At 59.6% G+C, this 57671-nt stretch carries 46 protein-coding genes (1 of these 46 cut by a window edge); 15 read left to right on the plus strand and 31 right to left on the minus strand.

Annotated features, from left to right (window positions below):
- Window positions 1-805: the 3' portion of an HTH-type transcriptional regulator MetR gene (gene metR / locus ACL2XQ_RS24895; protein ID WP_410013087.1), read on the plus strand. The gene continues 131 nt to the left of window position 1, outside the view; the window shows 805 of its 936 coding nt (coding positions 132-936); the start codon falls outside the window, past its left edge; the stop codon is at window positions 803-805.
- Here metR and ACL2XQ_RS24900 read toward each other — a convergent pair.
- Both ACL2XQ_RS24900 and ggt read right to left on the minus strand, forming a co-directional pair.
- Window positions 711-1610 (minus strand): carboxylate/amino acid/amine transporter, encoded by a 900-nt coding sequence (locus ACL2XQ_RS24900; RefSeq protein ID WP_410013086.1) that lies wholly within the window; start codon window positions 1608-1610, stop codon window positions 711-713. The genes metR and ACL2XQ_RS24900 overlap by 95 nt on opposite strands.
- A gap of 144 nt (window positions 1611-1754) precedes the next feature.
- Window positions 1755-3431 carry a gamma-glutamyltransferase gene (gene ggt, locus ACL2XQ_RS24905; protein ID WP_413740548.1) on the minus strand — a complete coding sequence of 559 codons (1677 nt, stop codon included), beginning with the start codon at window positions 3429-3431 and terminating at the stop codon, window positions 1755-1757.
- A 215-nt stretch (window positions 3432-3646) separates the two neighbouring features.
- On the opposite strand from ggt, the gene ACL2XQ_RS24910 reads away from it, so the two are divergent.
- Entirely contained in the window at window positions 3647-3940 is a 294-nt protein-coding gene (locus ACL2XQ_RS24910; RefSeq protein ID WP_410013085.1) for a DUF2756 domain-containing protein, read from the plus strand.
- 179 nt (window positions 3941-4119) lie between these two features.
- On the opposite strand, the gene ugpQ is transcribed toward ACL2XQ_RS24910, so the two are convergent.
- From ugpQ to ugpB, 5 genes are all read right to left on the minus strand, one after another.
- Window positions 4120-4869: a glycerophosphodiester phosphodiesterase gene (gene ugpQ / locus ACL2XQ_RS24915; protein ID WP_413739806.1), complete on the minus strand. Its 750-nt coding sequence runs from the start codon at window positions 4867-4869 to the stop codon at window positions 4120-4122.
- Window positions 4866-5942 carry a sn-glycerol-3-phosphate import ATP-binding protein UgpC gene (locus tag ACL2XQ_RS24920; RefSeq protein ID WP_413721648.1) on the minus strand — a complete coding sequence of 359 codons (1077 nt, stop codon included), beginning with the start codon at window positions 5940-5942 and terminating at the stop codon, window positions 4866-4868. Before ACL2XQ_RS24920 ends, ugpQ begins: the two co-directional genes overlap by 4 nt.
- A gap of 6 nt (window positions 5943-5948) precedes the next feature.
- The gene (ugpE, locus tag ACL2XQ_RS24925; RefSeq protein ID WP_410013082.1) at window positions 5949-6794 is read right to left on the minus strand and encodes a sn-glycerol-3-phosphate ABC transporter permease UgpE; all 846 of its coding nucleotides are present in this window, start codon (window positions 6792-6794) and stop codon (window positions 5949-5951) included.
- Complete coding sequence (ugpA, locus tag ACL2XQ_RS24930; RefSeq protein WP_410013081.1) at window positions 6791-7681, minus strand: sn-glycerol-3-phosphate ABC transporter permease UgpA; 891 nt, start codon at window positions 7679-7681, stop codon at window positions 6791-6793. The genes ugpE and ugpA overlap by 4 nt, the downstream gene beginning before the upstream one ends.
- A gap of 65 nt (window positions 7682-7746) precedes the next feature.
- Entirely contained in the window at window positions 7747-9066 is a 1320-nt protein-coding gene (gene ugpB / locus ACL2XQ_RS24935; RefSeq protein WP_413721649.1) for a sn-glycerol-3-phosphate ABC transporter substrate-binding protein UgpB, read from the minus strand.
- 1305 nt (window positions 9067-10371) lie between these two features.
- Here ugpB and ACL2XQ_RS24940 point away from each other — a divergent pair.
- Complete coding sequence (locus ACL2XQ_RS24940; protein ID WP_413740493.1) at window positions 10372-11580, plus strand: IS256 family transposase; 1209 nt, start codon at window positions 10372-10374, stop codon at window positions 11578-11580.
- Between the two features lie 1145 nt (window positions 11581-12725).
- Here the strand turns inward: ACL2XQ_RS24940 and ACL2XQ_RS24945 are convergent.
- The 4 genes from ACL2XQ_RS24945 to mak form a co-directional block, all read right to left on the minus strand.
- Window positions 12726-13484 carry a CDP-diacylglycerol diphosphatase gene (locus tag ACL2XQ_RS24945; RefSeq protein WP_413740549.1) on the minus strand — a complete coding sequence of 253 codons (759 nt, stop codon included), beginning with the start codon at window positions 13482-13484 and terminating at the stop codon, window positions 12726-12728.
- Between the two features lie 126 nt (window positions 13485-13610).
- A complete protein-coding gene (locus ACL2XQ_RS24950; protein WP_413739807.1) occupies window positions 13611-14933 on the minus strand; it encodes an MFS transporter in 1323 nt (440 codons plus the stop codon).
- Between the two features lie 267 nt (window positions 14934-15200).
- The gene (gene yhjD, locus ACL2XQ_RS24955; RefSeq protein WP_413721669.1) at window positions 15201-16397 is read right to left on the minus strand and encodes an inner membrane protein YhjD; all 1197 of its coding nucleotides are present in this window, start codon (window positions 16395-16397) and stop codon (window positions 15201-15203) included.
- An 80-nt stretch (window positions 16398-16477) separates the two neighbouring features.
- Window positions 16478-17383, minus strand: coding sequence for a fructokinase (gene mak, locus ACL2XQ_RS24960; protein WP_410013032.1), 906 nt, complete (start codon window positions 17381-17383; stop codon window positions 16478-16480).
- A 148-nt stretch (window positions 17384-17531) separates the two neighbouring features.
- Between mak and ACL2XQ_RS24965 the strand changes: the two genes are divergently transcribed.
- Entirely contained in the window at window positions 17532-18278 is a 747-nt protein-coding gene (locus ACL2XQ_RS24965; protein WP_413729236.1) for a response regulator transcription factor, read from the plus strand.
- Between the two features lie 5 nt (window positions 18279-18283).
- On the opposite strand, the gene ACL2XQ_RS24970 is transcribed toward ACL2XQ_RS24965, so the two are convergent.
- The 4 genes from ACL2XQ_RS24970 to ACL2XQ_RS24985 form a co-directional block, all read right to left on the minus strand.
- Window positions 18284-18970 carry a D-lyxose/D-mannose family sugar isomerase gene (locus ACL2XQ_RS24970; RefSeq protein WP_410013034.1) on the minus strand — a complete coding sequence of 229 codons (687 nt, stop codon included), beginning with the start codon at window positions 18968-18970 and terminating at the stop codon, window positions 18284-18286.
- 108 nt (window positions 18971-19078) lie between these two features.
- The gene (locus ACL2XQ_RS24975; RefSeq protein ID WP_413721668.1) at window positions 19079-20020 is read right to left on the minus strand and encodes an ABC transporter substrate-binding protein; all 942 of its coding nucleotides are present in this window, start codon (window positions 20018-20020) and stop codon (window positions 19079-19081) included.
- 19 nt (window positions 20021-20039) lie between these two features.
- On the minus strand, window positions 20040-21029 hold the full coding sequence (locus ACL2XQ_RS24980; RefSeq protein ID WP_410013036.1) for an ABC transporter permease subunit: 990 nt from the start codon (window positions 21027-21029) through the stop codon (window positions 20040-20042).
- Between the two features lie 9 nt (window positions 21030-21038).
- The gene (locus tag ACL2XQ_RS24985; RefSeq protein ID WP_413739808.1) at window positions 21039-22550 is read right to left on the minus strand and encodes a sugar ABC transporter ATP-binding protein; all 1512 of its coding nucleotides are present in this window, start codon (window positions 22548-22550) and stop codon (window positions 21039-21041) included.
- Window positions 22551-22693: 143 nt separating this feature from the next.
- On the opposite strand from ACL2XQ_RS24985, the gene ACL2XQ_RS24990 reads away from it, so the two are divergent.
- The 4 genes from ACL2XQ_RS24990 (at window position 22694) to ACL2XQ_RS25005 (ending at window position 30741) form a co-directional block, all read left to right on the plus strand.
- Window positions 22694-25318, plus strand: coding sequence for an ATP-binding protein (locus ACL2XQ_RS24990; RefSeq protein WP_413739809.1), 2625 nt, complete (start codon window positions 22694-22696; stop codon window positions 25316-25318).
- Window positions 25319-25815: 497 nt separating this feature from the next.
- Window positions 25816-27324, plus strand: coding sequence for an amino acid permease (locus ACL2XQ_RS24995; RefSeq protein ID WP_413739810.1), 1509 nt, complete (start codon window positions 25816-25818; stop codon window positions 27322-27324).
- 15 nt (window positions 27325-27339) lie between these two features.
- A complete protein-coding gene (locus tag ACL2XQ_RS25000; RefSeq protein ID WP_410013039.1) occupies window positions 27340-28608 on the plus strand; it encodes an arginine deiminase in 1269 nt (422 codons plus the stop codon).
- Between the two features lie 300 nt (window positions 28609-28908).
- Window positions 28909-30741, plus strand: coding sequence for an ABC transporter ATP-binding protein (locus ACL2XQ_RS25005; RefSeq protein WP_413740550.1), 1833 nt, complete (start codon window positions 28909-28911; stop codon window positions 30739-30741).
- A gap of 51 nt (window positions 30742-30792) precedes the next feature.
- Here the strand turns inward: ACL2XQ_RS25005 and ACL2XQ_RS25010 are convergent, their stop codons facing one another.
- Window positions 30793-31914 carry a GNAT family N-acetyltransferase gene (locus tag ACL2XQ_RS25010; protein ID WP_410016692.1) on the minus strand — a complete coding sequence of 374 codons (1122 nt, stop codon included), beginning with the start codon at window positions 31912-31914 and terminating at the stop codon, window positions 30793-30795.
- A gap of 235 nt (window positions 31915-32149) precedes the next feature.
- Here ACL2XQ_RS25010 and ACL2XQ_RS25015 point away from each other — a divergent pair, with 235 nt between their 5' ends.
- Window positions 32150-33523 (plus strand): cation:proton antiporter, encoded by a 1374-nt coding sequence (locus tag ACL2XQ_RS25015; RefSeq protein ID WP_413731651.1) that lies wholly within the window; start codon window positions 32150-32152, stop codon window positions 33521-33523.
- Window positions 33524-33550: 27 nt separating this feature from the next.
- Here the strand turns inward: ACL2XQ_RS25015 and ACL2XQ_RS25020 are convergent, their stop codons facing one another.
- Together ACL2XQ_RS25020 and ACL2XQ_RS25025 are read right to left on the minus strand one after the other, a co-directional pair.
- A complete protein-coding gene (locus tag ACL2XQ_RS25020) occupies window positions 33551-34948 on the minus strand; it encodes a DHA2 family efflux MFS transporter permease subunit (RefSeq protein WP_413739811.1) in 1398 nt (465 codons plus the stop codon).
- Window positions 34945-35373, minus strand: coding sequence for a MarR family winged helix-turn-helix transcriptional regulator (locus tag ACL2XQ_RS25025; protein ID WP_410013042.1), 429 nt, complete (start codon window positions 35371-35373; stop codon window positions 34945-34947). Before ACL2XQ_RS25025 ends, ACL2XQ_RS25020 begins: the two co-directional genes overlap by 4 nt.
- Window positions 35374-35586: 213 nt before the next feature.
- Here ACL2XQ_RS25025 and ACL2XQ_RS25030 point away from each other — a divergent pair, with 213 nt between their 5' ends.
- A complete protein-coding gene (locus tag ACL2XQ_RS25030) occupies window positions 35587-35907 on the plus strand; it encodes a hypothetical protein (RefSeq protein WP_410013043.1) in 321 nt (106 codons plus the stop codon).
- Window positions 35908-35988: 81 nt separating this feature from the next.
- Here ACL2XQ_RS25030 and gorA read toward each other — a convergent pair whose 3' ends face one another.
- The 4 genes from gorA to ACL2XQ_RS25050 form a co-directional block, all read right to left on the minus strand.
- The gene (gene gorA, locus ACL2XQ_RS25035) at window positions 35989-37341 is read right to left on the minus strand and encodes a glutathione-disulfide reductase (RefSeq protein WP_413721663.1); all 1353 of its coding nucleotides are present in this window, start codon (window positions 37339-37341) and stop codon (window positions 35989-35991) included.
- Window positions 37342-37515: 174 nt separating this feature from the next.
- Complete coding sequence (locus tag ACL2XQ_RS25040; protein ID WP_410013045.1) at window positions 37516-38358, minus strand: 23S rRNA (adenine(2030)-N(6))-methyltransferase RlmJ; 843 nt, start codon at window positions 38356-38358, stop codon at window positions 37516-37518.
- Between the two features lie 306 nt (window positions 38359-38664).
- Window positions 38665-39117: an RcnB family protein gene (locus ACL2XQ_RS25045; RefSeq protein WP_410013046.1), complete on the minus strand. Its 453-nt coding sequence runs from the start codon at window positions 39115-39117 to the stop codon at window positions 38665-38667.
- Between the two features lie 264 nt (window positions 39118-39381).
- Complete coding sequence (locus tag ACL2XQ_RS25050) at window positions 39382-41598, minus strand: glycoside hydrolase (protein ID WP_413739812.1); 2217 nt, start codon at window positions 41596-41598, stop codon at window positions 39382-39384.
- Between the two features lie 195 nt (window positions 41599-41793).
- On the opposite strand from ACL2XQ_RS25050, the gene ACL2XQ_RS25055 reads away from it, so the two are divergent.
- A complete protein-coding gene (locus ACL2XQ_RS25055; protein WP_413727522.1) occupies window positions 41794-42198 on the plus strand; it encodes an ASCH domain-containing protein in 405 nt (134 codons plus the stop codon).
- A gap of 105 nt (window positions 42199-42303) precedes the next feature.
- Here ACL2XQ_RS25055 and ACL2XQ_RS25060 read toward each other — a convergent pair whose 3' ends face one another.
- Window positions 42304-42726, minus strand: coding sequence for a DoxX family protein (locus ACL2XQ_RS25060; RefSeq protein WP_410013049.1), 423 nt, complete (start codon window positions 42724-42726; stop codon window positions 42304-42306).
- Window positions 42727-43068: 342 nt separating this feature from the next.
- On the opposite strand from ACL2XQ_RS25060, the gene prlC reads away from it, so the two are divergent.
- Both prlC and rsmJ read left to right on the plus strand, forming a co-directional pair.
- The gene (gene prlC, locus ACL2XQ_RS25065) at window positions 43069-45111 is read left to right on the plus strand and encodes an oligopeptidase A (RefSeq protein ID WP_410013050.1); all 2043 of its coding nucleotides are present in this window, start codon (window positions 43069-43071) and stop codon (window positions 45109-45111) included.
- Window positions 45111-45899, plus strand: coding sequence for a 16S rRNA (guanine(1516)-N(2))-methyltransferase RsmJ (gene rsmJ / locus ACL2XQ_RS25070; RefSeq protein ID WP_410013051.1), 789 nt, complete (start codon window positions 45111-45113; stop codon window positions 45897-45899). The genes prlC and rsmJ overlap by 1 nt, the downstream gene beginning before the upstream one ends.
- A gap of 87 nt (window positions 45900-45986) precedes the next feature.
- On the opposite strand, the gene uspA is transcribed toward rsmJ, so the two are convergent.
- Window positions 45987-46430: a universal stress protein UspA gene (gene uspA, locus ACL2XQ_RS25075; RefSeq protein WP_162367300.1), complete on the minus strand. Its 444-nt coding sequence runs from the start codon at window positions 46428-46430 to the stop codon at window positions 45987-45989.
- Window positions 46431-47013: 583 nt separating this feature from the next.
- Between uspA and uspB the strand changes: the two genes are divergently transcribed.
- Window positions 47014-47349 (plus strand): universal stress protein UspB, encoded by a 336-nt coding sequence (gene uspB / locus ACL2XQ_RS25080; protein ID WP_410013052.1) that lies wholly within the window; start codon window positions 47014-47016, stop codon window positions 47347-47349.
- 82 nt (window positions 47350-47431) lie between these two features.
- Here uspB and pitA read toward each other — a convergent pair whose 3' ends face one another.
- Entirely contained in the window at window positions 47432-48937 is a 1506-nt protein-coding gene (gene pitA, locus ACL2XQ_RS25085) for an inorganic phosphate transporter PitA (RefSeq protein WP_410013053.1), read from the minus strand.
- Between the two features lie 288 nt (window positions 48938-49225).
- Between pitA and ACL2XQ_RS25090 the strand changes: the two genes are divergently transcribed.
- Complete coding sequence (locus ACL2XQ_RS25090; protein WP_413740551.1) at window positions 49226-50437, plus strand: NAD(P)/FAD-dependent oxidoreductase; 1212 nt, start codon at window positions 49226-49228, stop codon at window positions 50435-50437.
- A gap of 15 nt (window positions 50438-50452) precedes the next feature.
- Here the strand turns inward: ACL2XQ_RS25090 and ACL2XQ_RS25095 are convergent, their stop codons facing one another.
- The 6 genes from ACL2XQ_RS25095 to proP form a co-directional block, all read right to left on the minus strand.
- Entirely contained in the window at window positions 50453-51604 is a 1152-nt protein-coding gene (locus ACL2XQ_RS25095; RefSeq protein ID WP_413739813.1) for a hypothetical protein, read from the minus strand.
- A gap of 182 nt (window positions 51605-51786) precedes the next feature.
- Window positions 51787-52926, minus strand: coding sequence for a hypothetical protein (locus tag ACL2XQ_RS25100; RefSeq protein ID WP_413721658.1), 1140 nt, complete (start codon window positions 52924-52926; stop codon window positions 51787-51789).
- Window positions 52927-53179: 253 nt separating this feature from the next.
- Entirely contained in the window at window positions 53180-53797 is a 618-nt protein-coding gene (locus ACL2XQ_RS25105) for a TetR/AcrR family transcriptional regulator (protein ID WP_410013056.1), read from the minus strand.
- 44 nt (window positions 53798-53841) lie between these two features.
- Window positions 53842-55038 (minus strand): MFS transporter, encoded by a 1197-nt coding sequence (locus tag ACL2XQ_RS25110; protein ID WP_413739814.1) that lies wholly within the window; start codon window positions 55036-55038, stop codon window positions 53842-53844.
- 103 nt (window positions 55039-55141) lie between these two features.
- Window positions 55142-56071: a LysR family transcriptional regulator gene (locus tag ACL2XQ_RS25115; RefSeq protein ID WP_413739815.1), complete on the minus strand. Its 930-nt coding sequence runs from the start codon at window positions 56069-56071 to the stop codon at window positions 55142-55144.
- A gap of 96 nt (window positions 56072-56167) precedes the next feature.
- Window positions 56168-57670: a glycine betaine/L-proline transporter ProP gene (gene proP / locus ACL2XQ_RS25120; protein ID WP_410013059.1), complete on the minus strand. Its 1503-nt coding sequence runs from the start codon at window positions 57668-57670 to the stop codon at window positions 56168-56170.
- Between the last annotated feature and the right edge of the window lies 1 nt (window position 57671).

Genomic DNA, 57671 nt, shown 5'->3' on the forward strand with positions numbered 1-57671 from the left:
GGGCTTCCGGTTGTTCGTGCGCAAAAGCCAGCCGCTGCGTTTTACCCCTCAGGGCGAGATCCTGCTGCAGCTGGCCGAACAAATCCTGCCCCAGGTGCAGCAGGCGCTGCAAAACTGCCTGGAGCCGCGCCAGACCACGCTGCGCCTGGCCATTGAGTGCCATAGCTGTATTCAATGGCTAACGCCCGCGCTTACCGAATTTCGCGAGCTATGGCCGCAGGTACTGGTGGATTTTCGCTCGGGCGTAACCTTCGATCCGCAGCCCGCCCTGCAGCAGGGCGAGCTGGACCTGGTGCTGACCTCGGATATCCTGCCGCGCAGCGGGCTGTTTTATGTGCCGATGTTTGATTATGAAGTGCGGCTGGTGCTGGCGCCCGATCATCCGCTGGCGTTAAAAGAGCGGATAGCGCCCGCGGATTTAAGCGAGGAAGTGCTGATGATTTACCCGGTTCAGCGCCAGCGTATGGATATCTGGCGGCATTTCCTGCAGCCGGCGGGCATAAGTCCGGTACTCAAGAGCGTGGACAATACCCTACTGCTGATACAGATGGTGTCGGCGCGCATGGGCATCGCCGCGCTGCCACATTGGGTGGTGGAAAGTTTTGAGCGCCAGGGACTGATTGTGACCAAGACCCTGGGTAAAGGGCTGTGGAGCCGGCTTTACGCCGCGGTCAGGGACGGCGAGCAGCGCCAGCCCGTCATCGAGGCCTTTATTCGCTCGTCTCGTCAGCATGCCTGCGCGCATTTGCCGTATGTGCGGGATGCCCAACGATCCAGCGGCGGTGAACCCACAGCGACGCCATGATCACCAACGCGCCGACGATAAAACTCGGCCAGTGCGGCTGTTGTTGCCAGATGGCGAAATTGACCAGCAGGCCGGCGGGAACATGAAAGTTATTCATAATACCGAGCGTACCCGCATCCACCTGGGTGGCGCCGTAGTTCCACATAAAATACCCCAGCGCCGAAGCGCCGACCCCCAGCCAGATCAGCACGCCCCATTGCAATGAGGTGGCGGGCAACTGCTGCGCATTGCCGAACAGACACCAGCCCGCCAGCGCCACGATAAACGAACCGAGGTAAAACCAGGAAAACGCCGTATGCTGCGGCATCGGGTATACCTCCATCAGCCGTTTGTAGCCCACCTGGCCGATAGCGAACATCAAATTGGCCGCCTGCACCAGCAGCAGGCCGTGCCAATAATGCGCACTGACGCCGTCGTAGCGGATGATAGCCGCGCCGGCCACCGCCAGCATGGCGCTGAGCACATATCCCCAGCGCAGCCGGCGACGGCGCAGCAGGTCGTATACCAGCGTCACGTATAAGGGCGTCATGACGGTAAACAGTAAAAATTCCGGCACCGACAGATAGAGATAGGCCCGGTAGCTAATCATATACATGATGCCCAACTGGCAGGCGCCGATCGCCATATACAGCAGCAGCGGCTTGACGCGGTAGCCGCGCCAGCGCAAGAACGGCAGGAAAACCAGCGCCGCAAGCGTAAGACGCACCAGCACCGAAAAATAGCTGTCGACCTGTCCGGCCAGGTATACGCCGATCAGGCTGAATGAAAACGCCCATAAAATGGTGGTGATGATAAGCAGCGGCACGTTGGGCTATCCTGTAAAACCAAAGCGCTATTCTAGCGGATTCGTTCAGATAATTTTGATTAATCGGGTTTACAGATGGATGTTTAATGAGCACACAGGCGGAGACCGGCCGCCGGCCCCAGCCTGCGCCGCCCCAAGGCGGCGTTAATAACCGGCGGTCAGGTCATCAATGGTGCGCGGGTCCGAGGCGCCGGTAAACGTGCCGTCGGGCATCACCATGATGCTCTGCGTACTGCCCATTACCGGCAAGACCTTGATGTGCTGTCCCCGTTCGCCCAGCAGCTTGAGGGTATCGGGGCTAAAGCCTTTTTCCACCCGGAGCTCGTCCGGGGTCCACTGCTGATGAAACCGCGGCGCGGCGCTCGCCTCGGCGACATTCATCTGAAAATCGATGGTATTGACCAGCATTTGCAGCACGGTGGTGATAATGCGGCTGCCGCCGGGGCTGCCGGTAACCAGCCAGGTCTTGCCGTCCTTTACCACGATGGTGGGCGACATGGAGGACAACGGCCGCTTACCGGCCTGGACGGCGTTGGCGTCCCCGCCCACCAGCCCATACATATTCGGCACGCCGGGTTTGGCGGAAAAATCATCCATTTCGTTATTGAGCAGAATGCCGCTGTCGCCGGCCATGATGCCGCTGCCGAAATACGTGTTGAGGGTATACGTTACCGCCACCGCGTTGCCCTGCCCATCCACCACCGAGTAATGGGTGGTCTGATCGCTCTCGTAGGGCTGCAACTGGCCAGGCTTGATGGTGACCGACGGATTGGCCCGGTTGACATCGATGCGCTGCGCCAGGGTTTTGGCATAGGCCTTGCTGGTCAGCGCCTGGACCGGAACCTTGACGAAGTCCGGATCGCCGAGATATTCCGAGCGATCGGCATAGGCGAATTTCATCGCCTCCGCCATCACCTGGATGGCGTCAGCGCTGCCGGCGCCCATATGCGCCAGGTCAAAATTCTCCAGGATATTCAGGATCTGGATAATATGGATGCCGCCGGAGGAGGGCGGCGGCATGGAAAAGACCTGATATCCCCGATAGCTGCCGGATACCGGCTGGCGCGCCACCGCCCGGTAGGCGGCGAGATCGGCCTTGCCGATAAGCCCGCCGTCACGCTGCATCTCGGCGGCGATTTCATCAGCGATGGCGCCCTGATAGAACGCCTGCGGCCCCTGCTCGGCGATAAGCGTAAGGCTGTGGGCCAGCTGCGGCTGGCTGAGTCTCTCCCCCTCGGCATAGGGCTGGCCGTCGGCTTTAAAAAATACCGCCTTGCTGTTCGGATGGTTGATAAGCGCTTCTCTGCCATAAGAGGCCAGGTCGTCGGCCAGGGCCTTATCAACGCTAAACCCCTCCCGGGCCAGCCTAATGGCCGGCTGCATCACCCGGGCCAGCGGCAGGGTGCCGAAACGGTCCAGCGCCAGCGACATACCCGCGACGGTGCCCGGCGTACCGGAGGCCAGCGGACCGGTCAGCGAACGTTTGCTGTCGGCGTTGCCGTCCGGGCCGATAAACATATCGCGCGTGGCCCCGGCCGGCGCCATTTCACGAAAATCAATCGCCACCGTTTCGCCCTGTCGCGTGCGCACCAGCATAAAACCGCCGCCGCCCAGGTTGCCCGCCTGCGGGTGGGTTACCGCCAGCGCGTACCCTACCGCCACCGCCGCATCCACCGCGTTGCCGCCCGCGCGCAGGATATCCAACCCCACCCCCGTTGCCGTCTCGTCTACCGTGGAAACCATGCCGTGCCGGGCATACACCGGATGCTGGATATCATTTTCAATGCCGTAGGACAACGGCGCGGCGCCGGCAGGCGGCATGATCAGCAACAGGGCAAGGACCAGCGACAACAAGCGACCGGAGGAAAGAATAGGCATAAGGTTTTCTTCCTGATGGTTTTATTTATTTACTTATTAACCAATTTAACGGCAGTTTCAATATTTACCTGGGACGCCGCACGCAAATACGCACGCTTCACCCTGCGTTTGGCGCGTTTAACGGTTAAAATGATAAAGTCATCATCACGGAGCCACTCATGAAAACCTATTTTTGGCTATTGCTGCCGGTCATGCTGGCGTCGTTTGCGGTTACGGCGGCGGTTAAACCCCTCACGCCCGCGCAGCGCAACGATCCGTTTGCGCAAAGCCCGGCCCAGCAACAGTTGAAACAGCAGATGCAATCCAGCGCGCAGCAGCAGCAGCTCCGCTTGCAACAACAGCAGCAAGCCCAGCAGCAACAGCAGCGCAGCCAGCTGCAATCGCAGCTTAACAACGATCGTCAGCGGGCGCAGCAGAACACGCCGCTAAAACAGCCGCAGCAAAATCCCTGAGCCAGGGGTCAACCCGGCGCGAAATTCGCGGTGCCTGTCGTCAGGCGAGGAGCCCGGGTTGGTGCGGGTTTATGCCGCGGACCCTACCGGTGGCGGCCTGGTGGTTCGCAGGATATAGGATGTCAGCATGCCAGGCGTCAGCGCGCCCGCATAGCTAAAAGGTGGCGCTAGCTATTGGCCTAGCTATTGGCAAAATTGGGCCCGATCAAATCAATCCGGTCAGTACACAGGGTATCAACCCCCCAGCTCAGCAGGGCGCGCGCTCTATAAGGGCTATTCACGGTATAAGCCAGGATATGCAGGCCGGCATCGGTGATTTTCGCCACCCGCTCTTCTGTCAGCACTTCATGATTCAGGTGCAGCGCGCTGCACTGGAGTTCCTGGGCGAGCCGCGGCCAATTATCATCCCAAAAGTGCAACAACAACCCGCGCGGCATTTGGGGAGCAACCTGCAAAGCGGCCGCCAGCGCGTCGACGGAAAACGAGGATAACAGCGGCGGCACGTCGCACTCTTGCCACAGCTGAACCGCCGCCTGCGCCACGGCGCGACCGGTGCCGATATCGGTGCCGGTGGTGGGTTTGATTTCGATATTCACCGCCAGGCCATGCCGCTCGCAGCGGGCGGCAACGTCCGCCAGCAGCGGCAAGGGTTCGCCGCGGAACTTATCGTTGAACCAGGCCCCGGCATCCAGCAGCGCCAGATCGTCCCAGGCAAAGTGGCCGGCGATGCCATGGCCGTTGCTGGTACGATCCAGCGTATCGTCATGCAATAAAAAAATCTGTCCGTCGGCTGAAAGCTTCGCATCCAGCTCAATCATTTTATGGCCATAGCGTGCGCCGGTATCAATGGCCGCCAGGGTGTTTTCAGGTGCCAGCGAGCCGCCGCCGCGATGCGCGACGATGGTCGGATAAGGCCAGTTTTTTGTCATAAGTCCACCCGGGATCCGCTTAAGGGATCAAAAAAGTGCCATGCATGGGCAGGACACCGTAAATAAAGTATCGTCCCAATGGCGGGCTGCTCATCATGCGGCAGTCGTATTACCATGGAACGCCCACCCCAGCGCCCATGGACCAGGTTATCCGCACCCAGTTGCTCAAGTGAAATAATTTCCAGCGCCGGGCCGTCAGTTGCGCGCCCTGACTGTTCAATATGCTCCGGACGGATACCCGCGGTCAACTCGCGCCCGCGCCATTGCGCGCCGACGGCGGGCAATGGCAGCGACGGGCCGCCGCTGACCTGGAAGCTGCCGCCATCCTCGCTTACGCGTCCCGGCAGCAAATTCATGGCGGGAGACCCCATAAAACCGGCGACAAACAGCGATGCCGGGCGGCGATAAATCTCCGTCGGGGTGCCGATTTGCTCCACCCGCCCCTTATTCATTACGATCACCCGCTCCGCCAGCGTCATGGCCTCTACCTGATCGTGGGTCACATACAGACTGGTGGTCCTCAGCCGCCGATGCAGTATTTGCAGTTCCAGCCGCATCTGGGTGCGTAATTTGGCGTCAAGATTGGATAACGGCTCATCAAACAGGAATACCGCCGGCTCCCGCACCAGCGCTCGCCCCATCGCCACGCGCTGGCGCTGCCCGCCGGACAGTTCGCGCGGCTTGCGTTTCAGCAGTTCCCCAAGTTCCAATATCTGCGCCACGCGCTCCACCAGCCGTTGGATATGCTGTTTGCCGAAACCGCGAATTTTCAGGCCGTAGGCCATATTGTCATAGACGCTCATATGGGGGTAGAGCGCATAATTCTGAAACACCATGGCAATGCCGCGATCCTTGGGTTCACGCTCCGTCACCCGTTCGCCATCGATATAAATATCGCCGCTGCTGACGCTCTCCAGCCCCGCGACCATGCGCAGCAGGGTCGATTTGCCGCAGCCGGAAGGCCCGACCAGTACGATAAACTCCCCGTCGGCCACATCCAGGTTTAAGGGCGCTATCACCGACGTCTTGCCGTCATAGGTCTTTTCGACCGCTTGTAAAATCAAACTCGCCATAATGTTTTATTTCTCGCTATCAACCAGGCCGCGCACAAACCAGCGCTGCATCAGCAATACGATTGCCAGGGGCGGGATCATGGTCAGCAGCATCGCCGCCATCACATAATTCCACTGCGTGGCGCTGTCGCCGCTGGCGATCATGCTGCGGATGCCCGCCACCGCGGTGCCCATCGCGCTGTTGTTGATAATCAGGATCGGCCACAGATACTGGTTCCAGCCGTAGATAAAGATGATCACAAACAGCGCCGCCAGATTGGTTTTCGACAGCGGCAGCAGGATATCCCACAAAAACCGCAGCGGCCCGGCGCCGTCGATGCGCGCCGCCTCCAGCAGTTCATGGGGAATGGTCATAAAGAACTGGCGGAACAGGAATGTTGCGGTGGCGGAGGCCATCAACGGCAACGTCAGGCCGGTATAGCTATCAAGCAAATGCAGATTGGCTATCACATCGACGGTGGGAAAAATACGCACTTCCACCGGCAGCATCAGCGTCATGAAGATCAGCCAGAAAAACAGGTTGCGCAATGGAAAGCGAAAATAAACGATGGCGTAGGCGGATAACATCGACACGCTGATCTTGCCCAGGGTGATTCCCAGCGCCATGACCAAGCTATTGAACAGCAGCCGGCTGAACGGCACCGCCTGGCTGCCCACGCCCTCTTGCCAGACATGGCGGATGTTTTCCCACAGATGGCTGCCCGGCACCAGGCTCAACGGCACCTGGAACACCTGGCGGTTGTCCATGGTGGCCGCCACCAGCGCGATATATAACGGCAGCAGAATAACGGCAACGCTTAGTATCAGTATTAAATGGCTGAAGATATCCAGTCCGCGGCGATGTTCTATCATTGATATCGCACCTTACGCTCGACAAAACGAAACTGGATGACCGTCAGCACAATCACCACCATCATCAGCACCACCGACTGCGCGGCGGAACTGGAGAGATCCAGGCCGGCAAAACCCTCGCGGTAGATTTTGTAAATCAGGGTAGTGGTGGCCTGCACCGGCCCGCCGGCGGTTGCCGCGTCGATGACCGGAAAGGTATCGAAAAAAGCGTACACCAGGTTGATGACCAGCAGGAAAAAGCTCACCGGCGTGATAAGCGGCAGCGATAAATCGATAAATCGCCGTACCGGGCCGGCGCCGTCGATGGCCGCGGCCTCCACCAGTGAACGCGGAATGGATTGCAGCGCGGCGAGGAAAAACAAAAAGTTATAGCTTACCTGCTGCCAGATGGAGATCAGCACCACCAGGAACATCGCCTGCCCGCTGTTTTGCGCATGATTCCAGTGATACCCCAGATTATTGAGCAGATAGGCGATAAGCCCCAGCCCGGGGCTGAACAGGAACATCCACAATACCGCAGCCACCGCCGGCGCCACCGCGTAGGGCAATAGCAGCAGCGTCTGGTAAATACGTTTGCCGCGCAGCACATAATCCACCAGCGCCGCCAGCAACAGCGCCACCAGCAGGCCGATGCCGGTCACCAGGCCGCTGAAGATAAGCGTCGTGACCAGGGAATCCAGATAATATTCATCCTGTGTCAGCTGGACAAAATTATCCAGGCCGACAAAGGTATTCTCTATTCCGAACGGGTCCACCCGCTGCACCGAATACCACAGCGCGGTCCCCGCCGGCCAAAGAAAAAAAATCGCGGTAATCACCAACTGCGGCAGCACCAGAAGATAGGCCAGCCAGCGTTGTTTGAATCCGCGATGGGGCGCGATAGCCATAAACAACCCAACCCGCAATGCAAAAATGTACCCGCCGCACGGCGCGGCGGGTCGCCAACTGAGGTTTACTTCAGCGATTGTTCAAACCGGCGCAGCAACTGGTTGCCGCGTTTAACCGCGCTGTCCAGGGCCTCCTGAGGCGTGGCCTTGCCGGTCCAGACGCGTTCCAGCTCTTCGTCCACCACGGTGCGGATTTGCTGCATATTGCCCAACCGCATGCCTTTGGTGAACGGCAACGGCGGTTTATTCAGCATCTGGCGGGTGGCGATATCGGCGCCGGGGTTTTTGTCATAAAAACCCTGGGATCGGGTCAGCTCATACGCGGCGGTGGTGATGGGCAGGTAACCGGTTTTCTGATGCCACTCGGCGGCGATATCAGGCTGGGCAAGGAACTGCAGGAACTCCGCCACCCCTTTATAGGTCGCGTCATCCTTACCGCTCATCACCCACAGGCTGGCGCCGCCGATAATAGCGTTTTGCGGCGCGTTCTTCACGTCGGCGTCATACGGCATCATACCCACGCCGTAATTAAACTTGGCATACTGGCGAATCGCGGCCAGGGAGCCTGACGAGGCGGTGGTCATGCCGCATGAGCCGTTGTAAAACTTCTCGGTGGACTCGTCCTTACGACCGAAATAGCTGAAATCCCCTTTCTTGTTCATGTCCGACAGCAATTGGATATGCTTCACCTGCTCGGGCTTATTAAAAATCAGCTCCGCGTCGTTGCCGGCAAAGCCGTTATCCTTGGTCGCCACCGGCAGGCCATGCCAGGCGCTGAAGTTCTCGATTTGGATCCAACCCTGCCAGCCGCTGGCATAACCGCATGCCATACCGCTGGCGCGCAGTTTAGCGGCCGCCGCGGCCAGTTCCTGCCAGGTTTGCGGGGCATGTTCCGGATCCAGTCCGGCTTTTTTAAAGGCGTCCTTGTTGTAATACAATACCGGGGTCGAGCTGTTGAAGGGTTGGGACAGCAGATGCCCGGTCTTACTGTCGCTGTAGTAGCCGGAAACGGTGGGCACAAACGCCGACTCGTCATTCTTGATGCCGGCCTGTTCAAACACCTGGTACACCGGCTTATAGGCCTTGCTGGCCATCATGGTGGCGGTGCCGACTTCATACACCTGCAAAATCGCCGGCGCGGTGCCGGTACGGAATGCCGCGATGCCCGCCGTCAGGCCCTGCTCGTAATTCCCCTTGTACACCGGCACGACATGATAATCAGGATGCGTCTGGTTAAAGCGCGCGGCCAGGGAATCCACCTCGGTGCCCAGCACGCTATCCATTGAATGCCAGAAAGGAATTTCGGTCACTGCCTGGGCGCTGGTGCTCACGGCCAGCGTCAACGCCACGCTTAAGGCGGCGATACGAATTGAGTGCTTCAACATGCCATGCTCCTGAATGCCGGAAAAGTTCATCGGCCTGTAACATGACATGCTGAAATGACAGAAAAATAACACCCTTATGACAGCGGGGTGACAGCGCGCGGCGAATTCTCCGCCCAGCGCGTCGCCAGGCGGGCCTGACGGTGTCGGAATTAACCGGCGAGTCGGCTTAACGCCCTTAATTCCCAGCGGGAAAGCCTGCCGATGGGGGCGAAGGGGCAGTCTCAGTTCACCGGAGCGCACCACGGCACGGCAGGCCCGCTGCGCTTTGAGCTTACAGGCGGGCCGGCAAGCATCACAATTAATCTGCTGGCTGCTGGCGACTGACGGCGGGCGGCGGGAGGCGGGAGGCGGGGAGGTTTATGTCGTTTCGGAGAAGGTTTCGCTTGCCGTGCGTCGGGTTGCTTTATGTATTGCCGGGTGCCGGCAAGCGACAAAGAGGCCGTACCGCGACGGCCTCCTTGACCTCCGCGCGCCCGGCAGGTCGCGCGTCGCTGCGCGATGCCTTCCGCCGCCCATGCCCCCGTGATGCACCGGCCCGGTATGCGCTCCCGGCGCTACCGGGCCTTTCGCCGCTCCCGGCGGCTCATGCCGGGGTCACAGGCGCCGTCAGCGCGCTTTATGCCGGTCCCCATGTCGCGGTTCGCACGGCATATTATGAAACAACAGCGGCGCTGATGCTTGGGATAAGGTCTGGCGCCGGGATACGGTTAACCATTACAGAATGCAACGGGTCTGGAATGCCGCTGACATAGCGAAAAGCAGGCATACCGAAAGAGACTTATCAGTCATGCAGTCATGCAGTTATGCCATATGACATTCATCATTCAATTTTGAGTTTTAACATTAAGCATTAAGCATTAAGCATTACGCTTTCAGCCATTAGCCATCAGGCTGTAAACATTAGCGCAAAAGGAATACTGAGACCTTTCCCGGTAAGCGCATACCGCTAAGGACCCCAAAACGCTGTTTTGCTGGCAGGCGATGGTGTTGACGTGGTGCCGGCATAGAGTGCGCCGGCGGCGCACGTCACGGCTGGATGAGCCGCCGGGAGCGGCGAAAGCCCGGCTTGCGTCTGGAACGCATGCCGGGCGGTCCAAAAGCCGGGATGGGTGATGCCGGGCACCGCGCAGCGGCGCACGATCTGCCGGACGCGCGGAGGTCAAGGAGGCCGTCGCGGTACGGCCTCTTTGTCGCTTGCCGGCACCCGGCACGACATAAAACAACCGAACGCATGAGCCTGTACATAAGATTGTGTAATCGCCTGATTTTGATATGTTCAATCCATCATTAGAATTAGGTGAATTTATGGACGAAAAATTGCTACAGGCTCTCGCAACTGAGCTGGCTAAAAGTCTCAAAACCCCTGAGGATCTGAGCCAATTTGATCGGTTTTTAAAAAAATTAAGTGTTGAGGCTGCCCTTAAAGCTGAACTGACTCACCATTTGGGTTATGAGAAAAATCAGCTCAAATCGGGTTCCAACGCCCGTAACGGTTATTCCTCTAAAACGGTTACCACAGGTGATGGCCCGCTAGAGCTGAGGACACCTCGTGATCGCGAAGGGACCTTCGAGCCCCAACTAGTGAAGAAAAATCAGACCCGTATTACCGGAATGGATGACCAGATCCTGGCGCTTTATGCCAAAGGCATGACCACCCGTGAGATATCGGCGATGTTTAAGGAAATGTACGATGCGGATGTCTCACCAGCACTGATATCGAAAGTCACTGAGGCGGTTCTGGAGCAGGTCACTGAATGGCAGAATCGCCCACTCGATACGCTCTATCCCATCATTTACCTGGACTGCATCGTGGTAAAAGTTCGCCACGACGGTCGCGTCATCAATAAATCCGTGTATCTGGCGTTGGGAATTAACATTGAAGGCCAAAAGGAACTGCTGGGCATGTGGATGGCAGAGAACGAAGGCGCGAAGTTCTGGCTAAACGTGTTGACCGAGCTTAAAAACCGGGGATTACAGGATATTTTTATCGCCTGCGTCGATGGCCTGAAAGGCTTTCCTGACGCTATTAATACGGTCTACCCGAGGACCTGCATTCAGCTTTGTATCGTACACATGGTGCGTAACAGCCTGCGCTTTGTCTCCTGGAAAGACGCCAGGGCCGTCATGCGAGACTTGAAGGCAGTGTACCAGGCACCGACGGAGGAAGCGGGACAGCGGGCGCTGGAGACGTTCGCCAGCGTATGGAACTCCCGTTATCCGCAAGTAAGCCGGAGCTGGCAGGCTAACTGGACTAACCTTGCGACATTCTTCGCCTATCCGGAAGACATTCGCAAAGCGATCTACACCACAAACGCCATCGAGTCGCTAAACAGCGTGATCCGACACGCTATTAAAAAACGCAAGGTATTCCCGTCAGACGAATCGGTAAAAAAAGTGGTGTGGCTGGCCATCCAGGCGGCGTCAAAAAAATGGTCGATGCCGGTGAGGGAGTGGAAGATGGCATTGAATCGTTTTAGTATAGAATTTGGAGATCGTTTAAGTGGTCATTTATAAAAAGGCGTTTACACAGATTCCTAAACAGGCTCTCGCTGCGCGATGCCTTCCGCCGCCCGTGCCCCCGTGATGCACCGGCCCGGTATGCGCTCCCGGCGCTACCGGGCCTTTCGCCGCTCCCGGCGGCTCATGCCGGGGTCACAGGCGCCGTCAGCGCGCTTTATGCCGGTCCCTATGTCGCGGTTCGCACCGCATATTATGAAACAACAGCGGCGCTGATGCTTGGGATAAGGTCTGGCGCCGGGATACGGTTAACCATTACAGAATGCAACGGGTCTGGAATGCCGCTGACATAGCGAAAAGCAGGCATACCGAAAGAGACTTATCAGTCATGCAGTCATGCAGTCATGCAGTTATGCCATATGACATTCATCATTCAATTTTGAGTTTTGAGTTTTAACATTAAGCATTACGCTTCCAGCCATTAGCCATCAGCCTGTAAACATTAGCGTAAAATGAATACTGAGACCTTTCCCGGTAAGCGCATACCGCTAAGAACCCCAAAACGCTGTTTTGCTGGCAGGCGATGGTGTTGACGTGGTGCCGGCATAGAGTGCGCCGGCGGCGCACGTCACGGCTGGATGAGCCGCCGGGAGCGGCGAAAGCCCGGCTTGCGTCTGGAACGCATGCCGGGCGGTCCAAAAGCCGGGATGGGTGATGCCGGGCACCGCGCAGCGGCGCACGATCTGCCGGACGCGCGGAGGTCAAGGAGGCCGTCGCGGTACGGCCTCTTTGTCGCTTGCCGGCACCCGGCACTGCATAAAACAACCTAACGCATGGCAAGCGAAACCCTCGCCGCGGCAACATAAACCCCACCCGCAAGCCGTACGCGAAAACCCTCGCCGCGGCAACATAAACCCCACCCGCAAGCCGTACGCGAAAACCCTCGCCGCGGCAACATAAACCCCACCCGCAAGCCGTACGCGAAAACCCTCGCCGCGGCAACATAAACCTCACCCGCAAGCCGTACGCGAAAATCCCGCCGCGGCAACATAAACCCCACCCGCAAGCCGTACGCGAAAATCCCGCCGCGGCAACATAAACCTCACCCGCAAGCATCAGCGAAACCCTCGCCGCGGCAACATAAACCTCCCCCGCAAGCCGTACGCGAAAATCCCGCCCAAGGGCGACCCGGACATGTCCGCTTAGCGCAGGATGGCGCAGTTGTGATCCTGGATCTCCTCGCTGGAAGCCAGATTACCGCGCAGCAAGTTGCGCTCGCCGGCCAGCAGCGCGAAGCCGCCGTCGGCCAGCGGCACCAGGGCCAGCGTAAAATGCCCCATGTTATCCGCCGCGTCCGGCACGCCGCGCGCCAGCATCAGAAACGGGCTCTGCGCCGCCAGTTCGGCGGCGGTAACGTGCATTGCCAGGTACGGATGCCCCATCAGCGGTTCGCCCAAGGGGCGCCAGGCATTGCCGAGGGCGGCGGCTTCGCCGTCAAGCCGGCGCCGCACATCGGGACGCAGGCAGGAGATATGGATATGCAACTGGTTCTGCGTGCGGCCCGAGGCGGAATTAATCGCCAGGGAGAGGGCGCTGTCCGGGATTGGCGCACCGCGTTTTTCGGCGAGATAGTGCCGCGCCCGCCAGGCGTCATAAAAGAAGTTGGGGGTCTGGGGCTGTAACAACTGCGGGCTTTCCATACCGGTTATTTTTTCGGTCGGCATCAACAAATACTGCAGGGGGCCGTTCAGGTCCTTAAGTATCACGTACCCCGCCGCCAGGTTGACTTGCGCACAAGGCGCCGGCTGTCCGGTTTTTTGCTGTCCGGGTACGCATTTCTGGCTGACGATCTTCCACAGCGCATCGGGGTTGCCGCCGGGCAAGCGGCTGTAATAGACGCCGGCGCCAAGGGCCGCGATAACCAGCAACAGTATCGGCAGGAAATATCGGTTACGCCGCATATTCATTACAGCCCTCATTATTTTCGCATAATCAAAAAAAACGGGCCGCACCACTGGGGATCCGGCCCGTCATTCTCCAGCCGGCCGGGGGATGGCCCCTGACTGCCGGCGCGCTTATTTTAACAGCTACAATGACCGATGCCGAGTCTCGTGCGTGGCCAGCAGCGCCAGCAGCGTCAGGGTCGCCATTGAGGCCAGGTAGATGCCGACATAGAACAGACCATAATTGGCGGTCAGCCAGGTGGCGATATAGGGCGCGACCGAAGCCCCGATAATCGAGGAAACGTTATAGGAGAACGACGCGCCGGTATAACGCACCTCGGTGGGGAACAGCTCGGGCAGCAGCGCGCCCATGGGCCCGAAGGTGAGGCCCATAACGGTAAAACCGCACAGCAGGAACGCCATTACCAGCCAGATATTGCCCGAGCCAAGCATGGACGGGAAAACCAGCGCGAACAGGATGATAATCAGGGTTACGGTGATCATGGTCCGCCGGCGGCCGAAGCTGTCGGCCAGCTGGCCCGACACCGGCACCAGCAGCCCGAAACCGATGACCCCGACCATCAGCATCAGCAGAAAATCATTGCGGGGGATCCCCAGGCCAATCGGCTTGGGGGTCGTGCCGTAGGTCAGCGAATAGACGGTCATGATATAAAACAGCGTATAGGTCGCCACCATGATAAAGGTGCCGAGCACGGTGGCTTTCAGATGCTTGCTAAACAGCGTGCCGATGGGCATGCGCACCTGCGCCTTGGCCAGGGCTATCTTGGCGAATACCGGCGTTTCGTGCAGCGAGACGCGCACATACAGGCCGATCAGCACCAGTACCGCCGACAGGATAAAAGGCACGCGCCAGCCCCAGCTCAGGAACTGCTCGTCGGTCAGCAGCCAGGACAGGGCTAAAAACATGGCGTTGGCGAAAAAGAAGCCGATGGGCGCCCCCAGTTGCGGGAACGAGCCGTACAGCGCGCGCTTATGCGCCGGCGCGTTTTCCGTGGCCAGCAGCGCCGCGCCGCCCCATTCGCCGCCCAGCCCCAGGCCCTGGCCGAAACGGGCCACCGCCAGCAGTATCGGCGCCGCGATGCCGATGGTTTGGTAACCCGGCAGCAGGCCGATGAGCACGGTGGAAATACCCATGGTCAGCAGCGAGGCCACCAGCGTCACCTTGCGTCCGACGCGATCGCCAAAATGCCCGAACAGGGCGGAGCCGATGGGCCGGGCGACGAAGGCCAGCGCGAACGTCGCCAGCGATTGCAGCGTGGCGGCGGTAGCATCGCTCTGCGGAAAGAAGATATGCGGGAAAACGATGACCGCCGCGGTAGCGTAAATATAGAAGTCGAAAAATTCGATGGCGGTACCGATTAACGACGCCACAATCACTTTACCCCGGGAGTTTACCGGGACGGATGGCGCATTGGGTTCGATGGCTGGTGCGATGGAGGCTGGCATGTTGTTTCTTATTGATCAAATGCGTAAAAGAAAGGCATCTTAGACATAGAAAAAAGCATTTTCAATGGCGTATTTTTGACCACCCGGCGTCTTTGCCTGCCAAAAAGCAGATTATGTGACACAGACGCTTGTTTGCAGAGGGAAGACCGTGATAGGCGGCAACCGGCAGAATTTAACCCTGCCCCGGGGGCAAATAAAAGGGCGGGGTAAGTGTTATATGCTGGTTTGTGGTTATATTTTTGTTAAAAGTAGCAATACTCACTGCTTTTAGCGCATTTTATTGAAATAATACACTGCTATACCGGCGGTAAGCACCATTAGATAGGGCAAGAGGCGGTCCTGTCCCGATGCCGCCTGGGCGGCGCAGAGGCGCCGGGCCGCCGGCGGTTTTCCAGGCGCGCCGTAAGATATGCCGGCGCCGGTATTGTCCCGGCCGCGATTCGCCGCGGGAGGCGCTTTCGTCCCCGGCGGCGTGGGGGTGTCGTCGTCGCGGTATTTTGCCGTGGCTATCCAGGCGGCGCAAAACAACGTCAGGCGGGCAAAAAAGTAGAAAAACGCCATCAGCCCGATCACCGAGCCAAACGCCGCCCCCGAAGGCGAGGTGGCCAGCTTGGGCAGCGTCAGGGTCATGATAATTTTGATGATTTCAAAACCCACCGCCGCCAGGAGCGCCCCGCGGAACATGGCTTTGCTGTGCGGCTTATGGCGGGGGATGACCCAGTAGATCCACAAAAACAGCAGGTAATTGGCCAGCACCGAGACTATCAGCGTGACCACCGTCATGACCGGCCGCAGCCATTCAACGGTGTCCAGCCCCAGGGCTTTGACGATACTTTCCTGGGCGGCGCCGGCGATGGAGGTCAGGGACAGGGTGACAATCAGCGCCACGATAAGTCCAATCAGCGAAATCAGATCGCGCAGGTATTTAAGATAGAATTTTTCCTCATCCTGGGGATTGCGCTCCCATTCGTCGCGCAGCTGGGCGCGGATGGCCTCGCGCAGGTTGCCCATCCAGTTCAGGCCGGAATACAGCGCTATCAGCAGCCCGGTAATACCCACCGTGGTACGCTGGGCGATGGCGGTCTTGACCGTGGTTTTCAGCGTATCCGCCAGGGTCCGGTCGCTGATGCTGTCGGCAATCTTGTTAATCAGGTTGGTCAGGATATCCGGATTGGACGCCAGGAAAAACCCCACCCCGGCGAAGGACACCATTAAAATGGGTATCAGGGACAGGAAGGAAAAATAGGTGATCGCCGCGCCGAACTGGCTGCCCATACGGTCGTTAAAACGCTCCACGGCGCGGATCACGTGCGCCACAGCCGGATAGGCGCTGACTTTCCCGATCAGGCGGCCGGAACGTAACGCCACCTTATCAATCTTTTCGTTGCCGGTATGGATATTGCCGAACAGCGAACTGCCGGATTGCCCGGGGGACGGGGTTGATGTCGTCGATTTTTCAGCCATGATCCTCTCATCTCTATCGCGATATTAGTTCGCCATGCAATTGATTATAGATAAGGATCGCTAAAAACGGCACGGGCGGATCAATCCGGCCACAGCCAGGCGGCGCCGCGCACCCCGCTGGAATCGCCGTGGGCCGCCTTGCGCACCGGCGTTTCGCACTCGCCGCCGAACGTCCAGCCTTTAATCAACGCCGGCAGGGTACGGTATAAGCGGTCGACGTTGCTCATGCCGCCGCCCAGCACCACCACGTCGGGGTCGAGGATATTGATCACATGGGCCAGCGACTTGGCCAGCCGCTGCTCATAGCGGCTGACGGCCATGCCGGCCAGCGCGTCCCCCGCCGCCGCCCGCTGCATAATCTCCGCGCCGGTGGACGGCGGCCCGCCCAGGCGGGTGTAGTCGCCGGCAAAACCGGTGCCGGACACAAAGGTCTCGATACAGCCCGTTTTGCCGCAGTAGCAGGGTACTTCCCGGGCATGGCGCTGTTCGTCCCCGTCCTGCCAGGGCAGGGGATTATGGCCCCACTCTCCGGCGATGCCGTTGCCGCCGGCATGAACCCGACCGTTGATCGCAAGCCCCGCGCCGCAGCCGGTGCCGATAATCACCGCAAACACGGTGGCGGCGCCGGCGGCCGCGCCGTCGGTGGCCTCGGATACCGCCAGGCAATTGGCGTCGTTGGCGATGCGTACCGGTCGTCCCAGCAGCGCCGTTAAATCCTTATCGATCTCCCGGCCGTTGAGCCAGACCGAATTGGCATTTTTCACCCGTTGGGTATACGGCGACAGGGTGCCCGGGATGCCGATGCCGACGCTGCCCTGCCGGCCGGCGGCCTGTTCGGCGCCGGCCACCAGCGAGGCGATGGCGCGTAGGGTCTGGTCATAATCGTCGCGCGGCGTGGGGATACGCTGGCGATATATCGCCTGTCCGTCCTCGCCCAGCGCCACCACTTCTGTTTTGGTCCCGCCCAGATCTATGCCAATACGCATTGTCACCTCCTCCATTTAATCCGCCGCCGGCCATCGCGTCCCCGATGCGGCATGAGAGACGTCTCACACATCCACATCCTGAACCATGCTATCGATTTGGCTTAATGTACACTCTATTATCATTCCCGTAACACAGCGAAGACGGCATATGAAACCCAGTATTCTTGTCGTGGACGACGACCCCGCCATCTGTGAACTGTTAAACGACATGCTCAGCGAGCATGTATTTACCGTGCACGTCCGCCATCAGGGCCGGTCGGCGCTGGCGCTGCTTGAGCAATCGCCGGAGATTGCGCTGGTGCTGCTGGACCTGATGCTGCCGGATACCAACGGCCTGCTGGTATTGCAGCAGATCCAGCGCCTGCGGCCGCATTTGCCGGTGGTGATGCTCACCGGCATGGGATCGGAATCCGATATCATCGTCGGTCTGGAAATGGGCGCCGATGATTATATCGTCAAACCCTTTCATCCGCGCGTGGTGATTGCGCGCATCAAGGCGGTGCTGCGCCGCGGCGGTTCGCCGTCCATGGCGCCGCCGGCCGCCGGCCGTCACAACGGCTGGCTGTTTAACGGCTGGCGGCTCGACAGCGACAGCTGCACGCTGTTTAATCCCGGCGGGGATCCGGTGGTCCTGACGCAGGGCGAATACAGCCTGCTGCTGGCGCTGATTGCGCACGCCCGTAAAGTGCTCACCCGCGATCAACTGCTGGAACTGACCCACAGCGAAACCCTGGACGTCTTCGATCGCACCGTCGACGTGCTGATCATGCGGCTGCGCCGTAAGATAGAATCCAATCCCCACCAGCCGACGCTTATCCGCACCATCCGCCGGCTGGGATATGTGTTTGCGGCCGATGTGGTGCGCGCCGATGCCGCCATCGCCCAGACCGCCTGAGCGCGTCAGGCCGGTAAGAGGGGGTAGTCGTTGCATAGCAGCCAGCGCGGCGCCTCGTCTTCGGTTATCGGGCTAAAACGCGCCTGTCCCCGCAGGAAACGGTTATCATGCTGGTCGTCATTGGTCATGGAGACTTCGCCCACCAGCACATCGCCATAACCCTCCTCCCCCCAGAAACTGTGGTAAATGCCGGGCGTGAGGCAAATGCTTTCCCCGGGCGCCAGCCGCACCCGGGAGCCGGCGGCGTGGGTTTGCCGGCAACCGTCGATGACGACCGTCACTTTCGAGGCGGCGAGCTGTTCCCCCTCATCGCTGTTATACATTTCCACCATCAGGTTGCCGCCGCCCCGGTTGATAATATCCTCGCGCTTATGCCAATGAAAATGCAGCGGCGTGATTTGCGCTTCCCGGCAATGGATGGCTTTTTCGGCATAGGTTTTGGCATAAGGCGCGCCGTCGGGGGAGCCGTTGCGCAAGGTGAACAGCGTCAGGCCGGTATGGCTAAAATCATCGCCGCCGAAATCGGTGACATCCCAGCCCAGGCGCAGATCAAACACCTCGCGCCAGTGCCGGCGCTCCAGGGCCAGCCAGTCCGGGGGGGAAAAACGGGCAAACGGCGGCAGATGCATGCCGTTGCGGGCAAAAAATTGCTGGGTCTGCTGCAGGATACTGTTGACCTGAGAGCGTTTCATATCGCCTCCGCTGTCATCGGGAGCGGGCGGCGCGATACCTCGCCGCCCATAGGAGGATGATGGCGGGCCGGCGCGGAGTCGACCGCGCCGGCCCGCCGGCGCTGTGGATTATTTCACCGTCCAGCCCTTGTAGCTGCCGACATTGTTGCGATCGATCATTTTCACCGGGATCAGCACCGGGTCCTTGGGTGCCGGCTTGCCTTGTAAAATGTCATAACCGATTTCCACCGCCTTGGCGGCCATGACCTGCGGATCCTGGGCCGGCGTGGCGACAAACAGCGAGTTTTCGCGTTTCAGCGCTTCCTCGCCGTCCGGCGAGCCGTCGACGCCGACGATAAAGAACTCTTTACGCTGGGCCTGCTTGGCGGCCAGATCGGCGCCGATGGCCGTCGGGTCGTTAATGGCGAAGACCGCGTCGATATGCGGGTTGGCCGCCAGCAGCGAGGTCATCACTTCCAATCCTCCCTCGCGGCTGCCCTTGGCATTCTGGTTATAGGACAGCAGTTTGATATCCGGGTGTTTTTTCAGCTCGTTCATACAGCCTTCCACCCGGTTTTGCACCGCGGACACCGGCGGGCCGTTAACAATCACCACCTGGCCTTTGCCTTTCAGCTTATCGGTAATGTATTGGCAGGCCAGTTCCCCGGCCTGCGTATTGTTGGAAGTGATGGTGGCGTCGGCCCCCTCGGCCGCCACATCGACCGCCACCACCACGATGCCCGCGGCCTGGGCGCGTTTCACCGCCGGACCTATGCCTTTGGAATCCGCCGCGTTCAGGATAATCATATCGACCTTGGCGGCGATGAAATTATCGATTTGCCCCACCTGCTGGCCCAGATCGTAGCCGCTGGACACCAGCGTCACGTTAACTTTATCGCCGGCCAGTTCCCGGGCTTTCATTTCCGCCCCTTTGGTTATCTGGACAAAAAACGGGTTGGCGAGATCGCCCACCGTTACGCCGATGGCCTTCAGATCCTTGGCCTGCGCCAGGGGGGCGACGGTCAGCATGGCCGCCGTCAGCAACGCGGTATAAACAGGATTAAATCGCATGGTTTCTCTCCGGTATGGGTTATGCCTGATGATGTCGGGTACGGTATTTGTCAATCAGCACCGCTATGATGATCACCGCCCCTTTGATCACCAGCTGCCAGAAATAGGAGACGCCCATCAGCGTCATGCCGTTGTTAAGCGTGGCGATAATCAGCGCCCCCACCAGCGTGCCGGTGATGGTGCCGATGCCGCCGACAAAGCTGGTGCCGCCGAGGATCACCGCGGCAATGGCGTCCAGCTCGTACCCCATGCCCAGGTTGCCGTTGGCGCTGTAGAGCCTGGAGGCGCTCATCAATCCGCCCAGGCCGGAAAGCAGGCCGCTGGCGGCATAGACGAACAGCAGCACAAAGCTGACCCGGATGCCGGTCAGGCGCGCCGCCTGCATATTGCCGCCCACCGCGTAGATATGCACGCCGAGGGTGGTGCGCCTGAGGATAAACCAGCACACCGCAATCACCGCCAGGGCAATGATAATCAACCAGGGCACCGGCCCCAGGTAGGAATTGCCGATCCATTCGAAATTGATATAGGAATTGATCACCGTAGTGCCGTCCGCCAGCAGGTAGGCGGCGCCGCGCAGCGCGGTATAGGTGCCGAGGGTGACGATAAACGGCGGCAGGCCGGCGTAGGCCACCAGGATGCCGTTGAACAGCCCCATGCCCAGCCCCGCCAGCAGCGCCAGCGGAATCGACAGCCAGGCCAGCGCCGGATTGAGCGAGACCACCATGGCCACCACCGCCGTGGCGCCAAGCATCGACCCCACCGACAGATCGATGCCGCCGGTCAGGATAATAAAGGTCATCCCGGCCGCCAGGACGATGTTTATGGAAGCCTGGCGGGCGATATTCAGCAGGTTGCTGTCGGTGAAGAAATTGGGCGCGACAAAGCCGAAAATCGCCACGATCAGCACCAGTATCGGCAGGATGCCGACAGTTTGCATCAGGTCGTTCAGCCAGGGCCGTTTGGCGGCGGCCGGCGTGGCGTCGGGGGTAGCGGAATTGGTGGCCATGGCGGCTCCTTAAACGGACGTCGGTGTCAGTGCGACGCCGGTGGCCAGCGTCATGATATTTTCCTGCGAAATCTCGCCGCGGCTGAGCTCCCCTGCCAGTCGGCCCTCACACATCACGTATACGCGATCGCTCATCCCGACCACCTCAGGCAGTTCGCTGGAGATCATTAAAATGGCTACGCCCTGCTGCGCCATTTGTCCCATCATGCGATAGATCTCGCTTTTGGCGCCCACGTCCACCCCGCGCGTCGGCTCGTCAAGGATCAGGATGCGCGGATGGATCGCCACCCAGCGCGACACCAGCAGCTTTTGCTGGTTGCCGCCGGACAGCCCGCCGGCGCGCACCTGGGCGTGGGGTACGCGGATATTGAGCGCGCGGATGGCCTCGGACGAAATCGACAGTCCCTTGCGTCGGTTAAGCAGGCCGAAGCGCGCGTCGCGCTCCAGGATCGGCATAACGATATTTTCATGGGCGGCCATATCCAGGAACAGCCCCTGTTCCTTACGGTTCTCGGGCAAAAAGCCGATGCCCAGCGCAATGGCGTCGCGCGGCGAGCGGATGGCGACGGGATTGCCGTCCACACGCACGACGCCGCCGGTGGGTTTATGGACGCCGAACACCAGCTGGGCCAGCTCGGATCGGCCGGCGCCCACCAGTCCGGACAGCGCGACGATCTCGCCGGAACGCACCGTCAGGCTGACGGGCTTGACCTTTTTGCCGTCGGTAAGGTCCCGCAGCTCCAGGCGCACATCGCCCACCGGGATATGGACGTCCTTATTAAACAGATCGCTTAGCGGCCGCCCGACCATCATGCGCACCAGCTCGGCGGCGGAAAGCTGCTCGCGCGTCAGGCTGCCGACATACTGGCCGTCGCGCAGCACGCTGACCCGATCGGAGAGTTCATAGACTTCCGCCATGCGATGGCTGATATAGATAATGGCCATCCCTTCCTGGCGCAGCCGTTTTATCAGCTCGAACAGGCGCTGTGTTTCGCGGGACGAAAGCGCGGCGGTGGGTTCGTCCATCACCAGGATGCGGCTGTTGCGGTGCAGCGCGCGGCCGATTTCCACCTGCTGCTGTTCGGCGATGGTCAGCGACATGACCAGGTCGGTGGCGTGAAACTGGGCGCCCAGGCGATCGATAACCTGCTGGGCCTCCTGGACCATTTTGCCGCGCTGCACCAGGCCGCCGCGCGCCAGCTCACTGCCGAGGAAGATGTTTTCCGCCACCGTCAGGTTGGGCGCCAGATTCATTTCCTGGTAGATAAGCGTAATGCCCGCCGCCAGGGCGTCTTTCGGGCTTTTAATCGGCCTGGGCTCGCCGTCGATGACGATCTCGCCGCTGGTGGTGGTGTAAGCGCCGGCCAGGATTTTCATCAGGGTGCTTTTGCCCGCGCCGTTTTCCCCCATCAAGGCATGGATTTCGCCCAGCCAGACTTTGAGGTTGACCGACTTCAGGGCATGGAAATGGCCGAAACGTTTGCCGATATCGCGAATTTCGAGAATCGGGGTAGCTGTCATCCGGTTGGCGCCTTCGTTAAGCCGTCATAGGCGCAGTAAAGCAGGCGCAGATAAATGCAAAATGTCAGCGGTCGTTCATGTTTGTCATAATTAGCCACGGCATGGGTTTTATACTGGCGCCCTGCCCGTCGCGGAGCCCTGATATGACGTCGTTGTTCTCCCCAAAGCCGATCCTGGCAGGCGCCCGGGGCCGCCTGCTGATGTTTAACCTGCTGGTGGTGGCGGTGACGCTGATGGTCAGCGTGGTGGCGATCGTGGGGTTCCGCCATGCCGGCAACCTGCAGGAACAAATGCAGGCCCGTACCCTCAGTGAAATGACCGGCAGCATGGAGCTGGGACGCGATACCGCCAACGTGGCCATTGCCGCCATCCGCCTGTCCCAGGTGGTGGGCGCGCTGGAATACCAGAGCGAGGCTATGCGACTGGCGCAAACGCAGCTGGCGCTGCAATCTTCCCTGCGCCGGTTGGCGCAATCGCCGCTGGCCGGGAGCGAACCGGCGCTGGTGGAGCGCATCACCGGGCGCAGCGGCGCCCTGGAAGCCAGCGTCACCCGCCTGCTTGAGCTGGGCCATCAGCGGCATATGCAGCGCAACCAGCTGCTGAGCGAGCTGTACCAGTGCCAAATGTACCTGCGCCAGATTGATACCATCGCGGCCCGTGAACACCAGTTGGCGCCGACAGTCGCCCTCAGGGGCGAAATCGACCGCCTGCTGGATATCGCCATTCACACTACCAGCCCCCGGTCGGCGCTAATCCAACTGGATCAGGTGATGGCCGGCTGGCCGCCGTCCGGCGACGCCAGCGCCCTGCTGGGCGATAAAATCCGGTTATTTATGCTGAGCCAGCACAGTCTCGGCCCCCTGGGCCGCGAGCTGTCCGGCAGCGATCTGGCCATCGCCTATTACACCTATCATATTAAGGCGCTGGTCGGCATGCTGAACGGCGATATCAACCTGTATGTGCAAAAAGTGGCGGGGGAGTCGCGGGAGCGGATGCGCCAGACGCATAACGAACTGGCGTCAATCATCTATTTCATCGGCCTGTTTGCCCTGCTGTCGCTGGTCATCACCCTGTTCGCCGGCTGGTATATCTATCGCAACCTGGGGTCCAACCTGTCGGTTATCGCCGACGCCATGTCACGTCTGGCCAGGGGCGAGCGCCAGGTCAGCGTGCCGGGACTGCACCGGCGCGACGAACTGGGCGATCTGGCGCGGGCCTTTAACGTCTTTGCCGGCAATACCGCGTCTTTGGAGCACACCTCGCGTCTGCTGAAAGAAAAAAGCACCCAGCTGGAAAATACCTTCCTGGCCATGCGCGACGGGTTTGCCCTGTTCGATCGGCGCGGCCACCTGGTGGTGTGGAACCCGCAATACCCGCTGCTGCTGGGGCTGCCGGCAACGCTGCTGTTTCGTGGCCAGCATTACCGGGAATTGCTGGCGTTCCTCGGCCGCAACCAGGCAAAGGCGCCCGGTTATCGCGACTGGCGCGAGGTGGCGGCCCACCTGCGCGCGCTTCAACCCCGCGCGCTGGAAATACACCTGGGAAACGGCCCTATCCTCGAGCTGCGTTTCAGCCCGGTGCCGCGCCACGGCATGGTCAATGTGGTCTTGGACCGCTCGGAGCGCAAGGCGCTGGAGCAGGCGCTGGTCCATAGCCAGAAAATGAAGGCGGTGGGACAGCTGACCGGCGGCCTGGCCCATGACTTCAATAACCTGCTGGCGGTGATTATCGGCAGCCTTGAGCTGTGCGCAAACGGCGACGGCCGCGACGGCGAGCGCATCGATCGCGCCCTGAAAGCCGCCGGGCGCGGCGCCCAGCTGACGCAGCGCCTGCTGGCCTTTTCCCGCAAACAGGCGCTGCATCCCCAGGCGGTGCAGTTGGCCGGGCTGGTGGATAACCTGAGCGAACTGCTGCGCCAAACGCTTGCGGTCAACCTCGCGCTGAAGCTTGAGCCTCAACTGCCCGGCTGGTTTGCCTGGATCGATGTCAACCAGTTGGAAAACGCCATTATGAACCTGGTGGTCAACGCCCGCGACGCCATGGAGGGACGCGGCGGCGAAATTATTATCCGTACCTATAACCAGCGGGTGGTGCGCGCCGGCGGCAGGAAGCAGGATATGGTGACGCTGGAGGTCGCCGACAGCGGCTGCGGTATGTCGGCCGAGGTGCAATCGCAGGTATTCGAGCCCTTTTTCACCACCAAAACGGTCGGCAGCGGCAGCGGCCTGGGGCTGTCGATGGTCTATGGCTTTATCCGCCAGTCCGGCGGCCGGGTGCAGATTGAATCGTCACCGGGCGCCGGCACGCTGGTGCGCCTGCAACTGCCGCGCGCGCCGGCCGCGACCCCGGTCCCGGCGCCGCCGGCCGAACCCGCTCCCGAGGCGCGCGAGGACTTGCTGGTGCTGATCCTTGACGATCAGGACGATGTGCGCGAAACCCTGCGCGAACAGCTGCATCAGTTGGGATACCTGACGCTCGCCACCGGCGACAGCGCCGAGGCCCTGATGCTGCTCGGGCGCACGCCGGATATCGCCCTGCTGATTAGCGATTTAATGCTGCCCGGCGCGCACAGCGGCGCCGATGTTATTCGCCTGGCCCGCCGGGCGAATCCGGCGCTGGCTACCCTGCTTATCAGCGGTCAGGATATGCGCCGCGACGGCTGCGGATTGCCCGACGCCGTCACGCTGCTGCGCAAGCCGTTTAGCCTGGCGCAATTGGCCCAGGCGCTGCGGCAGGCCTTAGGCGCAAGGCTAAACGGCCATGGGTGATGCTTAACGGTTACCCATTGATAAGACGTTTCGATCAATAAAAAAAACTGTTTGGTCCGACGATAACGCGCCGGATGATACCGGCAAATCCCCTCGCGTGGAAAACAGAAAAACCACGGCCCCGGTCAAGCGCCCATGCCGCCGCGTAGCGGACCCGGCATGATAAAAAACGGCATAATGGTCTTCGCGGCATATTTAAAGGCGCAGCGGTGCGAGAAATAATAACTATGATATCGGCGGATATTCCACCGCGTTTTTTTAATGTTGTTAGGTAATATGTAATAAATATAATTAATATGATTTCCTTCTAAAATTAACTTTCGTATTAAAAATAATTCATCATTTAGTTTCTATGGATATAGAAATCATGGCGACAGGCATGCCGCCAAAGGCATGGAATGGATATATTGCAAAAATCTAAAATCACGAAAAGATCACAATACATTGCGTAAAAAATGAGTTAATTTATGATTTACCGCAAGACATTGAGAATATATATGACAAACTCAGCAGACGCGAAATTGTCTCTATGGTCGCTTACGGCTTTGGTGGTGGGGTCGATGATCGGCGCCGGTATATTTTCCCTGCCGGCCACCTTCGGTCGCGCCACCGGCGGCTTCGGCGCCCTGATCGCCTGGTGTATCGCGGGCGGCGGTATGCTGATGCTGGCTTTTGTCTTCCAGACGCTGGCCCAGCGCAAGCCTGAACTCAATTCCGGGGTATTTATTTATGCCAAGGAAGGATTCGGCGATTATTTAGGTTTTGCCTCCGCCCTGGGATTCTGGGCGGGCACCTGTATAGGCAACGTTTCTTATTATGTTTTAATAAAATCCACGCTCGGCGCCTTTTTCCCGATATTCGGCAATGGCGATACCGTGCCGGCGGTACTGGTGGCTTCGGTTATTCTCTGGGCATTCCATGTGCTGTTGTTGCGTGGCGTAAAAGGCGCCGCATCAATCAATACCATCGCCACCTTCGCCAAAGTTATTCCGATATTCTGTTTTGTCATTGTCTTGATTTTCGCCTTCAAAGGCGATTTTTTTGCCGCCAATTTCTGGGGCGTCCCGGATTTGGCGCGCGGCGGCGACGTATCGCACCTCAACGACTACGGCTATGCCGGCCATGCCGCCCTGGCGATGGCGCCGGCGGCGCAGCCCGAATCGCTGTTTTCCCAGGTACGGAGCACCATGCTGGTGACGGTATTTGTCTTTTTAGGAATCGAGGGCGCCAGCGTCTATTCCCGCTATGCCCGGCAGCGCAGCCATATCGGCATTGCCACGGTGCTGGGTTTTATCGGCGTGCTGTGCCTGATGATACTGGTGACCATGCTGTCCTACGGCGTATTGCTGCGCCCGGACCTGGCCGCCTTGCGCCAGCCGTCCATGGCCGGCGTGCTGGAAGCGGTGGTGGGCCGCTGGGGTGCGGTGTTTATTAGCGCGGGGCTGATTATTTCGGTGCTCGGCGCATATCTCTCCTGGTCGCTGCTGGCGGCGGAAGTGCTGTTCTGCGCCGCCAAAAGCCAAAGCATGCCGAAGATATTCGCCACGGAAAATAGCCGGGCGGTCCCCTCCGCCGCCGTATGGCTGACCAATATCACCATCCAGGTTTTCCTGGTCCTGACGTTGTTTAGTGATTATGCCTTTCAGCTGGCGCTTGAATTGACCAGCTCGCTGACGCTTATCCCTTATTTATTGGTCGGCGCCTACGCCTTAAAGCTGGCCTGGACCGGCGAGACCTATGAAACCGATTGGCGGGGGCATAAAAAAGACCTGCTTTTTGCGGCAATCGCTACCTTTTACGCGTTGCTGATGATTTATGCCGGCGGATTAAAGTATCTGCTGTTGTCCGCCGTGATCTACGGACCCGGCACCGTGCTGTTTATTCTCGCAAAACGTGAACAGAAGGCGGAATTATTCACCGCGGCGGAACGGACAGTCTTTATCGTCGTGATGCTGGCGGCCATTGCGGCGCTGTGGAGTCTCGCCACCGGGGTTATCACCATCTAAATGACGGGAGCTGATATGACAGAGAAGCAAAAACCTGCGGAGTATGGCGTTTATTCGGAAGTGGGACGACTGCGCAAGGTCTTGGTGTGCGCGCCGGGGAGGGCGCATAATCGCCTGACGCCCAGTAACTGTGATGAACTGTTATTTGACGACGTGCTGTGGGTGGAGCGCGCCAAACGCGATCATTTCGACTTTATGACCAAAATGCGCGAGCAGGGCGTCGAGGTGGTGGAAATGCATAACCTGCTGGCGACGACCCTGGAAAATCCTTTGGCCAGGAGCTGGCTGCTGGATCAGCAAATCGTGCCCGATGAGGTAACGCTTGGGATATTAAGCGAAACCCGCAGTTTCCTCGATGGCCTGCCGCCGCGGATCCTGGCCGAAGTGCTGATAGGCGGCCTCTCCACCACCGAACTGGCCGCGCAGGGATATGCCGATCATGAGGAACTGACGCTGATCCGTGAAGCGGTGGGCATTACCGAGTACCTGCTGCCGCCGTTGCCCAATACCCTGTATACCCGCGACACGACCTGCTGGATCTACGGCGGCGTCACGCTTAACCCGCTTTACTGGCCGGCCCGCCATGAGGAAACATTGCTGATGGCGGCTATCTATAAATTCCATCCGGATTTTGCCCATGCCCATTTCGATGTCTGGTATGGCGATCCGACGGTTCACCACGGCACCGCCACCCTGGAAGGCGGCGATGTGATGCCTATCGGCAATAAAACGGTGCTCATCGGCATGAGCGAACGTACCTCGCACCAGGCCATTACCCAACTGGCGGCGTCGCTGTTCGCTAAAAAACAGTCCGGGGTGGAACGGGTAATGATTGCCGCCATGCCGAAACTGCGCGCGGCGATGCATCTGGATACGGTATTCACCTTCTGCGATCGGGATGTGGTGACGCTGTATCCGGCCATCGTCAATCAAATCAAAACGTTTTCCCTGCGTCCGGACGACGGCCCGACCGGCATGAAGCTCAGCCGCGACCCGGGCTCCTTTGTCGAGGCGGTGGCCGCGGCGTTAAACCTGGATACGCTGCGCGTGGTCGAAACCGAGGGCAATGATTACGATACCGAACGCCAGCAGTGGGACAGCGGCAATAACATGGTGGCGCTGTCTCCCGGCAAGGTCATGGCCTATGATCGCAATACCAAAACCAATACCCGGCTGCGTAAAGAAGGGGTGGAGGTCATTGAAATCGTGGGCAGCGAGCTGGGCCGCGGACGCGGCGGCGGTCATTGCATGACCTGTCCGCTGATTCGCGACGCGGTTGAGTGATCCCGCGCGCCAAGGGACAAGGCCGTCGGGATTGCGCCGATAACATCCGCCCGTTCACGCGGCGGCATCAATAAGAGAAGCAGTGGAACGGCGCGCTCTGCATAACCCCTGCCGGCGGCAACCTGACGGCGGGCGCCGGGGAGCGCGCCGTTTTTTACGTCATGAGCCCCGCCGCGTTTCCTCGCCGCCATAAGATACTGTGGCTTAATGAGCGGTGAATTGAGTCAAAAATCCGGCGCAAAATGCACTACTCTTCTTTATCCCGGGTACGCCCAGCTTAAACGAGATGAGAGGATTGTGATGCTGTACCGCCGTTTCGAAAAATTTATCGACGTTTTCCAGGAAGCGCCGACGAAGGCGCCACCCGGCCGGGTATGGCCTTTCTATTGGTATTATCTGCGCCAGGTCTGGCCGAGCTTTGCCGCGCTGCTGGTGGTGGGTTTGGTCGGCGCGCTTATCGAGGTGGCGATGTTCAGCTACCTGAGCCGGATTATCGACCTGGTCAACGGCACGCCCGGCACGCGTTTTTTCAGCGAGCACGGCGGCGAACTGCTGTGGATGACGGTGGTGATCCTGTTGCTGCGTCCGGTGTTCATCGGCCTGCACGACCTGCTGGTGCACCAGACCATCAGCCCGGGTATGACCAGCCTGATCCGCTGGCAAAATCATAACTACGTGCTGCGCCAGAGCCTGAATTTTTTCCAGAATGATTTTGCCGGCCGCATCGCCCAGCGCATTATGCAAACCGGCAATTCACTGCGCGACTCGCTGGTGCAGGCGGTGGACGCCCTGTGGCATGTGCTGATTTACGCCATCACCACGCTGGTGCTGTTTGCCGAGGCGGATTGGCGTCTGGTGATCCCCCTGGTGGCCTGGATTTTCGGCTACCTGGTCTGCCTGTATTATTTCGTGCCCAGGGTCAAAGCCCGCTCGGTGGCGTCTTCAGAGGCGCGTTCCAAGCTGATGGGCTGTATTGTCGACGGCTATACCAATATCACCACCCTGCAACTGTTCGCGCATACGGCGCTGGAGCAGCAGTATGCCCGCGAGGCTATCAGCGAGCAGACGTATAAAACCCAGCTGGCAAGCCGTGTGGTCACCAGTATGGACGTGGCGATCACCACGCTCAACGGCCTGCTGATCGTCGGCACCACCGGGCTGGCGCTGTGGTTATGGACCCAGTCGCTGTTAAGCGTGGGCGCCATTGCGCTGGCCACCGGCCTGGTGATCCGCATCGTCAATATGTCGGGCTGGATCATGTGGGTGGTTAACGGCATTTTTGAAAATATCGGCATGGTGCAGGACGGCCTGGAAACCATCGCCCAACCGGTCAGCGTCACCGACCGGCCGCGGGCGCAGCGGCTGGTGGTCGACCGCGGCGCCATTCGGTTTGATCATGTTGATTTTAACTACGGCCGGGAGCGGCCGGTGATAAACGGGTTGGATCTGTTTATCCAACCCGGCGAAAAAATCGGTCTGATCGGCCCCTCCGGAGCCGGCAAGTCGACGCTGGTGAACCTGCTGCTGCGCCTGTACGACCTGGACGGCGGCCGGATTCTTATCGACGGGCAGGATATCGCCCACGTCAGCCAGGAAAGCCTGCGGGCGCAGATCGGCATGATCACCCAGGATACCTCCCTGCTGCACCGTTCTATCCGCGATAACCTGCTGTATGGCAAACCCGGTGCCAGCGACGAGCAACTGTGGGATGCCATTCGCCGCGCCCGCGCCGACGAGTTTATCCCACTGCTGTCCGACCCGCAGGGCCGCACCGGCCTGGATGCCCATGTCGGCGAGCGCGGCGTGAAGCTCTCCGGCGGGCAGCGCCAGCGTATCGCCATCGCCCGGGTATTGCTGAAGGACGCGCCGATCCTGATTATGGATGAGGCGACCTCGGCGCTGGATTCGGAGGTGGAGGCGGCCATCCAGGAAAGCCTGGAGCTGCTGATGCGCGGCAAGACGGTCATTGCCATCGCCCACCGGCTGTCGACCATTATCAAGATGGATCGGCTGGTGGTGCTGGATAATGGGCGCATCGCCGAGGTCGGCAGCCATAACGAACTGCTGGCCCGCCAGGGGTTGTATGCCCGGTTATGGCAATACCAGACCGGCGGATTTGTCGGGGCGGAGTAATCAGGGCGGCGGCATGGCGCTTGGTCGGTGCCGGTTATCGCCACGTTTTGCTCAGTCCTGGCGGTAGGGTAGCGACTGCCTGGCGTCCTGCGCCCAGGCGCGCACGGCCTGTTGTTCTTGCGTCAGGAAATCGGCCACCGCCTCGCGCAGGCCGGGGTGGCGCAGGTAGTGCCATGAGTCGGTCAGCACCGGCTCGAAACCGCGGATAAGCTTATGCTCGCCCTGGGCGCCGGCGTCAAAACGCGCCAGCCCATGGGCAATGGCATAATCAATGCCCTGGTAAAAACAGGTTTCGAAATGCAGCCGATCGAATTCCGCCAGGCAGCCCCAATAGCGCCCGTAAAACGTATCGCCGTCCACCAGGCTGAAGGCCATGGCCACCGGGCGGCCCCGTTGGCTGGCCAGCACCACCCGGACGGCGTCGGGCATCCGTGCGGCCAGCAGGCTAAAAAAGTCCCGTGCCAGGTAGGGCGTGCGGCCGCGCACCTCATAGGTATTGGCGTAGCAGGCGTAAATAAAGTCCCACTGCGCCTCGCTCACCTGCCCGCCCGCAAGCCAGGCGAACTCAATGCCCTGCGCCAGGACCTGCCCGCGTTCCTTGCGCATTTGCTTGCGTTTGCGCGAGGTCAGGGCATCAAGAAAATCCTGGAAATCCCGGTAGCCGCGATTAAACCAATGATACTGGCAACCCAGGCGCCTGAGCCAGTCCGGCTCGGCCGCCAGCAGACCGTTGGCGCGGGAATCGGTAAAGTTGATATGCGCGCCCGAGAGGCCGTGGCGGGCCAGATGCCCCGGCAGCGCCGCCAGCAGCCGGGCGCCCGCCGCCGGGTCGCCGAGCAGCCTGGCGCCGGTTACCGGACTGAAGGGCACGGCGCCCAGCCATTTGGGATAATACTGAATACCGGCGCGTTCGCAGGCTTCCGCCCAGCCCTGATCGAAAACATATTCGCCATAGGAGTGGTGTTTCCGGTAGCCGGGCATGGCGGCAAGGGTACGGCCGTCCTCCACCCATAACAGATGGTCGGCTTGCCAGCCCGAACGCGGATCAAGGCTGCCGCTGTCCTCAAGAGACGACAAAAAGGCGTGGCGCAGAAAGGGTTGTCCGGCCGGGACCAGGGCATCCCACTCGCCGGCGGGAATATCGCGCAGGCGCGCCAGGGACGTTAAAGACATCACAATATGCTCCGGTGAAGTGCCGACAATCAGAAAGAACAGTAGCCAGTTGCCGCGCGATACGCAAGGGCGGGGGCACGCAGTGGCAAAGGCGCAGTATCTCAAGGCGGGTTAGTTTTCCAGCGTGAAGCGATGTGCCGTGCCGGGGTGCCGATAGTCCGTCCACACATAATCAGAGCGAATAAAAAAAATAGATCATACTTAGAGGGGAATAACGACATTATCAGGGGAACGCATGGGTTTTACGGGATGGACAGCGGCCGTGGGCGGCTTGTTATTAGTCATGTCGCTGGCGTCCGGCTGGATCCATCGCGGGCCCGTCACCTCATTCGGCGTATATCTGTTGGCGGGCATCGTCTGCGGTCCCTGGGTGCTGAACCTGCTGCGGGTGGATGTGGCCGCCCACGCGATGTTAATCGCGCATGTCACCGAAATTGCCATGGCCGCCTCGCTGTTTATTACCGGCCTCAAGCTGCGATTGCCGTTCCAGGACCAGGGCTGGCGCATGGGACTGCGCCTGGCTTTCCCGGCGATGATCCTGACGGTCGGCGGCGTGACGCTGGCCGCCCACTGGCTGACCGGATTCTCCTGGCCGCTATCCCTGGCCTTCGGCGCGATAGTGGCGCCTACCGATCCGGTGCTGGCCAGCCTGATTTCGGTTAACGACGCCCGCGACGACGATAGCCTGCGGGTCTCCCTGTCCAGCGAAGCGGGCATGAACGACGGCACGGCGCTGCCGATTTTGATGTTGGCCATGCTGCTGCTGACCACCCATGAGCCGCTGTCGTTCGGCATGCTGGGCCACTGGGCGCTGCGCGATGTCGCCTGGGCGCTGCTGGGCGGGCTGGGCATCGGTTTTGGCATGGGCCGGCTGATTGGCCATCTGGCCACGCACCTGAAAAGTACCCGGAACGACACCGCGCCCAATGATTTCCTGGCCCTGGCGCTGGTGGCCTTAAGCTACGCCGCGGCGCAAAGCCTGGACGCGTCGGGCTTTTTAGCCACGTTTGCCGCCGGCGTCGGGCTCAGGCGCACCGAGCTGGGCATCTTTTCCCGGCATTCGCCGGACCATTTGCCGGAGGACGCGCGCGGCGGCACGGCGGAATCCCTGGTCAATCCCAACCAGCGCCATGAGTCCGGTGCGTCGGGGCCGCTGCGCTCCGTCGGCCTGGTGGTCAGCGACGCGCTCTCCTTTGGCGATACCATGGAACGGTTGTTTGCCGCCGGTATCGTTATCGTGTTGGGCGTCACCCTGGCGCTGCATTGGGATCCCATGGGATTGGTGCTGGCGGCAATCGTATTTTTGCTGGTTCGCCCGCTCGCAGTGTATGCGGCGACCATCGGCAGCGGCACGCCGCGCCTGCACCGGGTCTTGATCGGCTGGCTGGGTATCCGCGGCATCGGCAGCATCAACTATATTACCTGGGCCTATATCCACGGCCTGTCCGGCCCTGATGCCGAGCGCATGGCCAATATGGCGTTTACGCTGATTGTGGCAAGCGTTATCGTGCACGGTATCTCGGTCTCGCCGCTGCTCAACTGGCGGCAGGACAAAATGGCGGCGGCCGCGCAACGCCGGGACAGGCCCGACTCTTCCGGGGATGGCTGAACCGGTTGCCGCGCCGGTGTTTTTGGCTCAGGCCGCGCGCGATATGCGCAACGGCAGGAGCATCGCCGCCGCCAACGCCAACAGGTGCAGGCCCGAAAGCAGCGCAAAGGCCAGCAAGAATTGCCGCGGTTGGGCATGGCCGGGATGAACCTGGGTTAACGAGACGGCCATGACCAGGAGCGTGGTCGCCACCGGCCCGCCGATCCGTTGTGCGATATTCAGCGCGGTGTTCGCCACGGCAAGCCTCGCTTTCGGTATCGACGCATACGCGGCCGATATGGACGGTATGCTGATGGTTCCCTGGCCCACGCCGGCGAGAAACAGGCTTCCCATGGCCCAGGCGGGGGAGAACAGATGGCTTGCCATCCACAGGAACGCCAGGGTGCTCAGGAACGCCAGCAACGCGCCGCCCGCCGAGACCGCGCGGCAGCCGTACCTGTCTGTCAACGCCCCCAGCAACGCAAACGAGCACATCATGCCCATCCCCGTCGCGGCGATAAGCCAGCCCGCGTGCGCGGCGGATAACCCACAGCCGGCTATCAGGTACAGCGGGACGATCAGCTGCCGGCCGTACATGATGCCGCTGGCGAAAAATTGTGTGATCGCGGCGACAGAGAAGGTCCGGTGCGAGAAAATCCGTACGTCGATCAGGGCTGAATCCCCCTTGCGCAAGGAATAGCGTACGAACCCGGCCAGAACCACGACGGCCGCAAGCAGCAGCCATCGTCCCCCGGCGTGCGCCGCATTTTGCAGCCCGTAAATCAACGCCACGAGGCCGGGGGAAATCAGCGCGAAACCGGGAAAATCGAACGGCCGCGATGGCAAGGTGACGGCATCGCCCGGCAGCAGTAACGCCGCCAGTGCGACACCTGCCACCCCCACCGGTACGTTAAGGTAGAACAACCAGGACCAGGTGGCCTGCGTCAGGATCGTCCCGGCCACCACCGGACCGAGAATGGGTGCGAGCAGGATAGGCAGCGTGGCGTAGCCCATCACCCGCGCCATGTTTTTCCCCGCCGCGCGCGCAATCATCATCTGCGTCATGGGCGCCAGCACGCCGCCCACCAGACCCTGGAACACCCGGGCGGCGATCAATCCGCCCATCGTCCGCGACGCGCCGCACAGAACGGACGCCAGGATAAAGACCGCGAAACAGATAAGATAAAGCCGCTTTGCGCCGATGCGATCCACGAGCCAGCCGTTGAGCGGCAGCATCAGGGTCATCGCCAGCAGATAGCCGCTGACGATCCACTGCGCCGTCGCAATGGATGAGCCGAGCGTATGGCTGATGGTCGGGAGTGAAACGTTGACCACGGTCGAATCGAGCTGCGTCATAAACGACCCGATCAAGACGACGACGGCCACTTTCCACACGGATGAGCCGATTTCGCCGGGCGCGTTGCCGCGCTTCGTTCCCGGGTTCATTTTTCGGCCAGTCGTTTGATGATCCCGCCGGCCTTGAAAAGCATGGCGCGTTCTTCCACGTCAAGTTCCGCGATCGCCTGCGATAACCACAGCCGTTTCGCCTCGCGGTTTTTCTTGCGTAGCTCAACCCCGCGCGCCGTCAGCTCGATAAGCACCTGGCGGCCGTCGGTGGCATGCGGCGTACGCCTGACGATGCCCATGTCTTCAAGCGCGGCAATGGTCGCGCCCATAGACTGCGGCTTCATCCTTTCAGCGCGCGCCAGCGCCGCCGTGGTGGCGGGGCCGTCGTTAGCCAGCCGCGACATGACGACAGACTCGGTCATTGAAAGTTCTCCCGCCCCGGATTCATTGCGGGTACGCCGGATAAGCATCCCTATCGCCTGCATAAAATCGAAAACGTCTTGCTCCGGGGTATTGGCTGACATGACCTGGTCACCATAATGGGTAAATGATAGGGAAAGCATGAATGTTGCCAGTCAAACTTGCAAGATAAACTTGCAAGTTTGACTGTTAAGTGCAAATCTCATTCCTGGCGCCGCGCACCTGGCGCCGTCAACCCGCGCCGCCGGGCGAAGCCATCGGCCGCTGCGCGGCAAGCGGCGGGCAACACACTGATATGACCATTGGAGGATCCCCGCATGCCGTGGTATCACTACCTGTCGTATTTCTTGGGCGGAGCCGTTGTCGCCAACGCGATTCCACATTTGGTCAGCGGAATGATGGGGCGGTCTTTCCAAAGTCCCTTTGCCACGCCGCCGGGCCAGGGGCTGTCATCGGCAACCGTTAATGTGTTGTGGGGGGCATTCAATGTGGCGCTGGCCTATTTTTTGATTTACCAGGTGGGATCTTTCACTCTACGCGCTATGGCGGACGCGGGCGCCGCCGGCCTTGGCGCGCTGTTAATGGCGCTGGTGTGCGCCCGCGCGTTCGGGCGTTTCCATGGCGGTGCCGGAAAATGACACTGGCGGTAGATCAGGAGATCTATCGCCAGTGAACGCGTTTTCCGGATTTTTACCGGGATGGGACGATGGGGTATAGCCTTATCGCATGGTGACCAATTCTTCCGCCGCGGTGGGATGAATCGCCACGGTATTATCAAAATCACGCTTGGTGGCGCCCATCTTCATGGCCACGGCAAAGCCCTGAAGGATCTCATCCATGCCCAGGCCGATGCCGTGCAGGCCGATAATTTTTTCCTCCGGCCCCAGGCACACCAGCTTCATCCTGCATGGCTGGCGATGGCTTGTCACGGCGGTGTACATGGAGGTAAACGCTGTTTTGTATATCTTGATCTGTTTTTCACCGTATTTGGCGATCGCTTCCGGCTCGGTCAGGCCGATGGTGCCGATGGGCGGATGGCTGAACACGACGGTTGGGATGAGATTGTAATCCAGATGTTCTTCCGGCTTGCCGTTAAACAAGCGTTCCGACAGGCGGCGACCCGCGGCCACCGCCACCGGGGTCAGTTCCACCGCGCCGGTATTGTCGCCGACGGCGTAGATGCCCTGGACATTGGTATTCTGGTATTTATCCACCCGGATATAGCCGTTGCTGTCGGTTTCCACCCCGGCCGCGGCCAGGTTGAGGTTATCAGTGGACGGCTCGCGCCCGATGGCCCAAATCAGCGCGTCGACGGTAAATACCTGGCCGTTTTCCAGCGTCAGCGTCAGGCTGCCGTCCTGGTTTTTCACAATGGTTTCGGGAATGGAGCCGGTATGCAGGTTCGGGCCTTCCGCCTGCATGATTTCCACCAGCGTATCCACCACCAGCGGATCGAAGGTGCGCAGCGGCGCGTGCTTACGCACAAACAAATGGGTCTGCGCGCCCAGCGCATTCACCACCCCGGCAAGCTCCACCGCGATATAACCGGCGCCGACCACCGCCACGCGCTGCGGCATGGCGTCCAGCGCGAAAAAACCGTCGGAATCGATACCGTATTCGGCGCCGGGGATATCGATATGGCTGGGGCGTCCGCCGGTCGCGATCAGAATATGATCGGCGGTGATGTGTTCGCCGTTGACTGCTACGGTATGCGCGTCAACAAAGGTGGCGAAACCCTCGATAACATCGACGTTGTTATTGCCCAGCACCCGTTCGTAGGACTGATGGATGCGGTCGATATAGGCGCTGCGGCTCTTGACCAGGGTCTGCCAGTCAAAATGGTTAATGGTGGTGTCGAAACCATAATCCGGACCGTAGAGCTTGATCGCTTCGGCGATTTGCGCCGCGTGCCACATGATTTTTTTCGGGACGCAACCGACATTGACGCAGGTGCCGCCAAGATATTTGGCCTCGATCAGCGCGCACTTCCGGCCGTACGATGCGGCACGGTTAATCGAGGCGATACCGCCGCTGCCGCCGCCAATAGCAAGATAGTCGTAATGTCTGGTCATCAGGATTCCCTTTTGGTCTTTTGATGGGCACAAGTTTAACGCGCAAAACGCATTTGTCGCAAAGTTTGCATCAATCCCTCCGATAGGCGCAGAGTGGGGCGCCGTGGCAATGCGCCGGCCTGGGCGTTGGCCCGGCGTTGGCCGCCGCCCGGGCGCCGCCGGATTCGCCCGCGGTTATTCCGGAACCACCCAGCGCACCAGCGTATGGCCGTGTCCGGTGGGCACCAGCGCCTGGTGCAGCCAGGGCAACAGCTCGGTCATCTGTTGCTCCAGCATCCACGGCGGATTGATCACAATCATGCCCGAGCCGGTCATGCCGCGCTGGTCGCTGTCCGGCCTGACCGCCAGTTCGATTTGCAGGATGCGGCGGATGCCGGTTTTCTCAAGCGATGCCAGGATTTTTTTCACATGCTGGCGCAGCACCACCGGATACCACAGGGCGTAAATGCCGGTGGCGAAACGCTTGTAGCCCTCCTCAATGCCGGACACTACGTCGGGATAATCGGATTTCAGCTCATAGGACGGGTCCATCAGGATCATCCCGCGCCGGCTCTGCGGCGGCAGTTGGGATTTCAACTGGGCATAACCGTCGGCGCGCAATACTTCGGCGCGCGCGTCTTTCTGGAACTCATTGCGCAGCAGCGGATAATCGCTGGTATGCAGTTCCGTCAGGTGCAGCTTGTCCTGCGCGCGCAGCATCTGGCGCGCAATCAGCGGCGAGCCGGGGTAATAACGCAGGGTACCGCTGCGGTTATAATGACGGATTACCGTCAGGTAGGGGTCCAGCAGCGCCGGACAATCGTCCCGCTGCCAGATCTTGCCGATGCCATCCAGGTATTCCCCGGTGCGTTCGGCGCGCTCGCTGCTGAGCAAATAGCGCCCGGCGCCCGCATGGGTATCAAGATAAAGGAAAGGTTTTTCTTTTTCCTTCATGGCCGTCAGGATCAGACTCTGGACGGTGTGTTTCAGCACATCGGCGTGATTACCGGCATGAAAACTGTGGCGATAACTTAACATAGTGTTTTGCGCTTTCAGATGATGTTGTTATTTACAGTATAATCAGTGCGTTACCGAAAGTGACTACTGTGCGTCGTTGCGGTGCTGAAGATTTACGGCCCTAACGGCAAGACAGGTACGGGGCGCGCTACAGGGCACAGCATATCATGGGCGCTAGTATAAACCGCCTTGGGGATAAAAAGGGAAAAGCATTGCCCGCGACCTGCGGGCTTTTTTATGCCTGGATAGCGCCAGAGCGGGGGAAAACGAGGGGGAAAACCAGGTAAAGCCTGCCGATGGGCGTTAACCCATCGGCAGGAAAAGGCGTTAGTTATGCAGCATGCTGCCGACGATAATGGACGTTATCACTCCGGTCGCCACCGCCATCAGTACATAATTACCGTCGATATAGGCCCATTGCTCGCCTCTGGGCGGCTCGTACAGGCCACGGCTACGCCAGTCATCAACGCGGTAATGTTCGCGGTAATAGCGCGGTACCGGATGTCCGCGCCTGAAATCATGGCCGTTCCAGGCGAAATGGTCGCGTTCACGGCCGCGCGGGCCGCCCCGGTCGCCATGGCCCCGGTTATCATGGCCGCCCCGGTTGTCATGGCCGCCTTGTCCGCCCGGGCCGCCATTACCGTGATGGTCGCCGCCCCCGTTGCGGGGCTGCCAATCCTGGCCGTCGTGTCCGCCGGGACCGTCGGCGTATGACGCTGTCGGGAGGCAGGCGCTTGCTGAAATTAATGTGATTACCATTAGCAGCGTAGATTTTTTCATTTTTTGTCACCCTCAATTAAGCGACTGCTTCGCCAAGCCAGTAAGCACACTATCAGCGAGATCAGACGGGACGACATCAGGAAATATCTTAAAAAAATGCCCTACTGACAATGATTTACCGCCCTTATCGCATTCCTTACATATGTGAAGGTAATGCGGGCGCCCCCCGGCTATAAGCCATGGTTAAACGCGCGCGGCATAGTGTCCGGCCCCGGTGGTGATGCCGCGGGAAGGAACCGGCTTCCTTAGGCGTTACGCATGACGCTATCCTTGAAAATCCAGTATCCGGCCGTCGGCCAGGGTTGCGCGCAGGCCTTGGGCGGGAATATCCGCAAAGGCGCTTTGGCTGAAGTTGGCGACAATCACCGACCCGTCGCTAAACGTGGTTTGCTGCACCCAGCCGGCGTCGTCCAGCCAGCGGAAACCCGTCAGCGCTTGATTCCACAGTGCGGTATGCAGCGGGCGGAAGACAGCATCCGTTTTGAGTATTTCCGGTAGTCTGGCGGCGAGCGTGGCGCGATTAAGATGATACATCGGTGCCGTGTTATACAGCCCGCTAAGCAAGGTCCGGGTCGTTGTCACCTCGCTTAATTTGAGGTTGTCGGTGTGCCAGTGATGGCTGCTGATAAGGGCATCGTGAAAAACGGCCTGATAAAGCGGGATACGATTGCGCGGGTCGAATACAACGCTGCGATAAGGCTCCTTCACCTTTGCCGGGGCAAAAAAGAATGCCGGCTGGGCATCCGGCCACCAGGCGCCGAGATACCAGGGGGAACGGCGATCCTGATACATATCCTTGCGGCCCCAGCCAAATCCCCAGGTCTGGGTGCCATGCGCAAACATCAGCTGACCGGCATTGGCCGCGTTGCCGTCCTCTGATCCCAAGGGCAGTTTAAAGGTGGTATTAAACCAGGCCATGCGGGCATTGCGGGCGGCAATGGTGTGCTGCGCGCCGCTCGGGTGGACCGGATGATAGTCATCCGAGGCCATGCCGGTGCCGTCGACATCCAGGAACAGGCTGTTCAGATTCCCCAGATGCATCAGTTCGCTTATTCTTCGCTGCGAAAAGGACAGCATACAGCTGGGGTTAAGATAATACCCTTTTTGGCCAAAACCGGGCTTTTTGCCGCCATGCGCTTCCACGATGGCGCAGTTTTCGCGCAGCGCCGCGGGTATCTGCGCGCTTAACCAGCTGTCATTAACGCCGCGCGGGATAGCCGTATCGTATGAATCATAGGTGGCGATCAGATAGCCTGATTTTTTTGCCAGCGCCACCGCCCGCGCCGCCATAAAATTAGCGGTCCACTTTTCCGTTGCCAGCCATAACCGCGGCAGCCCCGCCTGATGCAATGCGGTTATCAATGGCGTGCTTAACCCCTGGCCCCAGGCTGCGGCAGGGGCAAGAAAGGGGCCCAGGCGCTGTTCGGCGAGCCGGCGTATGGCGTTGGCCTGTGCCTGCTGCGCCGGCAGGAAATCAGGATCATCGGGCGTGGCGTTAACAGGAACGCTGTCGATTAAGGCTGCGTTCAGCGCGGCGGTCAGCGAGGCTTGCTGCCATGGCTGCGGAATCCGGGTTTTAACGGTCTCAAGGGTTTGCCTGCCCTCTTTATCGATTTTATCCCACAGGGATAATCCCCCTGGCGATTGCAGATACAGCGCCAGTCCGGGCCAGTCAATAACATCGGACACATCGAGCGGGCCGTTGCCCCATAGATAAACATGGGTGGCCCCGATCAGTTTTTCGCCCTCCGGCGCCAGGCGGATTTTATCCTGTAATGATGTGAACTGACCGGTTTGCTGCAGATATTGCCGATAGCGCAAGGCGCCGGAAAGCTCTGAACGCCCCGCATAAAGCAGGACCTGCAAAGGCTGATGTTGATTAAATCGATTGAATTCATGCGCGGCGACCATCTTCACCGCGGTTTCTGCGCCGGAAAATGCCACCTCATTATGCATCGGCGTGAGTAAGAGCCAACTGACGACCTGGCCGCCCTGCAACTGGCTCCATAACGGCAGTTTTAAATCCATATTGGTATTGAGCGATGACATCTCGCCCAACAGATACTGTTGCCAGTGCGGATCCCTAAGTGACACCCGGCTGCCTTCGGCCAGCGGCAACAGCAGTGTTTCCACCGGCTCGGGCAGGGAAAACCAGGTAAAGCGCTGTGGCTTGGCGGTCGTGAAATCGAGATATAATTCGTTTTCCCCCAGCCGCAGGGCGACGTTCATTGCGCGCTGCGGCCAGTGCCAGCTGGCCTGGGTGGGGCCGTGGCTCAATGCAGTGACTTTCTCCGGCGCCTGCGGCTGATTTACGGGCATATTGCCGATACGGACGGCAAGCGTGGACGGGTCGACGGTAAAGATCATGTCATCGCGTTGCAAGGTTAACGCGCTGGCCGATCCCGCCAGCAGTAACAGGCCGCAGGTCACGCTTTTGGCCAGGCAATGCCATTGCCCGGCGAGGCGGGGCGTCTTGTTCATGATGTCACCTCGGAATACCGCGTTACTATTTTATATTTATAGGGGGAATGCTTGTGTTGCTTCAGCCGGATTTGGCGATGTCGTGAACCCTAGCATGGCGGCGTGGCAATGCCATTTACTTTACTCAATACGGCTTTTCTGTTAATGGATCGTTTAAATTTTTTCCAGGTAATTTATTGAAAGGATGGGGTTATCATGCGGATTGTTCTTGCGGACCGTTATCCCGGCGCCCAATTCTGGGCTTTTGGCGACAGCGCCGAGATGGCCGATACTCTGCTGGCCCTGGTCCTGCGCGGCGAAAAAACCGCGTCCTGCTGTTCTTATACCGCTTTCCGGCAGGACGGGGCCCCGGCTGTCGGCGGTTATCATGTGATACTGGACGGCGCCGACAATCCCGCCTGCGTCATCCGCACCGTGGCGCAACGGTTGGTGCGTTATTGCGACGTGACCGCCGACATGGCCGCCCTGGAAGGCGAGGGAGATAAGAGCCTGGACTACTGGCGGGCGGCGCATCGGGATTTTTTTCAGCGCGAGGGCGGCTTTTCACCGGAGATGCTGCTGGTATTCGAGCAATTCACGCTGATAGAAAGACTTCAATGAAAAACGGCATATCGCCCGCAGCCGCCGTCCCCGGGCCGGGATGGCGGGGTATTTCCCGCACGGCGCCATGCCTTGCCGGCCATCCAAGCCGGCGGGGGCGGGCGTTTAACGCAGGTTAGGATTGCTCATCACGCTATACCGGCCGCAGCCCAACAGCGCTATGGCGATGCCGGCGAACAGGTAAACGGCGATAACCTCAAAACCCCAGCCGCCCACTTTGTCCAGGGTCAATATCATGCCCGGATTGGTAATCAGCCAGGCAAAGAGCATGGTAAAACAAAATACCAGCGCGGCGGGGCGTACCAGGATGCCGAGGATAAACAGCACCGGCACCACTATCTCGCCGAGAAACACACCGTAGGCAACAAACGCCGGCATGCCGTGCCGCTCCACCATGCCGACGATACCGTCAATACCATAGATCGCTTTATGGATGCCATGAAGCATCATCATGCCGCCAAAAGCGACGCGCAGCACTAATCTTCCTAAATCCGGTTTATCCAGCATACGGTTAAAAGCAGCAATCATTTTACACCATCCCATTTGCAATAAATTTGAATGATTATCGTTGTAACCATTATTACTCTTTTCAGCGACAAAAGCCCACCGCTTAAATGAGCCAGATCAACCAAATAGCAGCAATAACGAAAATAAATTTCCCCTACGGCCGCGGGGCATATTGGCATCCCTCAGCCTGGGGTGTGGGGCGGCAACCGCGCTGTTCTCTCCCCGCGCCGCCGCTATTTTCCACGGGCCGTTAGCCGTCGGCGGCGTTAACGGCATAACACATTCCGTTGCCCGCCATTGATTTTCGCTATAGTTAGCCTCATGTTACTTTCATATCTTTTAAACAATGATCAGGGCCGCGCTATGACAAATCCGTTGTTGACTCCATTTTCCTTGCCGCCGTTTTCCGCCATTCTTCCTGAGCATATCGTCCCGGCGGTAAAATCCGCCCTTGCCGACTGCCGACAGACCGTTGAGCGCATCGTTGCGCTATCGGGTCCGTATACCTGGGACACCTTATGCCAGCCGCTTGCGGAAGCGGACGATCGCCTGGGCCGCATCTGGTCGCCGGTCGGCCATCTGAACGCGGTGCAGAACAGCCCGGAGCTGCGCGAAGCCTATGAGCAAAGCCTGCCGTTATTGTCGGAATACAGTACCTGGGTGGGCCAGAACAAGGGGTTGTACGACGCGTATCGCGATTTGCGCAACGGCGAATACTACGATGAGCTGAGCGTGGCGCAAAAAAAAGCGGTTGATAACGCCCTGCGCGACTTCGAGCTGTCGGGGATCGGCCTTTCACCCGAGAAACAAAAGCGCTATGGCGAGATTGCCGCGCGCCTGTCGGAGCTGGGTTCGGCCTATAGCAATAATGTGCTGGACGCCACCATGGGGTGGAGCAAGCTGATTACCGACGAAGGCGAACTCGGCGGCATGCCGGAAAGCGCGCTGGCCGCGGCCCGCGCCCAGGCGGAGGCGAAGGGGCAGGAAGGCTGGCTGATTACCCTTGATATCCCCAGCTATCTGCCGGTGATGACGTATTGCGATAACGCCGCCCTGCGTGAAGAACTGTACCGCGCCTATGTCACCCGCGCCTCCGACCAGGGTCCCAACGCCGGCAAATGGGACAACGGCCCGATCATGGAGGAAATCCTGGCGCTGCGGCACGAATTCGCCCAACTGCTGGGTTTCGCCAGCTATGCCGATAAGTCCCTGGCGACCAAAATGGCGCAAAATCCGCAGCAGGTGCTGGATTTTCTCACCGATCTGGCCCGGCGCGCCCGTCCGCAGGGCGAGCAGGAACTGGAGCAGCTGCGCGCCTTCGCGGCCAAACACCACGGCCGCGATGCGTTAAATCCCTGGGATATTACCTACTATAGCGAAAAGCAAAAACAACATCTTTACGCCATCAGCGATGAGCAGCTGCGGCCTTATTTCCCCGAGCAGCGGGTGGTAAACGGCCTGTTTGAGGTGGTGAACCGCATCTATGGCATCACCGCCGAGGAGCGTACGGATGTGGATACCTGGCATCCCGAGGTGCGTTTTTTCGATTTGTTCGACGAACAGGGCGAGCTGCGCGGTAGTTTCTACCTGGATTTATATGCCCGCGACAATAAGCGCGGCGGTGCCTGGATGGACGATTGCGTCGGCATGCTGCGCAAAGCCGACGGCAGCCTGCAAAAGCCGGTGGCCTACCTGACCTGCAATTTTAACCGCCCGGTCAGCGGCAAGCCGGCGCTGTTTACCCACGACGAGGTCACCACCCTGTTCCACGAATTCGGCCACGGCTTGCATCATATGCTGACCCGCATCGACACTCCCGGGGTTGCCGGCATCAGCGGTGTGCCCTGGGACGCGGTGGAACTGCCCAGCCAGTTTATGGAAAACTTCTGCTGGCGGCCCGAGGCGCTGGCCTTTATCTCCGGCCATTATGAAACCCACGAGCCGTTGCCCAAAGCCATGCTGGATAAGCTGCTGGCGGCGAAAAATTACCAGGCGGCCCTGTTTATCCTGCGCCAGCTGGAATTCGGCCTGTTTGATTTCCGCATGCATTTCGAATACAGCCAGGAACAGGGCGCGCGCATCCTGCAAACGCTGGCGGAGGTGAAACAGCAGGTGGCGGTCATGCCGGCGGTGGAATGGAGCCGTTTCCCCCATGCGTTCAGCCATATATTCGCCGGCGGTTACGCGGCGGGCTACTACAGCTATCTCTGGGCCGACGTGCTGGCGGCGGACGCCTGGTCGCGCTTTGAGGAAGAGGGGATCTTCAATCGGCAAACCGGCCAGTCGTTCCTGGACAATATTCTCTCGCGCGGCGGTTCCGAGGAGCCGATGGCGCTGTTTGTCCGTTTCCGCGGCCGTGAACCCGAGCTGGACGCCATGCTGCATCATTACGGTATCCGCGGATAATGCCGCTGGAGCCGCTGGCGCTGCGTTGTGAACCGGGCGTGGACAAGGCGCGTTTAGCGGCCCTGGCTGAACGCTGGGGCCTGCTGCACGATGCGTCGGCGGTGATGGAACTGGTGCTGACGCCGGAGCGCCTTGAGCTGCGCAAGCGCGATGAGCCGAAGCTCGGCGCCATCTTCGTCGATTTTACCGGCGGGGTAATGGCACATCGCCGCCGCTTCGGCGGCGGACGCGGCGAAGCCATCGCCCGGGCGGTGGGTGTAAAGGGTAAAACGCTGCCGGACGTGGTGGACGCGACGGCGGGCCTGGGGCGCGATGCGTTTGTCCTGGCGTCCCTCGGCTGCCGTGTGCGCATGTTCGAGCGCCATCCCGTGGTGGCGGCGCTGCTGGACGACGGGCTGCAACGGGCCTATGACGACCCGGAGGTGGGGACATGGCTGCGTGAGCGCCTGACGCTGGTGCACGGCTCCAGCCTGATCGGGTTAACCGGGCTGCGGCCGCGTCCGGATGCGGTTTATCTTGATCCGATGTTTCCGCACCGGCAGAAAAGCGCGCTGGTTAAAAAAGAGATGCGGGTGTTTCAATCGCTGGTGGGCGCCGACGAGGACGCCGACGAACTGCTTCTACCCGCGCGCGCGCTGGCGACCCGGCGGGTGGTGGTCAAACGCCCGGACTATGCTCCGCCGCTGGCGGGCATTGCCGCCCAGGCCCATATCACCACAAAAAATCATCGTTTCGATATCTATACCCCGCAAGCAATCCCCGCAGAGCAACAGGTTACGGCGGATTAAACCCGCCGGAGAGGCGCAATATCGGGGTGAAACCATGCATGCGCCGGCCCCCGCCCCGCAGGGCGGAGGCTGTGCGCATCAACACGCTTAATCCTCGTAGACTTCTTCGTCGTTCAACGGCACGATCAGCATATCCACATGGACGGTGTTGATCAGCTGGCGGGCCGACGACATCAGCTTGCTCCAGAAATCCTGATGATGTCCGCACAGGACCAGATCGACATCGTACTTATTGATGGCATCCACCAGCACCTGGCCTAAATCGCCGCTGCCGCTGAGGATTTCGGCAATCGGATAATGGGCGTTCTGCGACAGCTGCGTCATCGCATTTTGGGTTTCCTCGGAGATGCGTTTTTGCATATCCCCGAGATTGACGTCGATAAGTCCGGTATAGAGATCGGAATAATTGACGTCAACATGGATCAACGAAATCTTCGCGTTGTACGGTCTGGCCATCGATACTGCTTTTTCCACCAACACATTGCTTTCCGGTGAAAGGTCAACGGCGATAAGGATGTGTTTATAAGACATAATCAGACTCCTTGCAAAATGTCACTCGTTAACTCCGCGCGACGTGGGTACTCATCCGGCATGTCTGTGACGCCTTAAGTTTAACACTCGGCGGCGTTCCAGAAGTGATGCCGTGATCACACCTATCCGTATGATATTTATCAACCCGCCCAGCATTTTCGGCTGGGGCGATACTCCGGCGGTAAAACCTTAACAGCAATAACTAACATAATTGAATTATAATTATTAATTTTTCAACGCACTAAATTTAGTATAGCTTTTATTAGAAAGGGCATCGCGCATTATCCGGGGAGGATGCGACGTAGCCCGTATGCCGGGGTGACCCGGCAAGGCGCGGTCGCGTTGCTGAAAAAAAACCGGCTAAAAGAACAATTTTTGTCGCTTCGATTGCTTTCTTTAGACAAACTTTTCTACACTCAATATTGCAAGGTCCGGCAGTATTTTTACTGCGTATATCCATTCTCGGTTATATCAATTTTTGGGGTGGGCTTCTTCAGCTCTGTGGTTAGTTGCTATCGCGCGTAAACCGCTGCCGGCCCGGATGTCGGAAGGTTGTGTGGAGTCGCGTTGCCGGGGGGGATTTATGATCAACACCGTTGCGCTTTTCTGGGCTTTATGTGTCGTCTGTGTCGTTAATATGGCGCGTTATTACTCATCGTTGCGGGCATTGTTGGTGGTACTGCGGGGGTGCGATCCGCTGCTCTACCAGTACGTGGACGGCGGCGGGTTTTTCACCGCGCACGGACAGCCCAGCAAGCAGCTCAGGCTGGTACGCTACATCATTGCCCAGCGGTATCTCGATCATCACGATCCGGAATTTATCCGCCGCTGCGAGCGGGTGCGCCGGCAATTTATGCTGACCAGCGCGCTGTGCGGATTCATCGTCGTCAGCCTGATTGCCCTGGCTATCTGGCACTGAGACGTAAAGAAACCGTGCTGGGAATCAAACAATTAAAAAGGCGACCCGCAGGCCGCCCTTTTCACTACGCCTGCCGGATGCGTTAAATCAGCTTCAATGCCAGCCAGTAAAGACTACCCGAGAGCACGATAGCCACCGGCAGGGTGAGTACCCACGCCAGCAGGATATTTTGCACGGTCTTACCCTGGACGCCGCCGCCGTCCACCAGCATGGTGCCCGCCACCGCGGAGGACAATACATGGGTGGTGGAAACCGGCATGCCGGTATAGCTGGCGGCGCCGATGGACACGGCGGCGGTCATCTGCGCCGACAGTCCCTGCGCGTAGGTCATGCCCTTCTTGCCGATCTTTTCGCCGATGGTGGTGGCAACGCGCCGCCAGCCAATCATGGTGCCCAGCGACAAGGCCAGCGCCACGGCAACGATAATCCACAGCGGCGCGTACTCCACGGTTGCCAGCAGATCCTTACGCAAATTATTCAGGAAGCGTTTATCTTCGCCGGTGGTTTGCGGCAGCTTGGCGGTCCGGTCCGCGGTATCGGCGACGCACATCAACAGGCGGCGCACATGCGCGCGCTCGAAGGGCGTGATCTTATCGTAGCTCTGCAAATTATCCAGCAGCGCCATGGCGCGGGTGATGGCCAGCAGCGCCCGGGAACTGTCGCAGTGAAACTCGGCCGGCGTGGACGGCAGGGCGTTGACATCCGGCGTCGGAATCGCCGGCGGTTCGGCGTTAACCACCTGCGGCAGGGCGCCTTGATGCTGCAGGTAAAATTGCTGCAGGTTGCCGACCGCGTCGCGGGTGCGGGCGATATCATAGCCGGTGGAATTCATATTCACCACGAACCCGGCCGGCGCGACGCCTATCAATACCAGCATGATCAGGCCGATACCTTTCTGTCCGTCATTGGCGCCGTGGGCAAAACTCACCCCGGCGGCCGACAGGATAAGCGCAGTGCGGGTCCAGAACGGCGGTTTGCGTTTGCCGTCTTTCTTCTCCCGCTCCGCCGGCGTCAAATGAATGCGGCGCCGTTTCGGGGTGCTGCTCCAGTAACGGCGCAGCGCGAAGACCATGATACCGGCCACCACCAGCCCGACGATGGGCGAAATGATCAGCGACAGGAAGATCTCGATAAGCTTCGGGATATTCAGCGCGTCCAGCACCGACGAGTCGGTTACCATGGCGTTGGTCAGGCCGATGCCGATAATGGCGCCAATCAAGGTATGCGAGCTGGAGGCCGGCAAACCGAAGTACCAGGTTCCCAGGTTCCAGATAATGGCCGCCAGCAGCATGGAAAACATCATTGCCAGGCCGTGGGTGGAGCTGACGTTTAGCAACAGGTCGACCGGCAGCAGATGCACGATGGCATACGCCACGCTCAGGCCGCCGAGCAGTACGCCGAGAAAATTGAAGATTCCCGACATGCCCACGGCCAGCTGCGAGCGCAGGGCACGTGTGTAGATTACGGTTGCTACCGCATTGGCGGTATCATGAAACCCGTTGATGGCTTCATATACCAGGACAAAAATCAATGCGAGCACCAGCATAAGACCGGTATGAAACTCCAGGCCGGTAAATAGATGTAGCATAGGGTTACGCCATAGATTGGACATGAACGGGGCGCATTATCTGCGACAACAGGGGCCGTGGAAAAGAGAAATATGACCTTTTTATGACATTTCTGTCAGCACTGCGCGGGCTTGTCCGCACTTTACTCTGTAAAATCATGAGGATAACTATGCTTACTGATTTTATCATCCTGTTACGTTGGCATAAGGCCACCGGGGACATTACAATCGGCCCCCGCGTGGAACGCACAATAGCCGGACGGACGCCCTTTTTCATGATTAAGCAGGCATAAGCAGAGAGCAAGTATGGTGGAACAGTTTGACGTAGTGGTGATCGGCGCCGGCGCCGCGGGCATGTTTTGCGCCGCGCAGGCCGGCCGGCTGGGCCGCAGGGTATTGCTGCTGGATAACGGCAAAAAGCCGGGACGGAAAATTCTCATGTCCGGCGGCGGCCGCTGTAATTTCACCAATTTGTATGTCGAGCCGGCGGCGTTCCTCTCGCAAAATCCGCATTTCTGCAAGTCCGCCCTGTCGCGTTATACCCAGTGGGACTTTATTGCCCTGATGCAGCAATACGGCATCGCCTGGCATGAAAAAACCCTCGGCCAGCTTTTTTGCGACGACTCGGCGCAGCAGGTGGTGGATTTGCTGCTCAAGGAGTGCGAATTGGGCCAGGTGACGCTGCGGTGTCGCAGCGAGGTAGGGGCCGTGGAAAAACGCGGCGATGATTTTTTCCTGACCCTGCCGGGCGGCGCCATCAAAACCGGCCGCCTGGTGATCGCGACAGGCGGCCTGTCCATGCCCGGCCTGGGCGCCACGCCCTTCGGTTATAAAATTGCCCAACAGTTCGGACTGCCGGTCATCCCCACCCGCGCCGCGCTGGTGCCTTTTACCCTGCATAAGCCCCTGCTGGAACAGTTAAGCGTGCTGTCCGGCATCGGCGTGCCCGCGGTGGTCGTTGCTGAAAACGGCGTCTCGTTCCGGGAAAACCTGCTGTTTACCCATCGTGGACTGTCGGGACCCGCCATATTGCAGATTTCCAGCTTCTGGCAAAGCGGCGAGTACCTGACGCTTAACCTGCTGCCTGATACCGATTTAGCCACGTTCCTGGCGGCTGAATTGCGCGAACACCCCAACCAAAGCCTGAAAAACACCCTGGCAAAACTGTTGCCGCGTCGTTTTGTCGAGATGTGGTTCGCCCTGCTGGCCATTCCGGAATGCACGCTAAAACAGCTCACCCACCGCCAGCAGGCCGATTGGGTTCTGGCCCTGCAGCAGTGGCGGGTGCAGCCGAACGGCACCGAGGGCTATCGCACCGCCGAGGTCACCCAGGGCGGCGTGGATACCCGCTATCTCTCGTCCAAAACCATGGAAAGCCGGCAGGTGCCGGGACTGTATTTTATCGGCGAGGTGGTGGATGTGATAGGCTGGCTGGGCGGCTATAACTTCCAATGGGCCTGGAGCTCGGCGTGGGCCTGCGCGCAGGCGCTGGGGGCCGCGGAACGCCATAACCCTGCCTGAGGGCCACGCGGTGACTTAACGCAGCCGCCTGATCTCATGATCCCGGTACTTGTAGTTACAGCGCAGTTCCACGCCTGCGGGGATATCAGCCAGCGTGAACACCGCGATAACCGATACCGTGCGCTTATTCGCCAGAATCGCCGGAAACCGGGCCATTTCCACATTATAGCCGGATCGCGCCTGGCGACAGGGACGGCCATGCTCGTCATATTCAACCAGGGTGTTTATTTTGGATATGATGCCGTCGCCGTCAAGAATGATCTCCTCTTCCTGATCATCGGCCGCTATGGATATCAGATAGTCATGATCGAAAACGGTTTTGTCGCACACCCCTTCCGGTACCAGGACACCGGCGTAGATTCCCACGCACGTCCCTTTCGCCAACGGCCTGGCGGCCATCACCCCCCATTGGCCGATAAGGGATTTTTCCCGCGCCGGCACATCGTGCCTGGTGAGCTTACGGCACTGCAACAAGCCTGCATAAAGCGCGGCCCGATCGGCGCCGCTCACATCTCCGCTGGCAAAGGGCACTACCTGGTCATTGGCATAGCGGTTATTGGCGGTGGTCGCCAGCGAGAAACGGTTGAGATGGATGATCGTCACGGCATTGCCGTCCACGTCCCGATAGGGCGGCAGGGCATCGAGACCGGTGTGATAACTTCTGTTCCTGGCAATGATGGTGCTGCGGATCTCGCTTTTCATAAAGTGGGTCAGCACGCCGTTCATAAACACCCGGGCAATCAAATGCGTCGCCGCGCATTCTTCTTCACTGGCCTGGTCGGGCGGTTGCCCGGCCCGGCCATCCACTAATTTAAGCGCGTGCAACCGCGCACTCCAATTCAAACCATGGCGGCGGTTAACGTGTATGCTCATTCCTGCAAGCGCGGCATGGTCTTGCGGCGTCATCAATTTGTCAGCCAATGCCCGGACACACTGCAGCCCGATACTGACCGCGCGATAGGGGTGCTTTTCCTTTTCACCCGCCTTACGCAAGGTACTTTCCAGAATGGCATGCCACTGGCGCCAAACCGGGCGGCACCGGTCACAGCAGTTCTCCGCCACCTTCAGGTGACTGGTTAGCCTGGACAGCCCGCCTGGCCGACGGACCTTGCCCGCCGGGAGGGAATGTATGGCGGGTGGGCCGCCGGGGGAATGAATATTGTACATACTAAGTGGACCTCCCTATCATCATTGCTGCGCGTCGCTTCTCTGCTTTACAGCCGGTAAGCCATGGACGTGGCTTTCATACGGAGCTTATCGGGAGGGGATACGCGGCACAACAAGGCCGGCTGACATAAGATTTTTCCCCGCGCCGGGTTCGCGGCTTCGCGTTTAGCCGCTATTGTTCATCAGGTTCTGTTATCGGCAGTGGTGTTATATTCCGGCGGCGTCAGGGAATAAATACGCAGTTCCTCACCGGCGGCGATGTTCCTTAAGGCAAATATCGCCAATACATAAATTTTCCTGCCATCCGCCAGTTCCGCCAAAAATTTGGCCGCCTCGACATTGCAGCTTTTCGCTGCGGGCTTATGCGCAGCCCTGGGATCGTCGTAAGCGAAACCGGCCCTTATTTTCGCCAAAATGCCATCACTGTCCAGATAAGTGTCAGGCCCGCCACACACTGAAATATCGACGATATATTCCATATTGAAAAACTGCCGGTGCGCCATAAGATATTCATCGACCAGCGTCCCTGACAGCACGCCTACGCAGGTATCCTTAGCGATCGGGCTGCGCGCCATCACCCTCCACTGTGGCGCCGCCTCCGCCTCCGGTCGCGACGGTTTATCCAATGCTGCATGGCGCAACATAACCTGCGCATATAATTTCAATCTCGCCAAGGGCGCCGTTGTCGAGGTTATAAACGGTTTAACCCCATCATTGGCGTAAACTTTGCCTGAAACGACTTTTTTTGAGTCGGCGCTGATGCTTTTTATTTTCAATATCGTGTCGTCCGAGCGACGAAACGGATAAAGGCCGTTCAGGAGGGGCTCGTAGCAGCGGCTTCGTTCCAATTGTGCCTGGTGGAACTTGGCGTGCAAAAATTCATCAAGCAAGCCTCTCATCAGTAGTTTGGCGAACAGATGAGTCGCTGCGCGTTCTTCCGGTTTTTGTTCATGCTGTTTTTTTCTGCCCGCAAGCGCAAAGATATGGTCGAGAAGCTGTTTTTCGTGCAGGTCGGTTACTAACAGGCTGACGCCAAGTATATTCTCGTCCGCCGCGCTCACCAGCCGTTCGGCAATGTCATATCTGGCCTGCATGCTATGCAGCATCCTTGCCGGTGGATGCGGCGCGGTCAGCATGCCGTCCTCCATTTTAGCGACTTCCTGATTCCATCTTTCCCAGAGGGTCGCGCATCTTTCACAGCAATTTTGTATCCGGGCAAAATGGCTCGCGATCCGGGTTAACGCCTTTGCGGGTTGCGGTGCCGACAGGCTGCGCAAGGTGATAAATTCCTTGAGATAGGGCGAAGCGATTTGGTCCATCATCCGTTCCTGTTTTTATCGTCATAAGGTGGAGCTAAAGCTAAACGGCTAAAACAGGGCTGGCAAGCAGTCTGGCGGGAGAGAGTTTTTGCCCTGCGGCAAGAGAGGGAGAGGGTTGAGACAACGTTATCTGCGGGCATCAGGCCACAGACGCCGCCGCGTATTTCACGGCGCGATGATGACAGCTTTCCGGCCTGGAACAATACTCTGATCTCTTACCGCAACTGAAGGGGTTGTCGGCGGGCTGTCCGGTATTTTAATCCAGGATTTTTAACGCCAGCGCCACCAGCTCCGCCATGTCGTCAAGCGAGCGGCCGGTTTTCCCCACCACCCGCATCCCAAGCAGGATGGTTAACATCATCCTGGCGGCGGCCGCGCTGTTAACGCCGGGTTTAATTGAACCGTCGGCCTTGCCCTGATCAATCAGCGCCGCCAGCAGGTTTTCATTGCCTCGCAGCGTCCCGGCGACAGCCTCCGCCAGTGCCGGATCAAAGGTATCCAGCCCGATGGCGCTGCCGACGACCAGGCAGCCGCGTTGTCCTTCAATATCATGGGATGATTCGGCGTAAAACCGCAGTACCGTGCGCAGGCGCTCGCGGCCGGTGGCGACGGCGGCGAGCCGGTCGGCCAAATCCGCGTTACGCAGGGACGTATAACGATCGAATGCCGCCAGGAACAGAGTGCGCTTATCGCTGAAGGCTTTGTAAATACTGCCGGCCGACAACCCCATCGCCTGGGCCAGATCGCTGATGGAGGCGGCGGTGTAGCCTTTGGATCTGAAGATCAGGATGGCCTGATCAAGCGCCAGGTCCATCGCGAACCCGCGCGGTCGCCCGGGGCTGCGGGCGTGGTGGGGAACAGTGTCTGTATTCATTGTGCCATTATAAGGAAATGGTCGTTTCCCAAACAAGGGTTATTTTACACCCTATGGCGCGGCGTAGCCGCCATAAAGACGCCGGCCAGGATTGCCAGCGTGATGGCAAAATAGCCCACGCCATGCCAGCCGGCCCGTTCCCAGGCCATCATCGCGCCCATGGAGCCCAGGGTGCCGCCGAGGAACATGCCGCCCATAAACAGGGTGTTTACCCGTCCCTTGGCTTCTTCCCGCAGACCGTAGATGACATGCTGGTTGGCGACCAGCGCGCTCTGTACGCCGAGGTCGAGCAAAATCACACCGACCGTCAGGCCGATAAGCGACGTCCAGCCCATAAATACCAGCCAGGCAATCAGCGTCAGCGCGGCGCCCATGATAATCACGGGGCGTCCGCCGAGGCGATCGGCCATCCTGCCGGCGGCCGGAGCGGCAAATACGCCCACCGCGCCCACGACCCCGAACAATCCGGCAATACCGGATCCCAGATGGTAGGCCGAATGATCCAGATAAATAGCCAGGATAGTCCAGAAGGCGCTAAAAGAGGCAAACAGCGCGGCTTGGGTCAGGGTCGCCTGGCGCAGGCGCGGCTCTTCGCGCCATAAGTGGATCAGGGAAGCCATCAGCGCCGGATAGCTCAGGGCGGCGTGCGCCGTCGCGGTCGTTTTAGGCAGCATGCGGTACATCAGCAGCGCGCCGAGCAGCGCCAGCGGCACGCCCAGCAGGAACATGGCGCGCCAGCCGGCATATTCGGCCACTAGGCCGGCCAGGGTGCGGCTCAGCAGAATACCGCTTAACAACCCGCTCATCACGCTGCCCACCACCGCGCCGCGCCGGGCGGGAGAGGCCAGGGTCGCCGCCACCGGCACGATCTGCTGCGCCGCCGTGGCGCCAATGCCCAGCAATAGCGACGCGCCCAGCAGCGTCCAGCCCGTAGGCGCGAACGCCGCCAGCAGCGAGGCTAGCGCCAGCATCAGGAACTGCAGCACAATCAGCCGGCGCCGTTCAAACAAATCGCCCAGCGGCACCAGCAGCAGCAGCCCGGCCGCGTAGCCCAGCTGGGTGATGGTCGGTATAAGGCCCGGGGCAGACTGACCGGGAAAACTCGCCGCGATCACCACCATCATCGGCTGGTTGTAATAAATATTCGCCACGGCGATGCCGCTGGCCGCCGCCATGGCGAAAATCAACAGTTGGCTGATGACGCCGGTTTGCCTCTGGGAGGCATTGGTTACAATAGACATGATTTTTTCCGTCAAGTGAAATGCCGTCGCCACCGCGACGACCGTTGACGTTAAGACTACCGGTCGGCGGAATGCGCCGGTAGACCGCGGGAATCGATAGCTTTTATTCCGCTGGGGAATAGGTGGTGTACAGCGCGGCGGCGGGCCCCGGCCCGAGGATAGCGGCGAAATACTCGACGAATGCGCGCGCCTTGGCGCTGGCCAGACGGCCGGTGGGAAATACCGCCCACAAATCCATCATCGGCAGATGCCAGTCGTCGAGCACCGTGATCACTTCGCCGCGCGCCTGCTCCGGGGCGAACATCCAAAGCGATGCCATGGCCAGGCCAACGCCCGAGCGCACCAGGGTGCGAATACCCTCTGCGGCCGAGACCTGTACCCGTCCCTGGGCATTGATGGTGCGCGTCTCTTCGCCACGGGTAAAAACCCATCGCGCGCCGCCGCCCCGGCTTTGGGTGTAGACCACCGCCTGGTGGCCGAGGAGATCCTCCGGTTTAACGGGTTTGCCGCAGCGGGCAAAATACGCCGGCGTGCCGACAATCTGCAGCGGCGCCGAGCTGAGCTTGCGCGCAATCAGGCTGGAGTCGCTGAGCGCGCCCAGGCGCAGCGCCACGTCGATCCCTTCGGCAATCAGGTCGATATTGCGGTCATCAAGCACGACGTCGACGTGCAGTTCGGGATGACGGGACAAAAAAAGACCGAGGTGCGGCAAGACATTCATCCGGGCAAAGGTCACCGGCGCGCAGATCCGCAACCGGCCGGTCAAACCGTGGCCCGCGCCGCGCGCCGACGCATCGGCGTCATTGATGTCGTCGATGGCCCGTTTGGCGCGCTGGTAATACTCCTCGCCCGCCGCGGTGGGGGTCAGGCCGCGGGTCGAGCGCAATAGCAGCCTGACGCCGAGCCGCTCCTCCAGTTGCGCGATGGTCTTGGATACCGCCGGCTGGCCGATGGCAAGCCGGCGGGCGGCGGCGGAAAAAGAGCCGGTTTCCACGACATAGACCAAAGCTTCCATCGCCGCTAATCGATCCACGCTATTCCTCCGGGGAATGGGATATCACTGCCCGCAGTTTACCCGTCTTAAGCCGTAATCCGCCAGTGCCGGGTGAGGTGCGCCCCGGGGGCATCGCTAATCAATTTGGGGGTGCTGAACCGCCAGCGCCTGCCGTTTGATTTCCAGCTCCTTGATTTGACTATCGATATCCTCGATACGTTGCTCGATATTATCGTATTGTTCTTGCAACAGTTCCTTGGCTTCCGTTTTGTCCGAGGCCGCCGGCGCGGCGCCCTTCAGGGGCAGGTTGGCGGTTTCTTTCATATACAGCCCCGTCAGCAGGCCGATAACGGCGACCAGCATCAGGTAATAGGCGGGCATATACAGATTCCGCGTCTCCTCGACAATCCAGGCGATAAGCGTAGGCGTCAGGCCCGCCACCAGAATCGAGATATTGAACGAAATGGCCAGCGCGCTATAGCGGATATGCGTCGGGAACATGGCCGGCAAGGTAGAGGCCATCACGCCGGTAAACGCGTTCAGCAATACCGCCAGGATCAAGAGTCCCAGGAAAATTAGCCCGATAATCCCGCTGTTGATCATGATAAAGCAGGGAATAGCGCAAATAAACAACCCGATGCTGCCGCCAATCACAAAAGGTTTGCGTCCATACCTATCGCTCATCAGGCCGATAAGGGGTTGCACAAACAGCATGCCCACCATAATGGCGATAATAATCAGTACGCCGCGGTTTTCCGAATAATGCAGGCTATGGGACAGATAGCTCGGCATATAGGTCAGCAGCATGTAATAGGTGACATTCGTGGCAATAACCAGGCCTACGCAGCTCAGCAGGCTTTTCCATTGGGTGGTGGCTATCTCGCGAAAGGACACCTTGGGCGGCGCCTGGAGGGTGGTTTTGGCGTCTTTATCGATGCTATCGATATGCTGCTGAAAGGTGGGCGTCTCCTCCAGGGCATTACGCAGATAGATGCCGATAAGCCCCAGCGGCGCGGCCAGGTAAAACGGAATCCGCCAGCCCCAACTGATAAAATTGTCTTCTCCCACCATGCTGGAAATAAACACCACGCAACCCGCCCCCAACACGAAGCCGGCAATGGAGCCGAAATCAAGCCAACTGCCGAGGAAACCACGCTTCCTATCGGGAGAATATTCGGCGACAAAGATGGCTGCGCCGGAATATTCGCCGCCTACCGAGAACCCCTGCGCCAGTTTGGCCGTCAGCAATAGGATCGGCGCCCAGATGCCAATCGAGGCGTAAGAAGGGATAAGACCGATACAAAACGTACTGGCCGACATAATAATGATGGTTACCGACAGCACTTTCTGCCGTCCAAACTTATCGCCCAGCCCGCCAAAAAACAGGCCGCCCAGGGGCCTGACCAAAAACGGCACCGAAAAGGTCGCCAGCGCCGCGATCATCTGCACGCCGGCATTGGCGCCGGGAAAGAATACCTGTCCCAGCGCGTAGGCGACAAAACCATATACGCCAAAATCGAACCATTCCATGGCGTTGCCCAGCGCGGCCGCGGTAATGGCCTTTTTGAGCTTCACGTCGTCGATGATCGTGATGTCTTGTATTCGCATGGGTTTCATGCGTTTTTTTCTTAATAGCATT

Origin of the sequence: Sodalis sp. RH14 (assembly GCF_047324285.1) — a bacterium.
Lineage (GTDB): Bacteria > Pseudomonadota > Gammaproteobacteria > Enterobacterales > Enterobacteriaceae > Acerihabitans.

Excerpts from the sequence above, each read along its gene's own strand:
- ggt (WP_413740548.1), bottom strand. The coding sequence starts at position 3,431 with ATGCCGCCTGCCGGCGCCGCGCCGTTGTCCTACGGCATTGAAAATGAT.
- ACL2XQ_RS24910 (WP_410013085.1), top strand. The coding sequence starts at position 3,647 with ATGAAAACCTATTTTTGGCTATTGCTGCCGGTCATGCTGGCGTCGTTT.
- ugpQ (WP_413739806.1), bottom strand. The coding sequence starts at position 4,869 with ATGACAAAAAACTGGCCTTATCCGACCATCGTCGCGCATCGCGGCGGC.
- ACL2XQ_RS24920 (WP_413721648.1), bottom strand. The coding sequence starts at position 5,942 with ATGGCGAGTTTGATTTTACAAGCGGTCGAAAAGACCTATGACGGCAAG.
- ugpE (WP_410013082.1), bottom strand. The coding sequence starts at position 6,794 with ATGATAGAACATCGCCGCGGACTGGATATCTTCAGCCATTTAATACTG.
- ugpA (WP_410013081.1), bottom strand. The coding sequence starts at position 7,681 with ATGGCTATCGCGCCCCATCGCGGATTCAAACAACGCTGGCTGGCCTAT.
- ugpB (WP_413721649.1), bottom strand. The coding sequence starts at position 9,066 with ATGTTGAAGCACTCAATTCGTATCGCCGCCTTAAGCGTGGCGTTGACG.
- ACL2XQ_RS24940 (WP_413740493.1), top strand. The coding sequence starts at position 10,372 with ATGGACGAAAAATTGCTACAGGCTCTCGCAACTGAGCTGGCTAAAAGT.
- ACL2XQ_RS24945 (WP_413740549.1), bottom strand. The coding sequence starts at position 13,484 with ATGCGGCGTAACCGATATTTCCTGCCGATACTGTTGCTGGTTATCGCG.
- ACL2XQ_RS24950 (WP_413739807.1), bottom strand. The coding sequence starts at position 14,933 with ATGCCAGCCTCCATCGCACCAGCCATCGAACCCAATGCGCCATCCGTC.
- yhjD (WP_413721669.1), bottom strand. The coding sequence starts at position 16,397 with ATGGCTGAAAAATCGACGACATCAACCCCGTCCCCCGGGCAATCCGGC.
- mak (WP_410013032.1), bottom strand. The coding sequence starts at position 17,383 with ATGCGTATTGGCATAGATCTGGGCGGGACCAAAACAGAAGTGGTGGCG.
- ACL2XQ_RS24965 (WP_413729236.1), top strand. The coding sequence starts at position 17,532 with ATGAAACCCAGTATTCTTGTCGTGGACGACGACCCCGCCATCTGTGAA.
- ACL2XQ_RS24970 (WP_410013034.1), bottom strand. The coding sequence starts at position 18,970 with ATGAAACGCTCTCAGGTCAACAGTATCCTGCAGCAGACCCAGCAATTT.
- ACL2XQ_RS24975 (WP_413721668.1), bottom strand. The coding sequence starts at position 20,020 with ATGCGATTTAATCCTGTTTATACCGCGTTGCTGACGGCGGCCATGCTG.
- ACL2XQ_RS24980 (WP_410013036.1), bottom strand. The coding sequence starts at position 21,029 with ATGGCCACCAATTCCGCTACCCCCGACGCCACGCCGGCCGCCGCCAAA.
- ACL2XQ_RS24985 (WP_413739808.1), bottom strand. The coding sequence starts at position 22,550 with ATGACAGCTACCCCGATTCTCGAAATTCGCGATATCGGCAAACGTTTC.
- ACL2XQ_RS24990 (WP_413739809.1), top strand. The coding sequence starts at position 22,694 with ATGACGTCGTTGTTCTCCCCAAAGCCGATCCTGGCAGGCGCCCGGGGC.
- ACL2XQ_RS24995 (WP_413739810.1), top strand. The coding sequence starts at position 25,816 with ATGACAAACTCAGCAGACGCGAAATTGTCTCTATGGTCGCTTACGGCT.
- ACL2XQ_RS25000 (WP_410013039.1), top strand. The coding sequence starts at position 27,340 with ATGACAGAGAAGCAAAAACCTGCGGAGTATGGCGTTTATTCGGAAGTG.
- ACL2XQ_RS25005 (WP_413740550.1), top strand. The coding sequence starts at position 28,909 with ATGCTGTACCGCCGTTTCGAAAAATTTATCGACGTTTTCCAGGAAGCG.
- ACL2XQ_RS25010 (WP_410016692.1), bottom strand. The coding sequence starts at position 31,914 with ATGTCTTTAACGTCCCTGGCGCGCCTGCGCGATATTCCCGCCGGCGAG.
- ACL2XQ_RS25015 (WP_413731651.1), top strand. The coding sequence starts at position 32,150 with ATGGGTTTTACGGGATGGACAGCGGCCGTGGGCGGCTTGTTATTAGTC.
- ACL2XQ_RS25020 (WP_413739811.1), bottom strand. The coding sequence starts at position 34,948 with ATGAACCCGGGAACGAAGCGCGGCAACGCGCCCGGCGAAATCGGCTCA.
- ACL2XQ_RS25025 (WP_410013042.1), bottom strand. The coding sequence starts at position 35,373 with ATGTCAGCCAATACCCCGGAGCAAGACGTTTTCGATTTTATGCAGGCG.
- ACL2XQ_RS25030 (WP_410013043.1), top strand. The coding sequence starts at position 35,587 with ATGCCGTGGTATCACTACCTGTCGTATTTCTTGGGCGGAGCCGTTGTC.
- gorA (WP_413721663.1), bottom strand. The coding sequence starts at position 37,341 with ATGACCAGACATTACGACTATCTTGCTATTGGCGGCGGCAGCGGCGGT.
- ACL2XQ_RS25040 (WP_410013045.1), bottom strand. The coding sequence starts at position 38,358 with ATGTTAAGTTATCGCCACAGTTTTCATGCCGGTAATCACGCCGATGTG.
- ACL2XQ_RS25045 (WP_410013046.1), bottom strand. The coding sequence starts at position 39,117 with ATGAAAAAATCTACGCTGCTAATGGTAATCACATTAATTTCAGCAAGC.
- ACL2XQ_RS25050 (WP_413739812.1), bottom strand. The coding sequence starts at position 41,598 with ATGAACAAGACGCCCCGCCTCGCCGGGCAATGGCATTGCCTGGCCAAA.
- ACL2XQ_RS25055 (WP_413727522.1), top strand. The coding sequence starts at position 41,794 with ATGCGGATTGTTCTTGCGGACCGTTATCCCGGCGCCCAATTCTGGGCT.
- ACL2XQ_RS25060 (WP_410013049.1), bottom strand. The coding sequence starts at position 42,726 with ATGATTGCTGCTTTTAACCGTATGCTGGATAAACCGGATTTAGGAAGA.
- prlC (WP_410013050.1), top strand. The coding sequence starts at position 43,069 with ATGACAAATCCGTTGTTGACTCCATTTTCCTTGCCGCCGTTTTCCGCC.
- rsmJ (WP_410013051.1), top strand. The coding sequence starts at position 45,111 with ATGCCGCTGGAGCCGCTGGCGCTGCGTTGTGAACCGGGCGTGGACAAG.
- uspA (WP_162367300.1), bottom strand. The coding sequence starts at position 46,430 with ATGTCTTATAAACACATCCTTATCGCCGTTGACCTTTCACCGGAAAGC.
- uspB (WP_410013052.1), top strand. The coding sequence starts at position 47,014 with ATGATCAACACCGTTGCGCTTTTCTGGGCTTTATGTGTCGTCTGTGTC.
- pitA (WP_410013053.1), bottom strand. The coding sequence starts at position 48,937 with ATGCTACATCTATTTACCGGCCTGGAGTTTCATACCGGTCTTATGCTG.
- ACL2XQ_RS25095 (WP_413739813.1), bottom strand. The coding sequence starts at position 51,604 with ATGTACAATATTCATTCCCCCGGCGGCCCACCCGCCATACATTCCCTC.
- ACL2XQ_RS25100 (WP_413721658.1), bottom strand. The coding sequence starts at position 52,926 with ATGATGGACCAAATCGCTTCGCCCTATCTCAAGGAATTTATCACCTTG.
- ACL2XQ_RS25105 (WP_410013056.1), bottom strand. The coding sequence starts at position 53,797 with ATGAATACAGACACTGTTCCCCACCACGCCCGCAGCCCCGGGCGACCG.
- ACL2XQ_RS25110 (WP_413739814.1), bottom strand. The coding sequence starts at position 55,038 with ATGTCTATTGTAACCAATGCCTCCCAGAGGCAAACCGGCGTCATCAGC.
- proP (WP_410013059.1), bottom strand. The coding sequence starts at position 57,670 with ATGCTATTAAGAAAAAAACGCATGAAACCCATGCGAATACAAGACATC.